The sequence below is a fragment of the Nocardia violaceofusca NBRC 14427 genome, from assembly GCF_963869435.1.
Taxonomy (GTDB): Bacteria; Actinomycetota; Actinomycetes; order Mycobacteriales; family Mycobacteriaceae; genus Nocardia; species Nocardia aobensis.
In genome coordinates this window covers 1-57,671 of sequence record NZ_CAWMPM010000004.1, presented here as the reverse complement: position 1 = coordinate 57,671, position 57,671 = coordinate 1, and the positions used below count along the sequence as shown (strand labels likewise).

General features: G+C 68.8%; 50 protein-coding genes (1 of these 50 running past the window's edge). 31 read left to right on the top strand and 19 right to left on the bottom strand.

Annotated features, from left to right (window positions below):
- Positions 1-301: the 5' portion of a CBS domain-containing protein gene (locus tag AC5592_RS02715; protein WP_036501260.1), read on the bottom strand. The gene continues 128 nt to the left of window position 1, outside the view; 301 of the gene's 429 nt are visible here — the first part of the coding sequence; the start codon lies at positions 299-301; its stop codon lies off the left edge, out of view.
- Positions 302-531: 230 nt separating this feature from the next.
- Between AC5592_RS02715 and AC5592_RS02710 the strand changes: the two genes are divergently transcribed.
- The 15 genes from AC5592_RS02710 to AC5592_RS02640 all read left to right on the top strand — a co-directional run bounded on the left by AC5592_RS02710 (position 532) and on the right by AC5592_RS02640 (position 18,175).
- A complete protein-coding gene (locus AC5592_RS02710; RefSeq protein WP_036501259.1) occupies positions 532-939 on the top strand; it encodes an Rv3143 family two-component system response regulator in 408 nt (135 codons plus the stop codon).
- Between the two features lie 344 nt (positions 940-1,283).
- Positions 1,284-1,664, top strand: a complete 381-nt coding sequence (locus AC5592_RS02705; RefSeq protein ID WP_036501258.1) for an NADH-quinone oxidoreductase subunit A — start codon at positions 1,284-1,286, stop codon at positions 1,662-1,664.
- 103 nt (positions 1,665-1,767) lie between these two features.
- Positions 1,768-2,322, top strand: coding sequence for a NuoB/complex I 20 kDa subunit family protein (locus tag AC5592_RS02700; RefSeq protein ID WP_036501257.1), 555 nt, complete (start codon positions 1,768-1,770; stop codon positions 2,320-2,322).
- 170 nt (positions 2,323-2,492) lie between these two features.
- Positions 2,493-3,119 carry an NADH-quinone oxidoreductase subunit C gene (locus AC5592_RS02695; protein ID WP_051024611.1) on the top strand — a complete coding sequence of 209 codons (627 nt, stop codon included), beginning with the start codon at positions 2,493-2,495 and terminating at the stop codon, positions 3,117-3,119.
- Positions 3,119-4,450: an NADH dehydrogenase (quinone) subunit D gene (gene nuoD, locus AC5592_RS02690; RefSeq protein WP_051024596.1), complete on the top strand. Its 1,332-nt coding sequence runs from the start codon at positions 3,119-3,121 to the stop codon at positions 4,448-4,450. The genes AC5592_RS02695 and nuoD overlap by 1 nt, the downstream gene beginning before the upstream one ends.
- Positions 4,447-5,208, top strand: coding sequence for an NADH-quinone oxidoreductase subunit NuoE (gene nuoE, locus AC5592_RS02685; protein WP_063063276.1), 762 nt, complete (start codon positions 4,447-4,449; stop codon positions 5,206-5,208). The genes nuoD and nuoE overlap by 4 nt, the downstream gene beginning before the upstream one ends.
- Complete coding sequence (gene nuoF, locus AC5592_RS02680; RefSeq protein ID WP_063063275.1) at positions 5,208-6,557, top strand: NADH-quinone oxidoreductase subunit NuoF; 1,350 nt, start codon at positions 5,208-5,210, stop codon at positions 6,555-6,557. Before nuoE ends, nuoF begins: the two co-directional genes overlap by 1 nt.
- Positions 6,554-9,022: an NADH-quinone oxidoreductase subunit G gene (locus tag AC5592_RS02675; RefSeq protein WP_063063514.1), complete on the top strand. Its 2,469-nt coding sequence runs from the start codon at positions 6,554-6,556 to the stop codon at positions 9,020-9,022. Before nuoF ends, AC5592_RS02675 begins: the two co-directional genes overlap by 4 nt.
- Before the next feature lies 1 nt (position 9,023).
- Positions 9,024-10,937, top strand: a complete 1,914-nt coding sequence (nuoH, locus tag AC5592_RS02670; protein ID WP_084506318.1) for an NADH-quinone oxidoreductase subunit NuoH — start codon at positions 9,024-9,026, stop codon at positions 10,935-10,937.
- Positions 10,934-11,770, top strand: coding sequence for an NADH-quinone oxidoreductase subunit J (locus tag AC5592_RS02665; RefSeq protein WP_051024595.1), 837 nt, complete (start codon positions 10,934-10,936; stop codon positions 11,768-11,770). Before nuoH ends, AC5592_RS02665 begins: the two co-directional genes overlap by 4 nt.
- Positions 11,767-12,066, top strand: coding sequence for an NADH-quinone oxidoreductase subunit NuoK (gene nuoK / locus AC5592_RS02660; protein WP_025350204.1), 300 nt, complete (start codon positions 11,767-11,769; stop codon positions 12,064-12,066). The genes AC5592_RS02665 and nuoK overlap by 4 nt, the downstream gene beginning before the upstream one ends.
- A 1-nt stretch (position 12,067) precedes the next feature.
- Entirely contained in the window at positions 12,068-13,972 is a 1,905-nt protein-coding gene (gene nuoL, locus AC5592_RS02655; protein ID WP_063063274.1) for an NADH-quinone oxidoreductase subunit L, read from the top strand.
- Entirely contained in the window at positions 13,969-15,618 is a 1,650-nt protein-coding gene (locus tag AC5592_RS02650; RefSeq protein WP_063063273.1) for an NADH-quinone oxidoreductase subunit M, read from the top strand. The genes nuoL and AC5592_RS02650 overlap by 4 nt, the downstream gene beginning before the upstream one ends.
- Positions 15,615-17,240: an NADH-quinone oxidoreductase subunit NuoN gene (nuoN, locus tag AC5592_RS02645; RefSeq protein ID WP_063063272.1), complete on the top strand. Its 1,626-nt coding sequence runs from the start codon at positions 15,615-15,617 to the stop codon at positions 17,238-17,240. The genes AC5592_RS02650 and nuoN overlap by 4 nt, the downstream gene beginning before the upstream one ends.
- Before the next feature lie 110 nt (positions 17,241-17,350).
- The gene (locus AC5592_RS02640; RefSeq protein WP_063063271.1) at positions 17,351-18,175 is read left to right on the top strand and encodes an SAM-dependent methyltransferase; all 825 of its coding nucleotides are present in this window, start codon (positions 17,351-17,353) and stop codon (positions 18,173-18,175) included.
- Positions 18,176-18,188: 13 nt separating this feature from the next.
- On the opposite strand, the gene AC5592_RS02635 is transcribed toward AC5592_RS02640, so the two are convergent.
- Positions 18,189-18,761 carry a TetR/AcrR family transcriptional regulator gene (locus tag AC5592_RS02635; RefSeq protein ID WP_036501250.1) on the bottom strand — a complete coding sequence of 191 codons (573 nt, stop codon included), beginning with the start codon at positions 18,759-18,761 and terminating at the stop codon, positions 18,189-18,191.
- 73 nt (positions 18,762-18,834) lie between these two features.
- Here AC5592_RS02635 and AC5592_RS02630 point away from each other — a divergent pair, with 73 nt between their 5' ends.
- Both AC5592_RS02630 and AC5592_RS02625 read left to right on the top strand, forming a co-directional pair.
- On the top strand, positions 18,835-19,719 hold the full coding sequence (locus tag AC5592_RS02630) for an SDR family oxidoreductase (protein WP_063063270.1): 885 nt from the start codon (positions 18,835-18,837) through the stop codon (positions 19,717-19,719).
- Positions 19,720-19,776: 57 nt separating this feature from the next.
- Complete coding sequence (locus tag AC5592_RS02625; protein ID WP_063063269.1) at positions 19,777-20,598, top strand: cyclase family protein; 822 nt, start codon at positions 19,777-19,779, stop codon at positions 20,596-20,598.
- Between the two features lie 28 nt (positions 20,599-20,626).
- Here AC5592_RS02625 and AC5592_RS02620 read toward each other — a convergent pair whose 3' ends face one another.
- Genes AC5592_RS02620 through AC5592_RS02610 form a run of 3 tightly spaced genes read right to left on the bottom strand, consistent with a single transcriptional unit; the run spans position 20,627 to position 22,463 of the window.
- Entirely contained in the window at positions 20,627-21,229 is a 603-nt protein-coding gene (locus AC5592_RS02620) for a DUF4232 domain-containing protein (protein ID WP_084506279.1), read from the bottom strand.
- Between the two features lie 34 nt (positions 21,230-21,263).
- The gene (locus tag AC5592_RS02615) at positions 21,264-21,827 is read right to left on the bottom strand and encodes a maltokinase N-terminal cap-like domain-containing protein (RefSeq protein WP_063063268.1); all 564 of its coding nucleotides are present in this window, start codon (positions 21,825-21,827) and stop codon (positions 21,264-21,266) included.
- A gap of 9 nt (positions 21,828-21,836) precedes the next feature.
- A complete protein-coding gene (locus AC5592_RS02610; RefSeq protein ID WP_157121522.1) occupies positions 21,837-22,463 on the bottom strand; it encodes an HdeD family acid-resistance protein in 627 nt (208 codons plus the stop codon).
- Positions 22,464-22,646: 183 nt separating this feature from the next.
- On the opposite strand from AC5592_RS02610, the gene AC5592_RS02605 reads away from it, so the two are divergent.
- Positions 22,647-23,960, top strand: a complete 1,314-nt coding sequence (locus AC5592_RS02605) for a cytochrome P450 (protein WP_036501247.1) — start codon at positions 22,647-22,649, stop codon at positions 23,958-23,960.
- 34 nt (positions 23,961-23,994) lie between these two features.
- On the opposite strand, the gene narI is transcribed toward AC5592_RS02605, so the two are convergent.
- From narI to AC5592_RS02585, 4 genes are read right to left on the bottom strand one after another with little or no spacing between them, the layout of a single operon-like run.
- Positions 23,995-24,729 (bottom strand): respiratory nitrate reductase subunit gamma, encoded by a 735-nt coding sequence (gene narI, locus AC5592_RS02600; RefSeq protein WP_063063267.1) that lies wholly within the window; start codon positions 24,727-24,729, stop codon positions 23,995-23,997.
- Positions 24,726-25,361 carry a nitrate reductase molybdenum cofactor assembly chaperone gene (gene narJ, locus AC5592_RS02595; RefSeq protein ID WP_063063266.1) on the bottom strand — a complete coding sequence of 212 codons (636 nt, stop codon included), beginning with the start codon at positions 25,359-25,361 and terminating at the stop codon, positions 24,726-24,728. The genes narI and narJ overlap by 4 nt, the downstream gene beginning before the upstream one ends.
- Positions 25,358-27,016, bottom strand: coding sequence for a nitrate reductase subunit beta (gene narH / locus AC5592_RS02590; RefSeq protein WP_063063265.1), 1,659 nt, complete (start codon positions 27,014-27,016; stop codon positions 25,358-25,360). The genes narJ and narH overlap by 4 nt, the downstream gene beginning before the upstream one ends.
- A complete protein-coding gene (locus AC5592_RS02585) occupies positions 27,013-30,708 on the bottom strand; it encodes a nitrate reductase subunit alpha (RefSeq protein WP_198163742.1) in 3,696 nt (1,231 codons plus the stop codon). Before AC5592_RS02585 ends, narH begins: the two co-directional genes overlap by 4 nt.
- 361 nt (positions 30,709-31,069) lie before the next feature.
- On the opposite strand from AC5592_RS02585, the gene AC5592_RS02580 reads away from it, so the two are divergent.
- Positions 31,070-31,738: an SDR family oxidoreductase gene (locus tag AC5592_RS02580; RefSeq protein ID WP_036501243.1), complete on the top strand. Its 669-nt coding sequence runs from the start codon at positions 31,070-31,072 to the stop codon at positions 31,736-31,738.
- 64 nt (positions 31,739-31,802) lie between these two features.
- Positions 31,803-32,780 (top strand): EamA family transporter, encoded by a 978-nt coding sequence (locus AC5592_RS02575; protein ID WP_063063264.1) that lies wholly within the window; start codon positions 31,803-31,805, stop codon positions 32,778-32,780.
- Here the strand turns inward: AC5592_RS02575 and AC5592_RS02570 are convergent.
- Together AC5592_RS02570 and AC5592_RS02565 are read right to left on the bottom strand one after the other, a co-directional pair.
- Positions 32,753-33,511, bottom strand: coding sequence for a MerR family transcriptional regulator (locus AC5592_RS02570; RefSeq protein ID WP_063063512.1), 759 nt, complete (start codon positions 33,509-33,511; stop codon positions 32,753-32,755). The two genes, AC5592_RS02575 and AC5592_RS02570, sit on opposite strands and share 28 nt — an antisense overlap.
- Positions 33,512-33,585: 74 nt before the next feature.
- The gene (locus AC5592_RS02565; RefSeq protein WP_063920231.1) at positions 33,586-34,215 is read right to left on the bottom strand and encodes a TetR/AcrR family transcriptional regulator; all 630 of its coding nucleotides are present in this window, start codon (positions 34,213-34,215) and stop codon (positions 33,586-33,588) included.
- 48 nt (positions 34,216-34,263) lie between these two features.
- Between AC5592_RS02565 and AC5592_RS02560 the strand changes: the two genes are divergently transcribed.
- The gene (locus tag AC5592_RS02560) at positions 34,264-37,431 is read left to right on the top strand and encodes a carboxyl transferase domain-containing protein (RefSeq protein ID WP_063063262.1); all 3,168 of its coding nucleotides are present in this window, start codon (positions 34,264-34,266) and stop codon (positions 37,429-37,431) included.
- 25 nt (positions 37,432-37,456) lie between these two features.
- On the opposite strand, the gene AC5592_RS02555 is transcribed toward AC5592_RS02560, so the two are convergent.
- Both AC5592_RS02555 and AC5592_RS02550 read right to left on the bottom strand, forming a co-directional pair.
- Positions 37,457-38,269 (bottom strand): SAM-dependent methyltransferase, encoded by an 813-nt coding sequence (locus AC5592_RS02555; RefSeq protein WP_198163741.1) that lies wholly within the window; start codon positions 38,267-38,269, stop codon positions 37,457-37,459.
- Positions 38,270-38,422: 153 nt separating this feature from the next.
- Positions 38,423-39,565 carry a coiled-coil domain-containing protein gene (locus AC5592_RS02550; RefSeq protein WP_232329160.1) on the bottom strand — a complete coding sequence of 381 codons (1,143 nt, stop codon included), beginning with the start codon at positions 39,563-39,565 and terminating at the stop codon, positions 38,423-38,425.
- A 465-nt stretch (positions 39,566-40,030) separates the two neighbouring features.
- Between AC5592_RS02550 and AC5592_RS02545 the strand changes: the two genes are divergently transcribed.
- Positions 40,031-40,609: a DinB family protein gene (locus AC5592_RS02545; RefSeq protein WP_036501240.1), complete on the top strand. Its 579-nt coding sequence runs from the start codon at positions 40,031-40,033 to the stop codon at positions 40,607-40,609.
- Positions 40,610-40,676: 67 nt separating this feature from the next.
- Here the strand turns inward: AC5592_RS02545 and AC5592_RS02540 are convergent, their stop codons facing one another.
- Positions 40,677-41,150 carry a flavodoxin family protein gene (locus AC5592_RS02540; protein WP_063063260.1) on the bottom strand — a complete coding sequence of 158 codons (474 nt, stop codon included), beginning with the start codon at positions 41,148-41,150 and terminating at the stop codon, positions 40,677-40,679.
- Positions 41,151-41,225: 75 nt separating this feature from the next.
- Between AC5592_RS02540 and AC5592_RS02535 the strand changes: the two genes are divergently transcribed.
- Positions 41,226-41,987, top strand: coding sequence for an enoyl-CoA hydratase (locus tag AC5592_RS02535; protein ID WP_036501237.1), 762 nt, complete (start codon positions 41,226-41,228; stop codon positions 41,985-41,987).
- Between the two features lie 85 nt (positions 41,988-42,072).
- On the top strand, positions 42,073-42,849 hold the full coding sequence (locus AC5592_RS02530) for a PaaI family thioesterase (RefSeq protein WP_036501235.1): 777 nt from the start codon (positions 42,073-42,075) through the stop codon (positions 42,847-42,849).
- 13 nt (positions 42,850-42,862) lie between these two features.
- On the opposite strand, the gene rox is transcribed toward AC5592_RS02530, so the two are convergent.
- Together rox and AC5592_RS02520 are read right to left on the bottom strand one after the other, a co-directional pair.
- Complete coding sequence (gene rox / locus AC5592_RS02525) at positions 42,863-44,281, bottom strand: rifampin monooxygenase (RefSeq protein WP_036501233.1); 1,419 nt, start codon at positions 44,279-44,281, stop codon at positions 42,863-42,865.
- A gap of 179 nt (positions 44,282-44,460) precedes the next feature.
- Complete coding sequence (locus tag AC5592_RS02520) at positions 44,461-44,916, bottom strand: GNAT family N-acetyltransferase (RefSeq protein WP_063063259.1); 456 nt, start codon at positions 44,914-44,916, stop codon at positions 44,461-44,463.
- Between the two features lie 74 nt (positions 44,917-44,990).
- Between AC5592_RS02520 and AC5592_RS02515 the strand changes: the two genes are divergently transcribed.
- Together AC5592_RS02515 and AC5592_RS02510 are read left to right on the top strand one after the other, a co-directional pair.
- The gene (locus AC5592_RS02515) at positions 44,991-46,205 is read left to right on the top strand and encodes a site-specific integrase (protein WP_063063258.1); all 1,215 of its coding nucleotides are present in this window, start codon (positions 44,991-44,993) and stop codon (positions 46,203-46,205) included.
- A 322-nt stretch (positions 46,206-46,527) separates the two neighbouring features.
- Positions 46,528-47,976, top strand: coding sequence for an amidase (locus tag AC5592_RS02510; protein WP_063063257.1), 1,449 nt, complete (start codon positions 46,528-46,530; stop codon positions 47,974-47,976).
- A 41-nt stretch (positions 47,977-48,017) separates the two neighbouring features.
- On the opposite strand, the gene AC5592_RS02505 is transcribed toward AC5592_RS02510, so the two are convergent.
- Positions 48,018-48,632 (bottom strand): TetR family transcriptional regulator, encoded by a 615-nt coding sequence (locus AC5592_RS02505; protein ID WP_063063256.1) that lies wholly within the window; start codon positions 48,630-48,632, stop codon positions 48,018-48,020.
- A gap of 122 nt (positions 48,633-48,754) precedes the next feature.
- Here AC5592_RS02505 and AC5592_RS02500 point away from each other — a divergent pair, with 122 nt between their 5' ends.
- From AC5592_RS02500 to AC5592_RS02490, 3 genes are all read left to right on the top strand, one after another.
- A complete protein-coding gene (locus tag AC5592_RS02500) occupies positions 48,755-49,720 on the top strand; it encodes an SDR family oxidoreductase (RefSeq protein ID WP_063063255.1) in 966 nt (321 codons plus the stop codon).
- A 152-nt stretch (positions 49,721-49,872) separates the two neighbouring features.
- Positions 49,873-50,121, top strand: a complete 249-nt coding sequence (locus AC5592_RS02495) for a DNA polymerase beta superfamily protein (RefSeq protein ID WP_063063254.1) — start codon at positions 49,873-49,875, stop codon at positions 50,119-50,121.
- A gap of 57 nt (positions 50,122-50,178) precedes the next feature.
- Entirely contained in the window at positions 50,179-50,820 is a 642-nt protein-coding gene (locus AC5592_RS02490; RefSeq protein WP_063063253.1) for a LysE family translocator, read from the top strand.
- A 61-nt stretch (positions 50,821-50,881) separates the two neighbouring features.
- Here the strand turns inward: AC5592_RS02490 and AC5592_RS02485 are convergent, their stop codons facing one another.
- Entirely contained in the window at positions 50,882-53,182 is a 2,301-nt protein-coding gene (locus tag AC5592_RS02485) for a molybdopterin-dependent oxidoreductase (protein ID WP_063063252.1), read from the bottom strand.
- A gap of 165 nt (positions 53,183-53,347) precedes the next feature.
- Between AC5592_RS02485 and AC5592_RS02480 the strand changes: the two genes are divergently transcribed.
- Together AC5592_RS02480 and AC5592_RS02475 are read left to right on the top strand one after the other, a co-directional pair.
- A complete protein-coding gene (locus tag AC5592_RS02480) occupies positions 53,348-54,682 on the top strand; it encodes a family 1 glycosylhydrolase (RefSeq protein ID WP_036501477.1) in 1,335 nt (444 codons plus the stop codon).
- Positions 54,683-54,787: 105 nt separating this feature from the next.
- Positions 54,788-56,482 (top strand): hydrogenase maturation protein, encoded by a 1,695-nt coding sequence (locus AC5592_RS02475; protein WP_063063251.1) that lies wholly within the window; start codon positions 54,788-54,790, stop codon positions 56,480-56,482.
- Between the two features lie 64 nt (positions 56,483-56,546).
- Here AC5592_RS02475 and AC5592_RS02470 read toward each other — a convergent pair.
- On the bottom strand, positions 56,547-57,671 hold a 1,125-nt coding region (locus AC5592_RS02470), incomplete at its 5' end, for a flavin-containing monooxygenase (protein WP_063063250.1).

Here is a 57,671-nt window from a genome sequence, read left to right as displayed (position 1 = left end):
TCCGATGTTCGGTCATCGTCGCGCGCAAACTCTCCACCCGATCCTCCGGCGAACAGGTGTGCACGATCGCGGTCATGATGTCGGACACCGGCCGGGTCAGCAGCTGTGCGCCCTGTCTGTGCAGGCAGCGGACCACATCCCGCTCCGACACGATCCCGTCCAGTGCGCCGCCCGCACCACACACCACCGCCGCGCCGACGTTGTGTTCGGCCAGCACCGCCAGCAATCGGCCGACCGTCGCCTCCGGCGCGATCGTCACCACATCGGCCCCTTTGTTGCGCAAAACCTCCGAAATTCGCATCGTCCACCGCCCTGTCGAGCTGTCGTCGTTTCGCCCTGCCGGGGCAGTTCTGCCGACGAACTGCCGCCGCCTATAAGGATCGCGCGTTTTCTCCGCGGTGACCAGCAACGATTCCGATCGGCACGATCAACCTCGCGGTGAAGCCGCCAGGCGGGCGCCACGCCCGGCGCGGGGACCGTTGCCGCCGAAGCCGCCACCGCACCTGCCCGGATGGACGTAGCATCCAGAAGGTGGCCGATGCGAACCGTCCCGCGCTGCGGGTTCTCGTCTACAGCAGCGATGCCGACACCCGCCGCCAGGTGATGCTGGCGCTGGGTAAACATCCGCATCCCGACCTGCCGCCGTTCGACTACCGCGAGACCGCCACCGCGCCGGTGGTGATCGAGCAGCTCGACGCCGGCGCGATCGACCTGGCCATTCTCGACGGTGAGGCCACGCCCACCGGTGGGATGGGGCTGGCCAAGCAGCTCAAGGACGAAATCGCCGACTGCCCGCCCATCGTGGTGCTGACCGGCAGGGCCGACGATGCCTGGCTCGCCGCCTGGTCCCGGGCCGAGGCCGCGGCCGCCCATCCGCTGGATCCGTTCCAGCTCACCTCGGCGGTCACCACTGCCCTGAACGCTCGCCCCGCCGCCTGATCAGCGCTTTTCACGGTCGGCCGACATCTCGTCGGCCGGCCGTTTTCGTGTGCCCGGGCAGGCGCGGCGCGCCCGGCCGCGGGGAGGCCATTGCGCTGTTTCGGTCATAAGTGACAGTTCCGAATTCGATCAAACACCGGGGCGGAACCGCGAGTATTCAGAAAGAGCGGTTGTAGGCTGTGCTGTAGCTCACACGAGCGTGGCTGTTGATATGAATGGCGCCCTGCCTGCCCTGTCGTTCCGCGCTCGCGCTCGAGCTGCGCTTCGGGGTGAGACTGGCCCGGCAGACGACGACGTCAGCCCCGCCTCGGCAGTTGCCGGCGAGGGAGAGGGGTTGTGTCGTTGTGAATACCCAGGTGCCGACTCTTGTACTCGGTGCGATCGCTGCCGCGTTCGCGCTGGGATCGGTGTTGCTGGCGGCCGTGATCGGGCCCAAACGCTACAACCGCGCCAAACTCGAAGCCTACGAATGCGGTATCGAACCCACCCCGCACGCCATCGCCGGCGGGCCGGGAAATGCTGCGGGACAACGTTTTCCGGTGAAGTACTACCTCACCGCGATGCTGTTCATCATCTTCGACATCGAGATCGTATTCCTCTATCCGTGGGCGGTGCACTTCGATGCCCTCGGCGTCTTCGGGTTGGCGGCCATGGCGCTGTTCATCTTCAACGTCTCGGTGGCCTACGCCTACGAGTGGAGGCGCGGCGGCCTGAGCTGGGACTGAACGCGGGCGGGCCGATCGGCCCGTCGGCACCGCATACCCAACCCGTCGTCCCGGCGTCCGCCGGGACCGAGGATTCGCACACGGAAGTGAGAGTAGATCCGAGATGGGGCTCGAGGAGAAATTGCCCAGCGGCTTCCTGCTGAGCACGGTCGAACAGTTCGCCGGATACATGCGTAAGGGCTCGCTGTGGCCCGCGACGTTCGGGCTGGCCTGCTGCGCGATCGAGATGATGGCCACGGGGGCCGGTCGCTTCGACAGCGCCCGCTTCGGGATGGAGGTCTTCCGCGCCTCCCCCCGCCAGGCGGATCTGATGATCGTCGCCGGCCGCGTCAGCCAGAAGATGGCGCCCGTGCTGCGGCAGGTCTACGACCAGATGACCGAACCCAAATGGGTGCTGGCGATGGGGGTGTGCGCCTCCTCCGGCGGCATGTTCAACAACTACGCCATCGTGCAGGGCGTCGACCATGTCGTGCCCGTGGACATCTACCTGCCCGGCTGTCCGCCGCGCCCGGAGATGCTGTTGCACGCGATCTTGAAACTGCACGAGAAGATCCAGGAGATGCCGCTGGGTGTCGACCGCGCCGAGGCCGTGCGCGCTGCCGAGGCCGCCGCACTCGCCTCCACACCCACGATCCGGATGGAGGGGCTGCTGCGATGAGTCTGGACGCACCGCGCAGCGCCGGCGATCCGCCCGACAGCCCCGCGGATATCGAATCCTCCTCCGGTACGAGCGCACCCGGCCCGGCCGGCGAACCGGCGATCGAACCCGAATCGCGCGGCCCCTCCCCCGACCGGCCCGACGACGAGGTCATCGGGGTGCGCCGCGGCATGTTCGGTGTCCGGGGCACCGGCGACACCTCCGGATACGGGCGGCTGGTGCGGACCGTCACGCTGCCCGGGAGCACCCCCGCGCCCTACGGCTCCTATTTCGACGAGGTGGTCGCCGCGCTGGCGGAGTCGGTGGGAGACGAGGTGTTTCGCGCCGCGATCGAGAAGATTGTGGTCTTCGCCGGAGAACTGACCCTGCATGTGCGACGCGAGCGGGTCGTCGAGCTGGCGCGTGCGCTGCGCGACGACGCGGCGTTGCGCTTCGAACTGTGCCTCGGCGTGAACGGCGTGCACTACCCCGACGACACGGGCCGCGAACTGCACGCCGCCTATCACCTGCTGTCGATCACACACAACCGGCGGGTGCGGATCGAGGTGTCGGTACCGGATGCGGATCCGCATATGCCCTCGCTGTTCTCGGTGTATCCGACCAGCGACTGGCACGAGCGCGAAACCTACGACTTCTTCGGCATCGTCTTCGACGGTCACCCGTCGCTGACGCGGATCATGATGCCCGACGACTGGCGTGGACATCCGCAGCGCAAGGACTACCCGCTCGGCGGGATCCCGGTCGAATACAAGGGCGCGCGTATTCCGCCGCCGGACCAGCGGAGGACCTACAGCTGATGAATCACACCGACATCACCGGCGCCGCAACGGATCCGGTGGCCGAAAGCCCGGCGGTCACGGTCGTCGGACAGGACTGGGACGATGTGCGCGAGGCGCTCGACGGCGCCGCGGAGGAGCGGATCGTCGTCAATATGGGACCGCAGCATCCCTCCACGCACGGCGTGCTGCGGCTGATCCTCGAGATCGAGGGCGAGACGGTCACCGAGGCGCGCTGCGGAATCGGCTACCTGCACACCGGTATCGAGAAGAATCTCGAATTCCGCAACTGGGTGCAGGGCGTCACGTTCGTGACCCGGATGGACTATCTGTCCCCGCTGTTCAACGAGACCGCCTACTGCCTGGCGGTGGAGAAGCTGCTCGGCATCACCGGCGATATTCCCGAACGAGTGAACATCGTTCGCGTCATGCTGATGGAGCTCAACCGCATCTCCTCCCATCTGGTGGCGCTGGCCACCGGCGGTATGGAACTCGGCGCGCTGACACCGATGCTGTTCGGCTTCCGCGAACGCGAACTGATCCTCGACATCTTCGAAAACGTTACCGGACTGCGGATGAACCACGCCTACATCCGCCCCGGCGGGCTGGCGCAGGATCTGCCGTCCGACGCGGTGGGCAAGATCCGAGATCTGCTGGCGCTCATGCCGAAACGGCTGCGCGATATGGAGTTGCTGCTCAACGAGAACCCGATCTTCAAGGCCCGCACCCGCGGCATCGGCTATCTCGACCTCGCCTCGTGTATGGCGCTGGGAGTGACCGGACCGGTCCTGCGTTCCACCGGCCTGCCGCACGATCTGCGTAAGTCGCAGCCGTACTGCGGCTACGAGGACTACGAGTTCGACGTCATGACCGATACCGGATGCGATTGCTACGGCCGCTACCTCATCCGCATCAAGGAGATGAAGGAGTCGCTGAAGATCGTCGAGCAGTGCCTCGACAAACTCCGTCCCGGCCCGGTCATGGTGTCGGACAAGAAGATCGCGTGGCCGGCGGATCTGACACTCGGGCCCGACGGACTGGGCAATTCCGCCGAACATATCGGCACCATCATGGGCACCTCGATGGAGGCGCTGATCCACCACTTCAAACTCGTCACCGAGGGCATGCGGGTGCCGCCCGGCCAGGTGTACGCCTCGGTGGAGTCCCCGCGCGGCGAACTGGGTGTCCACATGGTCTCCGACGGCGGAACTCGGCCCTACCGTGTGCATTTCCGCGATCCCTCGTTCACGAATCTGCAGGCCGTGGCGGCGATGTGCGAAGGCGGCATGGTCGCCGACGTGATCGCCTCCGTGGCCAGCATCGACCCGGTGATGGGTGGTGTCGACCGATGACAGCCGAACCGATTCCCGCGACCGCGAACGGTCGCGACCCGATCCTGCTGCAGTTGTCGCAGCGCCCCGTCCCCTATCCGCCGCAGGTGCAGGAGAACCTGCGAGCGGAGGCCCGTGAGATCATCGACCGCTATCCGCAGTCACGCTCGGCGCTGCTGCCGTTGCTGCATCTGGTACAGAGCGTCGAAGGCTATGTCAGCGGCACCGGGATCGCGTTCTGCGCCGAACAACTCGGGCTCACCGACGCCGAGGTGACCGCGGTCGCCACCTTCTACTCGATGTATCGCCGCACGCCGACCGGCGACTATCACGTCGGAGTCTGCACCAATACGCTGTGCGCGGTCATGGGCGGCGACGAGATCCTGGCCGCACTCACCCGGTATCTGGAGATCGCCGCCGGCGAAACGACCGCGGACGGGGCGATCACGCTCGACCATCTCGAGTGCAACGCCGCCTGCGATTACGCCCCGGTGGTCATGGTTAACTGGGAATTCTTCGACAACCAGACCCCGGAGTCGGCCCGCGCGCTCGCCGACGCGCTGCGATCCGGACGCGCGGTCACCGGCACGCGCAGCGGCGCGCCCCTGTGCAGCTTCCGCGACACCGCCCGCATTCTCGCCGGATTCCCGGACCGGCGGCCCGACGCCAACGACGGCGCCCCCGGGGAACCCACGCTCGCCGGCCTGCGCGTGGCGGCCGAGCCATCGACACCTGCTGCGCCGCAGCGTGATTCGGACACCGAACAGGGGGAACGGTGATGACGCTGGCGCCCGTACTCACCCGCTACTGGGATCAGCCGCGGTCGTGGACCCTCGACACCTACCGGGCACACGACGGTTATCGAGGCCTGTCCCGTGCGCTGGGCATGGATCCCGACGAGGTCATCGCCACGGTGAAGGACGCCGGCCTGCGCGGCCGCGGCGGCGCCGGATTTCCCACCGGCATGAAATGGGGTTTCATCCCGCAGGATCCCGAAGGATCGCCGGCGGCGGGTAAGCCGCACTACCTGGTCGTCAACGCCGACGAATCCGAACCCGGCACCTGCAAGGACATCCCGTTGATGCTGGCGACCCCGCATGTGCTGGTCGAGGGCGCCATCATCGCCGCCTATGCCATCCGCTCCGCGCACGCGTTCATCTATCTGCGCGGCGAAGTGGTGCCGGTGCTGCGCCGGCTCCAGACCGCGGTCGAAGAGGCTTATGCCGCAGGCTATCTGGGACGCGACATCCTCGGCTCCGGCTTCGATCTCGACCTGATCGTGCACGCCGGGGCCGGCGCCTACATCTGCGGTGAGGAAACCGCCCTGCTGGACTCGCTCGAGGGCCGCCGCGGCCAGCCTCGCCTGCGACCGCCCTTCCCCGCCGTCGCCGGCCTGTACGCGTGCCCGACCGTGGTCAACAACGTGGAATCGATCGCGAGCGTGCCGGCCATCATGACCAACGGCGTCGAATGGTTTCGTTCGATGGGTTCGGAGAAATCACCCGGCTTCACCCTGTACTCGCTGTCCGGACACGTCACCCGGCCGGGCCAGTACGAGGCGCCCCTCGGCGTGACGCTGCGCGAACTTCTCGGACACGCCGGCGGTGTGCGCGCCGGGCACACCCTGAAGTTCTGGACCCCCGGCGGCTCCTCCACTCCCCTGTTCACCGCCGAACACCTCGATGTGCCCCTCGACTACGAGAGCGTGGGCGCGGCCGGATCCATGCTGGGCACCAAGGCATTACAGATCTTCGACGACACCACCTGCGTGGTGCGCGCGGTGCTGCGCTGGACCGAGTTCTACGCCCACGAATCCTGCGGAAAATGCACACCCTGCCGGGAAGGTACCTACTGGCTGGTGCAACTGCTGCAGCGACTGGAGTCCGGCGGCGGAACCGAGGCCGATCTGGACACCCTGCTCGATATCGCCGACAACATCAACGGCAAATCGTTCTGCGCCCTCGGCGACGGTGCGGCGAGCCCGATCGTGTCCTCCCTCGAATACTTTCGCGACGAATACACCGAACACATCCGGCTGGGCCGGTGCCCGTTCGATCCCGCTCGCTCGACCGCCTGGGCCGCCGCCACGGCCGGCACCGCAGCGACGCCTGCCGAAGGAGTGCGATGACCGCGACAGTCAGCCACGACAGCAGTGGCGTCATCCCCCAGGATCTGGTCACCGTCACCATCGACGGCACGACGATCGCCGTGCCCGCCGGAACGTTGCTGATACGGGCCGCCGAACTCGTCGGAATCCAGATCCCCCGGTTCTGCGACCATCCGCTGCTCGATCCGGTCGGAGCCTGCCGGCAGTGCCTGGTCGAGGTGGAGGGGCAACGCAAACCGGTCGCCTCCTGCACGATGGCCGTCACCGACGGCATGATCGCCCACACCCAGATCAGTTCGCCGGCCGCGCAGAAGGCCCAAGCCGGCGTCATGGAACTGCTGCTGATCAACCATCCGCTGGATTGCCCGGTGTGCGACAAGGGCGGGGAATGCCCGCTGCAGAACCAGGCGATATCCAGCGGGCGGCCCGAATCGCGCTTCGAGGGCGTGAAACGCACCTATCCCAAACCGATTCCGCTCTCGCCCGCGGTGCTGCTGGATCGGGAGCGGTGTGTCCTGTGCGCGCGCTGCACCCGGTTCTCGCAGCAGATCGCCGGTGATCCGTTCATCGAACTGATGGACCGTGGTGCGCTGCAGCAAGTCGGTATCGCCGCCGGGGAGCCGATGGACTCCTACTTCTCCGGCAACACCGTCCAGATCTGCCCGGTCGGTGCCCTCACCGGCACCACCTACCGCTTCCGCGCGCGTCCCTTCGACCTGGTGTCGAGCCCGGCGGTGTGCGAACACTGCGCCGCGGGATGCGCCCAGCGTACCGACCACCGCCGCGGAAAAGTGCTGCGCCGCTTGGCCGGTGACGATCCGCAGGTCAACGAGGAATGGAGTTGCGACAAGGGGCGCTGGGCCTTCACCTACGCGACCGAACCCGACCGGATCACCACTCCGCTGATCCGCGACGACAGCGGCGCGCTCGTTCCCGCCTCGTGGTCGGAGGCGCTGGCGCGAGCCGGTGCGGGCCTGGCCGCCGCCCGCGGGCACGCCGGAGTGCTGGTGGGCGGCCGCGCCACCGTCGAGGACGCCTACGCGTACGCCAAATTCGCGCGCATCGCGCTGGGTACCAACGACATCGACTTCCGCGCCCGCGCCCATTCCGCGGAGGAGGCCGCATTCCTGGCAGCGGCCATCGCCGGACTGGGGGTGCGGGTGGACTACGGCGCGCTGGATTCGGCGCCGGTCGTCCTGCTCGCAGGCCTCGAACCCGAAGAGGAATGCCCGATCCTGCATCTGCGGCTGCGTAAGGCCGCCCGCACATCCGCGACCGCGATCTTTTCGCTGGCCGCCTATGCGAGCCGCGGCCTGAACCGGATATCGGGCCGGTTGATCCCCACCGTGCCCGGCGACGAAGCGCGGCTGCTGCAGGCGCTGGCGGTCGCGGGCGCCGGATACGAATGTCCGCCCGATCCGCCGGGACTGGACGAACTCGCTCGCGCGCTGCGCCGTCGCGGTGCGGTGATCCTGGCCGGTGAGCGCCTGGCCGCGCTACCCGGCGCGCTCTCGGCGGTGGCCTCGCTGGCCGAGACCACCGGCGCCGCACTGGCCTGGGTGCCGCGCCGCGCCGGCGAACGTGGCGCGCTCGAGGCGGGTGCGCTGCCCGATCTGCTGCCGGGCGGACGTCCGATCGCCAATGCCCGTGCCCGCCAACAGGTTCAGCGGGTCTGGCAGGTCGATGAACTGCCGACCGCCCCGGGACGCGATACCGCCGCGATTCTCGACGCCGGCCGCCAGCCGGGCGCGCTGCTGGTCGGTGGTGTGGAGATCGCCGATCTGCCCGATCCCCGCGCCGCCCGCGCTGCCGTCGAGGCCGCCGCCTTCGTGGTCAGTCTGGAATTGCGGCACAGCGAGGTCACCGAGCGCGCCGATGTGGTGTTCCCCGTCGCCTCGGCAATGGAGAAGGCGGGGACCTACCTCACCTGGGAGGGCAGGCCGCGGCCGTTCGGCGCCGCCCTCGGCGATGCGACCGTCCGGCGGCAGGCGGCGCCGCTGGCCGATCATCGCGTGCTGCATTCGCTGGCCGATGAGATGGGTGTGCGACTGGGCCTGCCGACGGTCGATGCGGCCCGCGCGGAACTGGACGCGCTGGGCGTCTGGGACGGGCCCCGGCCGCAGCCGCCGGCGTATCCGTCGGCCGCGCTCCCGGAGACCGAAACCGGCACCGCCGTCCTCGCCGGTTGGCGCATGCTGCTCGACAACGGTCGCATGCAGGACGGCGAACCGAATCTCGCCGGCACCGCCCGCCGGCCGGTCCTGCGGCTGTCGCCGGCCACCGCGGCCGAAATCGGCGCGGCCACCGGCGATTCGGTGCGGATCAGCACCGGACACGGCCGCATCGTGCTGCCGCTCGACATCACCGAGATGCCCGATCGTGTCGCCTGGCTGCCGTGGAATTCGGCGGACTCGACGGTCAACGACCGGCTCACCACCGACCTCGGTCACCGCGTGCGCATCCAACGGGAGGAACCCCATGAGTGAGATGTCGCCGGCCGTGCTGGTCGCCGCCCCGGCCGATCTGTCCGCCTTCGGCCACGACCCGTGGTGGCTGGTCGTGGTGAAATCCATCGGCATCTTCGTCTTCCTGCTGCTCATCCCGCTGCTCGCGGTGGTGATCGAACGCAAGGTGGTGGCCTGGATGCAGATGCGGGTCGGCCCCAACCGGGTCGGGCCGCGCGGCTCGCTGCAATCCATCGCCGACGGGGTCAAGATGCTCCTCAAGGAGGACATCATCCCGGCGATGGTCGACAAGCCGATCTACATTCTGGCACCGATCGTCGCGCTGATTCCGGCGGTGATGGCGTTCGCGGTGATACCGCTCGGACCGGAGGTGTCGATCTTCGGCACCCGCACACCACTGCAGTTGACCGATATGCCGGTGGGAGTGCTCTACATCCTCGCGATGACCTCGATTGGGGTCTACGGCATCGTGCTGGCGGGGTGGTCGTCGGGATCGACGTATCCGCTGCTGGGCGGTCTGCGCTCGACCGCGCAGGTGATCTCCTACGAGATCGCGATGGCGGCCTGTTTCGCGGCGGTGTTCCTGCTGGCCGGAACCATGTCCACTTCCGGCATCGTGGACCGGCAGTGGGGCACCTGGAACGTGTGGCTGCTGCTGCCGTCGTTCCTCGTCTACGCGGTGGCGATGGTCGGCGAAACCAACCGCGCCCCCTTCGATCTGCCCGAGGCCGAGGGTGAACTCGTCGGCGGATTCCACACCGAATACTCGTCGCTGAAATTCGCGATGTTCATGATGGCGGAATACATCAACATGGGCACCGTCTCGGCGCTGGCCACCACCCTCTTCTTCGGCGGCTGGCACGCGCCCTTCCCGCTGAACCTGTGGGACGGCGCGAATTCGGGCTGGTGGCCGCTGGTGTGGTTCACGCTGAAGGTCTGGACATTCCTGTTCGTCTTCATCTGGTTGCGCGGGACGCTGCCGCGGCTGCGCTACGACCAGTTCATGAATCTCGGCTGGAAGCTGCTCATTCCGGTGTCGCTGCTGTGGGTGATGATCGTGGCGACGCTGAAGGTGGTGCAGGACAACGGCCACGACGTGCAGAACAGAGGCCTCGTGATCTCCGGGGTGATCATCTCGGTTGGCCTGCTGGCGATGATGCTGCGCGCCGGGCGCGCCGGGGACAATCCGGCCCCGGAAACAGCCGGGGCACAACAGTTCTCGGACTTCCCGGTGCCGCCGATGCCCGATACCGCCCCGCCTGCGACCAAAGCCGGTCTGCTGGAACCGATCGGCGGATTCTGGGTCACCTTCGTCACGATGTTCAAGAAGAAGAACACCGAGTTCTATCCCGAGGAGAAGGTCCCCACCGCCCCGCGCTATCACGGCCGCCACCAGCTCAACCGGCATCCCGACGGCCTGGAGAAGTGCATCGGCTGCGAACTGTGCGCCTGGGCCTGCCCCGCCGACGCGATCTATGTCGAGGGCGCCGACAACACCGACAGCGAGCGCTACTCTCCCGGCGAACGCTACGGCCGCGTGTACCAGATCAACTACCTGCGCTGCATCGGCTGCGGTCTGTGCATCGAGGCATGCCCGACCCGGGCGTTGACGATGACCAACGAATACGAGCTGGCCGACGACAATCGCGCCGATCTGATCTACGAGAAGGACCGGCTGCTCGCCCCGCTGGGCGACGGAATGATCGCGCCGCCGCACGCCGCCTACCCGGGTGCCACCGAGGAGGACTACTACCTCGGCGCCGTTCCCGCAGCCCCCGGCACCGACCGCGACACGGGCCTCGGCTCCACCGGTATCGCGGTGCCGCGCCGATCCGGTTCCGGTTCCGATCTCGTGAGTCCGAACTCCGCGGACTCGGCCGCCGATGCGGTGGGACGGCAACCGGCCGCCACCGGCACACAAGGAGGTGCGCAGTGAGCCCGGGAGTCGATGTGCTTGCCGCCGAAGCGGTTACGCGTACCTCCACCGGCGAGGCGGTGCTGTTCTGGGTCCTGGCCGTGGTCGCGGTGGCGGGCGCCCTCGGCATGGTGTGCGCTCGCAAGGCCGTGCACTCCGCGCTGTGTCTGGCGGCCACCATGATCACCCTGTCGGTGTTCTACATCGCCCAGGACGCGCTGTTCCTCGGCGTGGTGCAGATCGTGGTGTACACGGGCGCGGTCATGATGCTGTTCCTGTTCGTCCTGATGCTCGTCGGCGTCGATTCGTCCGAATCGCTGCGGGAGACGTTGCGCGGGCACCGCATCGCCGTCGTCGTGGTGGGTGCCGGATTCGGGCTGCTGCTGATCGCGGCGATCGCCCGCGGGGTGCGCGACGATTCGGTGGCGGCCACCGGGCCCGGATTCGGCGCCGACCCGATCGCGGCGCTGGCCGAGCTGATCTTCGTGCGTTACGTGTGGGCCTTCGAACTCACCGGCGCGTTGCTGATCACCGCCACCATCGGCGCGATGATCCTCGCGCACCGGGAACGGTTCGGTCCGCGCACCGGGCAGCGCGAACAATCGCAGCGCCGCCTGCGCGAAGGCCACCGCATCACTCCCCTGCCCACCCCCGGTGTCTATGCCCGCCACAACGCCGTCGACGTGCCGGCCCGGCTGCCCGACGGCTCGTTCGCCGAACTGTCGGTGAGCACCATCCTGCGCCATCGCCGCCGCCGCGCCCACACCGAGGCGGCGGAGATCGGCATGCGAAACGGCAACGGCGGCAGCGCCGCCCACGCGACCGGCGACAACGAGAGGAAGGCTCCGCGGTGAATCCGGACAACTACCTGTATCTGTCCGCCCTGCTGTTCACCATCGGCGCGGCCGGGGTGCTGGTGCGGCGCAACGCGATCGTGGTGTTCATGTGCATCGAGTTGATGCTCAACGCGGTCAATCTCGCCTTCGTCACCTTCGCCCGGCAGCACCACAACCTCGACGGGCAGGTCTTCGCATTCTTCACGATGGTCGTCGCCGCCGCGGAGGTCGTCGTGGGCCTGGCGATCATCATGACCATCTTCCGCACCCGCCGCTCGACCTCGGTCGACGACGCCAACCTGCTGAAGTACTGACGTGAGTACCGGGAATCTGCTCTGGCTGCTGCCGGCCCTGCCCGCCGCCGGTGCGCTGATCCTGCTGCTGGCGGGACGTATGAGCGACCGCTGGGGGCATTGGCTGGGCTGCGCGACGGCGGTGGCCTCGTTCGGCGTGGCGGTGTGGGCGTTCGCCGAGATGCTCGGCCGCGCCGGCGCCGATCGTGCGGTGTCGCACAACTTCTTCAGCTGGGTACCGGTGGCCGGGCTGCAGGCGGAGTTCTCGCTGCAACTCGATCAGCTGACGATGTGTTTCGTCCTGCTGATCACCGGCGTCGGCTCGCTGATCCACATCTACTCGGTCGGCTACATGGCACACGATCCGGCGCGGCGGCGGTTCTTCGCCTATCTCAACCTGTTCCTGGCCGCGATGCTGATCCTGGTCATGGCCGACAACTATCTGGTGCTCTATCTCGGCTGGGAGGGCGTGGGCCTGGCCTCGTACCTGCTGATCGGGTTCTGGCACGAGAAGCCGTCGGCGGCCGCGGCGGCGAAGAAGGCCTTCGTGGTCAACCGCGTCGGCGACATGGGCTTGGCGATCGCACTTTTCCTGATGTTCGCCACCTTCGGCTCGGTCGATTTCGGGCACGTGTTCGCCGGTGTCCCGCATGCGAGCGAAGGCACCCTCACGGCTCTGGGGCTGCTGTTGCTGCTGGGCGCCTGCGGTAAATCCGCGCAGGTGCCGCTGCAGTCCTGGCTCGGTGACGCGATGGAAGGCCCGACTCCGGTGTCGGCGCTCATCCACGCCGCCACCATGGTGACCGCCGGTGTGTATCTGATCGCGCGCTCGAACGCGATCTTCGACGCCGCGCCGGCGGCTCGCGCCGGCGTGCTGGTGGTCGGCGCGGTGACGCTGCTGTTCGGCGCCGTCATCGGCTGCGCGAAGGACGACATCAAGAAGGCGCTGGCCGCGTCCACGATGAGCCAGATCGGTTATATGGTGCTGGCCGCGGGACTGGGCCCGGCCGGATATGCCGTGGCGATCATGCATCTGCTCACCCACGGCTTCTTCAAGGCCGGATTGTTCCTCGGCGCCGGATCGGTCATGCACGCGATGAACGACGAAACGGATATGCGCCGCTACGGCGGGCTGCGCAAGTATCTGCCGATCACGTTCGTCACCTTCGGGCTCGGCTATCTGGCGATCATCGGGGTGCCGCCGTTCGCGGGGTTCTTCTCCAAGGATCGGATCATCGAGGCCGCGTTCGGGTACGGCGGTGCGAACGGCATCACCCTCGGCGCCGCCGCGCTGCTCGGCGCCGGGATCACCGCCTTCTATATGACGCGCGTGATGTTGTTGACCTTCTTCGGTGAAAAGCGCTGGGCTGCGGGCGAATCCGAGGCCGAGCCGCATCCGCACGAGGCGCCCGCGGTGATGACCGGCCCGATGATCGTGCTGGCACTCGGCTCGGTGTTCTCCGGCGGGGTGTTCGTGTTCGGATCGTCGCTGCAGAACTGGCTGGCGCCGGTGGTCGGCACCGAACATGCCGAAAGCGCCGTGCCGGCGTGGGCGGTCACCGTGGCGGCGCTGGTCGTGGTGGCGATCGGTGTCGCGGTCGCTTACCGCCAGTACGCGCGTCGGCCGGTGCCGCGCACCGCCCCGCAGGAGGTCACGCCGCTGACCGTCGCGGCTCGGCGCGATCTGTACGGCGACGCGTTCAACGAGGCCGCGTTCATGCGTCCGGGCACCCACCTGACCCGCTCGCTGGTCTTCCTCGACAACCGCGGAATCGACGGCATCGTCAACACCACGGCCGCGGTGATCGGCGGTCTGTCGGCGCGAATCCGGCGCGTGCAAACGGGTTTCGTGCGCTCGTACGCCCTGTCCATGTTCACCGGCGCGGCCCTGGTGGTCGCGGCCCTGCTGGCGGTGAGGTTGCTGTGACGGAGTATCCCTGGCTGACCACACTGTGGGTGCTGCCCCTGGCCGGCGCCGTCGTCGTGCTGGCGGTCCCGGCCGGCCGGCGCACGCTGGCCCGGGTGACCGGACTCGTGTTGTCGCTGGCCACCCTGGCCGTCGCGATCGTGGTCGCGGTACGTTTCGATCCGGGCGGCCCGCAGTATCAACTCGTCGAATCACACCGCTGGATACCGGCTTTCGGCGCCGGCTACACCCTCGGCGTCGACGGGATCGCCCTGGTGCTGCTGCTGTTGACCGCCGCACTGGTGCCGCTGCTGATCCTCGCCGGATGGAAGGACGACCGCGAGGCGGGCAGCGGGCGGCGGGTCGCGCACATCTACGTCGCGCTGACCCTGATCGTCGAGGCGATGGTGCTGATCTCGTTCGTCTCGCTCGACATCCTGCTGTTCTACGTGTTCTTCGAGGTCATGCTCATCCCGATGTACTTCCTCATCGGCGGATTCGGGCCGCGCACCACCGGCGGTGAATCGGCGGCCGTGGAACTGGCACTGCGGCAGCAGCGTTCGCGCGCGGCGGTGAAGTTCCTGCTGTACAACCTGTTCGGCGGCCTGATCATGCTGGCCGCGGTGATCGGGCTGTACGTGCTCACCGCGCGGGCCCATCTCGGCGGCGAGGGCGGGACCTTCGATTTCCGGGCGGTCACGGCGGCGGCGAATTCCGGGCAGCTCGGCGCCGGGCCGGCCGTACTCAACGCGCTGTTCCTCGGCTTCATGTTCGCCTTCGCGGTGAAGGCGCCGCTGTGGCCGCTGCACACCTGGCTGCCCGGCGCCGCGGTGTCGGCCACACCCGCGAGCGCGGTGCTCATGATGGCGGTGGTCGACAAGGTCGGCACGTTCGGCATGCTGCGCTACTGCCTGCTGCTGTTCCCGGCCGCCTCGACCACCTACGCGCCGATGATCAGCGTGCTGGCGGTGATCGGCATCCTCTACGGCGCGCTGCTGGCCATCGGGCAGACCGATGTGATGCGCCTGATCGCCTACACCTCGATCTCGCATTTCGGCTTCATCATCCTCGGCATCTTCGCGATGACCAATCAGGGTGGCGCGGGCGCGACGCTGTACATGGTCAATCACGGCATCTCGACCGCGGCGCTGTTCCTCATCGCGGGATTCCTGGTGTCGCGCCGCGGAACTCGGGCGATCGCCGAATTCGGCGGCGTACAGAAGGTGGCGCCGATATTGGCGGGCACCTTCCTGATCGCGGGCCTGGCGACACTGTCACTTCCCGGGCTGGCGCCGTTCGTCAGCGAATTCCTCGTGCTCGTCGGCACGTTCACCAGATATCCGGTGGCGGCGGTGTTCGCCACGGGCGCGTTGGTACTGGCGGCGCTCTACGTGCTGTGGATGTACCAGCGCATGATGACCGGACCGGTCCGCAAGGGCAATGAGCGCTTGCCGGATCTGCTGCCGCGCGAACTGGTGGTCGTGGTGCCGTTGCTGGCGGCGCTGCTGGTCCTCGGCGCGTATCCGAGACCGGTTCTCGACCGGATCAATCCGGCGGTGGCCGGCACCCTCACCACCATCGGCAAACACGATCCGGCGCCCACGGTCGCGCCGGATGCGGCGACCGTACCGGCCGCGACCACTCCGAGCGGAGGTAACCACCGGTGAATCAGTACCTGGCCGCGACGGTTCCGGCTCCCTCGATCGAATATCACGCCCTGTCACCGATGCTCGTCGTCTTCGGTGTCGCAGTCGCCGGGGTGCTCGTCGAGGCGTTTCTGCCGCGTTCGTGGCGCTACCCGCTCCATCTCGTGCTCGCGCTGGGCGGTCTGGTGGCGGCACTCGTGGCGGTGATCGCGCTCGCGGGCACCCATGCCACGGTGGCCGTCGGCGCGGTCGCGGTCGACAACGTGACGCTGATGCTGCAGGGCACCATCCTGGTGGTCGCGATCCTCGCGGTCGTGCTGATGGCCGAACGCGGGATCGAACCGCGGCTGGCGCGCGAAAGCCGGGAGGGCCCCGGAACCTGGAGCCGGGCGGCCGCGGTGGCCTCCGGCGCGGTCGTGGTCGACGCGTTCACCCCGCAGGCCGCGGCGGTGCCGGGAAGTTCGGACGAGATCGCCGCCGCGCGGGCGGGTATCGCCACCACCGAGGTCTTTCCGCTGACCCTGTTCGCGGTCGGCGGCATGCTGCTGTTCCCCGCCTCCAACGATCTGCTGTCGATGTTCGTCGCGCTCGAAGTGCTGTCGCTGCCGCTGTATCTGCTGTGCGGGCTGGCGCGACGGCGTCGGCTGCTGTCGCAGGAGGCGGCACTGAAGTACTTCCTGCTGGGGGCGTTCGCCTCGGCTTTCTTCCTGTACGGGATGGCGTTGCTGTACGGCTACGCCGGCACGGTTCGGCTGTCGGGCATCGCCGACGCGGTGGCCCGGGATTCCGGCTCGAAAACCCTTGCGGTGCTGGGGGTGGCGATGCTGGTGGTCGGGTTGCTGTTCAAGATCGGCGCCGTGCCGTTCCAGTCGTGGGTGCCCGATGTGTATCAGGGCGCGCCGACGGCGATCACCGCGTTCATGGCCGCGGCTACCAAGATCGCGGCCGTGGGTGCGCTGCTGCGCATCCTGCAGGTCGCGGTTCCGGGACTGAGTGCGGACTGGCGTCCGATCCTGGGAGCCGTGGCGGTGGCCACGATGGTGCTGGGCGCCATACTCGCCGTCACCCAGACCGATGTGAAGCGCATGCTCGCCTACTCCTCGATCGCGCACGCCGGGTTCATCCTCACCGCGCTGGTGGCGGCCAATTCCGACGGGGTGTCGTCGGTGCTGTTCTACCTCGCCGTCTACGGCGTGAGCACCGTCGGCGCGTTCGCGGTGGTCACGCTGGTACGCGACCGCGTGGGAGACGAGGCCACCGCGCTGTCGGCATGGGCTGGGCTCGGCCGCCGCTCACCATGGCTGGCAACGGTTTTCGCGCTGTTTCTGCTGTCGTTCGCGGGCATTCCGCTGACCAGTGGTTTCATCGGGAAATTCGCCGTGTTCTCGGCCGCCGCCTCCGGGCACGCGGCGTATCTGGTGATCGTCGGTGTGATCTCCAGTGCGATCGCCGTGTTCTTCTACATCCGCGTCATCGTGCAGATGTTCTTCACCGATCCGCCGGAGGCACCGCCCGCCGTGGTCACCGCACCGGTGACCACGATGGTCGTCATCGTCACCGGCGCCGCCACGCTGGCCCTGGGTATCGTGCCGCAGCCGCTGCTCGATCTGGCGAACCGCGCGGTCGGATTCGTCACCGGGTGATCACGGAAAACATCTCGCGGACAACGGTTCTCGGCGACGCCGCACCGAAACGTCAACGGTGGCTCTAGGATCGAGCCCGACGACGACCTCCGCGCACAGAAACAGGTGTCATGACCGACAGCGCCGCACAGGTGGATCAATCCAAGCCGAGCATCGCCCGCGTGTACGACTATCTGCTGGGCGGGCGCGACAACTATGCCGTCGACCGCAAGGTCGGCGACTACTTCATCAACGATCTGCCCGGCTCGGTCGCCATCGCCTATGCCAACCGGCAGGCCATGATTCGCGCGGTCGCCGATATCGCGGACTCCGGTGTGTGCCAGTTCATCGATATGGGCAGCGGGCTGCCGACCGTCGACAATGTGCATCAGGTCGCGCAGCGTCACCTCGAGGCGCCGCGCGTGGTGTACGTGGACAACGATCCGATCGTGCTGGCACACGGTCGCGCACTGCTGTCCTCCGACGACGACACCACGGTCATTCACGCCGATCTGCGTGACCCGGACGCCATCTTCTCCCATCCGGATCTGCAGCGGCTGATCGATTTCGACGAGCCGGTGGCGGTGATCTTCAGCGCGATCCTGCACCACCTCAACGACGACGAGAATCCGGCCGAACTGGTGCGGTGGTGGACCGACCGGATCCCGGTCGGCTCGCAGATCTACATCTCGCATTTCCGTTCCGGCTTCAACGAGGAGACGCAGGCCGCCGAAGAGAAATTGCAGGCGACGTTCGGGCGGGGGCGCTGGCGTTCGGACGAGGAGATCCTCGGCCTGTTCGGTGATCTGGAGGTGCTCGAGCCGGGGCTCGAGATCTGCGCCCGCTGGCGGCCCGCCGAAGCCGACGCCTCGGTCGCACGCATCGGTCCGGCCGAGCGCGAACCGACCCTGTGGGAACAACTGATCGCGTGCGCACTGGCCCGGAAGACCCACTGAGGCTCGCTCCGGCTCAGTCGAACAGGCCGGTCCGCGCCATCGCGATGAGGCGTCGCGCGCGGTCCGCCCCGGCCTGCTCGCGCGTCCAGGCCGCGGCGTTGATCAGGGTGGCGATATCCGCGGCCGTGACCTCGGCGCGCAGCGCGCCCGCATCCCGCGCACGCTCGGTCAGTCGTTCGGTGATGCGATCCATCCTCGCGCAGTCGGCGTGCAGTTCATGGTCGTCGTCGTGTGCACCCGCGGCGAGCAGGGCGGCCAATCCCTGATAGGTGGCGGCGTGCTCGACCACGAGCGCGACCCATGCCGCCAGGTTCTGGGCGGGTTCCTCCTGCCGATCGCAGAGGTTCTCGCCGCGTTCGAACAGTGTCTCGTTGCGTTCCGACAACAGTGCGGCGACCAGCGCGCGGCGCGTGGCGAAATGGCCGTACAGGGTTCCGATTCCGACGCCGGCTCGCCGCGCCACCTGCTCGAGCGGCGCGTCGACGCCGCTTTCCGCGAAGACGGTATCGGCGGCCGCCAGCAGGGACTGCCGGTTGCGGCGGGCGTCGGCGCGCGGCTTGCGCCGGGTGGGCGGGGTGTCGTTCACAACCAACCCTTCTAAGTCGAGGCAGCCTCGAGTTAATATTTCGAGGGTCCCTCGAGTTTAGTAGGAGTTGCTCATGATCCTCGTCTTCGGTGCCACGGGTTCGATCGGCCGCCACGTGGTGGGGCACCTACGGCGCGAACAGGTCCCGTTTCGAGCGTTCGTGCGGGATGCGGCCCGCGGGCGGGAGTTGGGCACAGACGTCGCGGTCGGTGACCTCGACGAGCCGGAAACGCTGACGGCCGCATTGGCGGGCGTCGATCGGATATTTCTGTGTTCGCCCGGCGCCGTGCCGGTCTCGGGCCCGCAACCGATGATCGCGCAGCAGACCGCGGTGATCGACGCGGCGGTTCGCGCGGGGGTGCGGCGCGTGGTGAAGGTGTCGGTGTGGGGCGCGCGGGTCGGCGGACTGCTGGCCGAGGGTGCGCACGGCGAAATCGAGGCTCACCTCGAGGCCTCCGGCCTGGAATGGTCGGTGTTGCAGCCCAGTGGGTTCATGCAGAACTTCCTCACCGGCGCCGGTTCGTTCACCGACAGCGGCGATCTCATCGGCGCGTACGGCGACGCCGGGGTGTCCTATGTGGATTGTGCCGATATCGCCGCGTGCGCGGTGGCGCTGCTGATCGGCGGCCGGGGCGCCGGCGAGCGGTTCGTGGTGACCGGCCCGCACGCACTGTCGCATACCGAAATCGCCGCCGAATTGTCGAGGGTGGTCGGCCGGACTGTGTCGTATGTGGATCTGCCGGTGCGCGAGTTCGCCCAGCGCCTGATCGCCCAGGGGCTTCCCGCGGCGTTCGCCGACGATGTCGCCGACCTCTATCGGGAGGTGGCGGCAGGCGCACTGTCCGAAACGACCTCGGCGGTGGCCGATCTCACCGGGCGACCGGCCACGACATTCGCCGAATTCCTCGATCGGGAACGAGAAGCATTGCGGCACTGGCCACCTCGCATCCCGGCCTGAGGGCCACTCGCCGCCCCATGCCGGTGTGCCCGGGCAGCGACTAAGCTGCCGGTCACCATGTGCGCACCTCGGATCGTCCGGATCGCCCACGACAGCGCCGATTTCCCGGCGGTTCCGTCGCGGCGCGCCTTGTCGGGCGCCGCGGGCCTGGCGGCACTGGCGGCGGCCACCGCGCCGATCGCACGCGCGGGCACGGGAACCGTCGTCGACCTCACACATCGGGTGGGGCCGAATACGCCGATGTGGCCGGGCAATCCGCCGTTCGCGATGGTTCCGGTGGGCTGGCATGCGCTGGGAGGTTTCGATCAGAACGCGATCGCGCTGTGGGAGCACACCGGAACACATGTCGACGCACCGCTGCGCCGCGCTTTCGGCGGGGTGGGGCCCGACACCTTCTCGGCGCGCGATCTGGTGGCTCCGCTCATCGTGATCGACATCAGCGCGAAGGCGTCGTTCGACGTCGACGCCACGGTCACGATCGACGACATCGATGCTTTCGAGCGGATCTACGGCCGCATTCCGCCGCGTGCCTTCGTCGCCATGTATTCCGGATGGGAGCGTCGGCTCGCTCATCCGGCGGCCTTCGTCAATCTCGACGTCGAGGGCACCCCGCACGCCCCCGGCTTCTGCGCCGAGGCCGCGGAATACCTTGTGCGCCGACGCGATATCGCCGGCGCGGGGGTGGATACGCTCAGCCTCGACCACGCGGCCGATCCCGACTTCGGCGCACACACCGCATTCCTCGGCGGCGGCCGCTACGGCGTGGAGATGGTGGCCAACCTCGGCTCGGTTCCACCGACCGGTGCCACCGTGGTGGTCGGCGTGCCCGATCACATCGGCGGTACGGGCGGGCCGTGCCGGATGCTCGCCCTCATCTGAGATCAGTCGCACCGCGACGCGGGTAGCTTCAGCCGGTGACCGGGTGCACCTCCAGGGCGCAGGTGTCGATGGTGGTGTGCACGGTGTGGATGTCGGTCGAATCGGGGGCTGTCACAGCCAGACTCGTGTACAGCGGGCAGTCCTCCCCGGCCGGGCCCATCGCGGACCCCTCCACGACCGCGCGGGCGGGGCGGCCGGGCAGCACCGTGACGGTGGGCGGAGTGTCGTCGTCCGAGGGCAGTCCGCCCATGTAGCCGCGTGGGGTGCGTCGGGCGTGCAGGACCGGGCCGCCCTCCCCGGTGTCGACGCCGGGATAGCCGCCGATCGTGCAGGGCGGGGTATCGGCGGCGAGGGTGAAGGTCACTTCGACGCCGCGATGCATCATGCCCGGCGACAGGGTGTGGGCGGCGATGTCCAGTTGGCGCGGCCGGCATGCGGCGACGGCCGAGGAGGTGGTGGTGGGCAGCGCCGTAAGGCTCGCCTCCGGCGAAGGCGCCTGCGCGGCTGAGGTTTCGGTGGCCGGACGAGCCGACGTGGCGGGTCCGGAGTCGTGCTGCCCGCAACCGGCGAGTGCGGCGGCCGCGCCGAGCGCCACCACCGCCGCCGTCCGATTTCCGTATCTGCCGATCATCACCTCGACTCCTTCCGGCCGCACGCGTGCGCGTTCAGTTCACCGCTGCCTCCAGCACGACCCCCTCGGCCGTGGCGCCCTCCGCATCGGTCCAGCCCACTCGGACCCACCCGCGCGCGGATACGGCCGACCGTGACGGAATCCGATTGACGCGCACGGCCTTCGGCGTTTCCGGATCGACGACGGACACCTCGACGGTGCGGGCGGGAGTGTCGCTGCGGTTCTGGTCCTGGGCCACCGCGCGGCCGCTGAGCAGCGCCGCCATCTGCGCGAGCGCCACCGGATCGCGCGCGGCGTCGTAGATCCACCTGGTCCCGAGCACGCCGTGTTCGGAGGTACCGATCAGCGCCACGTCCGCGCCGGGAAGCGGGGCGCCACGATAGGTCATCGGCACGTGGTAGACCGGCTGCCGGGCATCGGCGGTGTCGACGACGAGCAGGTGCTCGATGCCCACCTCACCGTCGGGATCGTCGAGGCGGAAACCGCCCGCCTTGTGCAGGTGCGGCGTTGTGCCGGTGAACCATTCGCGCGTCGGCAGCCATGCGGTGAGCAGTTCGAGTTTGCCGGGCTCGAGGGTGGTGTGGTGAACGACAGCCATATGCCGACCCTAATCCGCGGCCCGGACCGGGGTGGGTGCGCGCGGACCGAGCAGGCCGCGCACTCCCACCTGGTCGCCGCCGCGTTCCGGACGGCGCACGCGCACGGCCATGCGGATCTCCATCGCGCCGAGCAGGATCAGGCACACCCCGACCAGAACCGACAGGGCCGCGACGGTGTCGATCGGCCACACCAGCACGATCAGCCCGGCCAGCAGTGTCGCCAGGCCGTAGCCTTCGCGCCGGCCTGGCTTCGGCAGATCCTCCGACCAGGCCGCGACGATGGCCTGCACGATGCCGCGGATCATCCATCCCATCCCGACCCACATGGCCAGCAACGCCACCCAGTCTCCGCTGCGCATGCACCACAGCGCCAGCAGTACCGACAGGGCCCCGCTCACGAATTCCAGCGCCTTGAGCCCGCCGCGGATGCGCGCCCGGAACGCCACCGTGAATTGCCAGGCGGCGGTCAACAGCAGGGTCGTGCCGAGCAATAGCTCCGCTACCTGAACGGACTTATCGGGCCAAACGAGCAGAACCACCCCGACGACGATCGACCCACAGCCGATCGCGCACGCCAGGTGCCAAGCATCACCAGCGAAGACATCCCTGCGTCCGGCCGCTCGGAAGGTGGGCATGGCCCCGATGATATGGCCCCGGACGGTGCGCACTGCGCAATTTCACAGGTTCGGCCCGGCCGATCAGCTATCGGACAGCCGCACATCCGCTCGTAGAACGTGTGTGGTTCGGTAACGGCTACCGGGCTACCGTAGGTGGGATATCGGATCTCGCACCGTTGCGGCCCGCCGGGAGGTTGCCTCATGAGCACTGTGTTTCCGCCGGGTCCCCGGCTGCCGCGAGTGGCGCAGACGCTGCTGCACGCGAAATGGCGGGGCTGGTTTGCCGGGGTGGCGTCGCGCCGCTACGGCGATGTCTACACGATGCGCATGATCGCACCGTATGCCGAGAATCTGGTGGTGTTCTCGCGGCCGGAGCATATCCGCGAAATCTTCGCCGGCGCCCCGGCGGATCTGCATGCCGGCGAGGGCAATCGGGTGCTGGAGCCGGTGATGGGACAGCATTCGCTGTTGCTCACCGACGAGGACGAACACGCCCGCGCCCGCCGATTGTTGATGCCGGCGTTCACCGGCTCGGCGCTGCGCGGCTATCGCGACCTGGTCGAGGCCATCGCCAAACATCACATCGACCAGTGGCAGCCGGACACCACCCTCGTGACGTTGCCACGGATGAACGAACTGACACTCGATGTGATCATGCAGGTGGTGTTCGGTATCAGCGAGCAGCGCGGACGTGCCGAGCTCGCGCCGCGGCTGCGCTATCTGGTCGATGTGGGCCCGCTGATCTTCCTGGGCTGGAAATGGCATCGACTGCAGCGTTTCGGCCCGTGGAAGCGGTTCGCCGACAACAAGGACGCGATCGACGCGCTGCTCTACGAGGAGATCGCGCGCCGGCGCGGCGAGCCGGATCCCGGCGACCGCGCCGATGTGCTGGCCCGGTTGCTCGCGGTGGGCGCGGAGGCCGGTGACGAGCCGCTCTCGGATGCCGAACTCCGCGATCAGCTGGTGACCCTGTTGCTGGCCGGGCACGAGACCACCGCGTCGGCGCTGTCGTGGGCGATGTTCGAATTGGCCGCCCACCCCGAAGTGCAGCAGCGGGCGCGGCGCGCGGCCGCCGAGGGCGACGACAAATATCTGGAAGCGGTACTGAAGGAGGCGATGCGCCGCCATCCCGTCATCGGCGGCACTTTGCGCCGGCTGACGCGCGAGACGACGATCGGCGGGTACACCCTGCCCCGCGGCACCGTCGTGCAGACCTCGATCGTGCTGGCGCATGCGAATCCCGACAATCATCCCGAACCCGAAAGTTTCCGTCCCGAACGCTTTCTCGACGGCGGCGTCGCCGCCAATACCTGGCTGCCGTTCGGTGGTGGTGTGCGCCGCTGTATCGGCGCCGGATTCTCGTTGATGGAGGGCACGGCGGTGCTGTCGGAGGTGCTGGGCCGATTCGCCCTGGCTCCGGTGCGGACACGCGAACGCGGGCGCATCCGCAACATCACCAACGTGCCCGCCCACGGTGCGCCGGTGCTGCTGCGACCACATCCGGGCACGCTCTGATCCGGCAGAACCCCGCTCGGAGAATTCCGGCGCGCTACTGCACCCGTTCCCAGCCGCGCGGCGGCCGGTGCGCCCCGAGCGACACGTCCCGGCTGCGATAGACCAGATAGGGTCGCGTCAGATAGCCGACGGGCGCGGAGAATACGTGGACGAGCCGGGAGAACGGCCAGAACGCGAACAGCGCGCAGGCCGAGAGCGCGTGCAGCTGAAAGGCCGGCGGCGCCCCGGCCATCAGCGCGGGGTGCGGGTCGAGGTAGAACAGCGACCGGAACCACGGCGACACGTCGGTGCGGTAGTTGTGCGGATCGCCGGTCGCGTTGCCGTAGACGGTGGCGGCGAGGCCGAGCGCCAGGGTCAGGCCCAGCAGCACGTACATGATCTTGTCGTTGCGGGTGGTCGCGGAGAACACCGAGCCGACGGTGCGGCGGCGGTAGATCAGGATGCCCAGCCCGGCCACCGTCGCGATGCCGGCGACCGCGCCGAGGCTGAACGACACGATGTGATAGGTGGTTTCGCTGATACCGATCGCCTCGGTCCACGACTGCGGGATCACCAGACCCAGGACGTGACCGAGGAACACGAACACGATGCCGTAGTGGAACAGCGGACTGCCCAGGCGCAGCAGCCGGTTCTCGTACAGCTGCGAGGAGCGGGTGGTCCACCCGAATTTGTCGTAGCGGTAGCGCCAGATCAGCCCTACCACGCAGATCGCCAGCGCCGCGTACGGCACCGCCACCCACAGCAGCACGTCGATCGCGCTCACGGTCATCGGCGGCCTCCGATCGGCGTCGGCATGTAGGTGGGCGGTGCGAACGGCTCGGTGCCGACCTCCTCACCGGGCGGGCCGGCGGCGATGAGCCGGGCGACGGCCTCGCTGTCGGTGCCACGCAGCGGCGGCAATGTGGCCGATACCGAATCCAGGACCCCGGCCCACGGAGATCCGTACTCGCGCAAGGCTGCTCGCATCACCTCCACACCGGCGCGATGGTCGGTCAGCACCCGCAGTCCGGCTTCCGGTTCGGTGGCGGCGAATTCGAGGACGACCGCCAGATGGTCGGGAAGTTCCGCGTCGTCGAGTTGCCACCCGGCGCGGCGGTAGAGCTGTTTGAGGCGCAGCAACGCCATTCCGCGTTTGCGGGTGTCGCCGTGGGAGAAGTAGGTGAGGTAGGGGCTGAACCGCTTGCGGTGGTCGAAGGTGTCGACGTATTCGCTGCCCAGCAGCATCAGCGGCGTGCTCGCCAGATGCGACAGCAGCGGACGCACGGGTGTGCCGACCGCGACCGGCAGCGCCGCCGTCGCCCGGGTGAGCAGTGGAAGCGAATCCAGCAGCGCCGCATCAGGATAGCCGAGCAGCAGCGACTGGATCTGCCATGCCGCACAGCGCGTCGTCGTGCGGGTCATGGGCGATGCCTCCCGCCGCGGCGCCGCGGTAACAGGCCCTCCGGCCGTCCGCGCCCGTCCCAGTTGAGCAGGTTCACCCGCGTCGGTTCCGAGGTGGGCGCGTCGGCGGTCTGGCGGTCCTGCAACATGCGGAAGTTTTCCACCGCCACCGGAGTGGGCCCGCCGGAGCTTTCGCCGAACGGTCCCCAGCCGCCCATCCCCGGACCGCCGTCGCGGTCCAGATCGCATTCGGTGGCGAGTTCCTCGAGCCCGTGCGCCTGTTCGGCATGAGCGGTCGGGACGACGTAGCGTTGCTCGTATTTGGCCAGTGCCAGCAGCCGATACATGTCGTAGAGCTGTTCCTCGGACATGTCGACGGCGGCGGCGATCTCCGGGCGCGGCGGACGGCCGAGGTTGACATCGCGCATGTAGCTGCGCATCGCCGCCATTCGCCGCAGCACCGCCTCGACCGGTGCGGTGTCGCCCGCGGTGAACAGTTGCGCCAGATAGTCGACCGGGATGCGCAGGGCCTCGATCGCGGCGAACAGATTGCCGTGGTCCTCGGCGTCGTGGCCGGTGTCGCGCAGCACATCCACGACCGGTGACAGCGGCGGGATGTACCAGACCATCGGCACGGTGCGGTATTCCGGATGCAGTGGCAGCGCGACCCGATAGGTGCGGATCAGCGCGTAGACCGGAGAGCGTTGCGCTGCCTGTACCCAGTCGCGCGGAATTCCGGCGCGTTCACACGCCGCGATCACCTGCGGATCGAACGGATCGAGAAAGGCGTCGCGTTGCGCGGCGTACAGATCGCGTTCGTCCGGGGTGGACGCGATATCGGTGACGGTGTCGGCGTCGTAGAGCAGCACGCCGATATAGCGCAGCCGTCCCACACACGTTTCCGCGCACACCGTCGGCAGGCCGACCTCGAGCCGCGGGAAGCAGAAGGTGCATTTTTCCGCCTTACCGGTGCGGTGGTTGAAATACACCTTCTTGTACGGGCATCCCGATACGCACATGCGCCAGCCGCGGCACCGGTCCTGATCGACCAGCACGATGCCGTCCTCGGCGCGCTTGTAGATCGCCCCGGACGGACACGCGGCCATACAGGCCGGGTTGAGGCAGTGTTCGCAGATGCGCGGCAGATAGAACATGAAGGTCTGCTCGAACTCGAATCTGACCTTGTCACCGACCTTGTCCAGCAGCGGGTCGGCCGCGGCCAGTTCGGGGGCGCCGCCCAGATTGTCGTCCCAGTTGGCCGACCAGGTGACGGCGGTGTCGCGGCCGGTGATCAGCGAGCGCGGCCGCGCCACCGGCGGATGCCGTTGCAGCGGAGCGGTGGTCAGCGTGTCGTAGTCGTAGGTCCAGGGTTCGTAGTAGTCCGACAGCTCGGGCAGAGTCGGATTGTCGAAGATCGTGAACAGGGTCCGCACGCGGCCGCCGCGCCGCAGCCGCAACCGGCCCTTGCGGTCGAGGACCCAGCCCCCTTTCCATCGGCTCTGATTCTCGTAGGTGCGCGGATACCCTTGTCCCGGACGGGTTTCCACGTTGTTGAACCAGACGTATTCGACTCCGGCGCGGTTGGTCCAGGTTTGTTTGCAGGTCACCGAGCAGGTGTGGCAGCCGATGCATTTGTCGAGGTTCATCACCATCGCCAGGTGCGCCATGGGCCTCATCGGTAGCTCACCTCCTGGCTGCGGCGGCGGATCACGGTCACTTCGTCGCGTTGATTGCCGGTGGGTCCGAGATAGTTGAAGGCGAACGACAATTGCGCGTAGCCGCCGATGAGATGGGTGGGTTTGATCAGCAGCCGGGTGAGCGAATTGTGGATGCCGCCGCGCTTGCCGGAGGTTTCGGCCAGGGGCACGTCGATCAGTCGGTCCTGGGCGTGATGCATGTACACCGTGCCTTCGGGCATGCGATGCGAGACGACGGCGCGGGCCACCACGACGCCGTTGCGGTTGACCGCCTCGATCCATTCGTTGTCGCGCACACCGAGTTTCGCCGCGTCGCGATCGGAGATCCAGATCGTCGGGCCGCCACGCGACAGGCTCAGCATCAACAGGTTGTCCTGATATTCGGAGTGGATGGACCATTTCGAATGCGGGGTCAGATAGCGCAGCGACAGTCCGCGCACACCGTGCTGCCCCAATCGGGGTTCGTCGAACAGGGCCGACATGTCCAGCGGCGGCCGGAAGACCGGCAATTGTTCACCGACCTCGGCCATCCAGTCGTGGTCGAGATAGAAGTGCTGGCGCCCGGTGAGGGTGTGCCACGGTTTGGCGCGTTCGACATTGACGGTGAACGGCGAGTATCGCCGCCCGCCGCTTTCGGATCCGGACCATTCCGGGGAGGTGATCACCGGCACGGGCGCGACCTGGGTGTCGGCGAAGGTGATGCGCGTACCCGCGTGTTCGGCGGCCAGATCGGCCAGCGGGGTGCCGGTGCGCTGCTCGAGGGTGCGAAAGCCCTGCACGGCGAGGCGGCCGTTGGTGGTACCCGACAGTGCCAGGATCGCCTCGCAGGCGTCGATATCGCGTTCGAGGCTGGGGCGCCCGGCGGCCGGCCCGCCGCGCACGATGCCGTTGCGCGCGGCCAGATCCGCCACTTCCCGGCTCACGTCGAAGGTGACGCCCTTGGTGGCCGCGCCGAGCCGGTCGACCAGTGGCCCGAGTGCGCCCATCTTCGCGCGGACCGCGCCGTAGTCGCGTTCGACGGCGGTCAGCCGCGGCATCGTCAGACCCGGAACCGGTTGGCAGGCACCGGTTTTCCAGTCCCGCACCGCACCGTGCGGGGTGGCCAGTTCGTCGGGGGTGTCGTGCAGCAGTGGTGTCGCGACGATATCGGTGCGCACCCCGAGGTGGCGGCGCGCCAAGCGGCTGAATTCGGCGCCGATGCTCGCGAACGCGTCCCAGTCGGTGCGGGTCTGCCACGGCGGTGCGATCGCCGGGCTGAACGAATGCACGAACGGGTGCATGTCGGTGGAGGACAGATCGTATTTCTCGTACCAGGTCGCGGCCGGCAGCACCACATCCGAGTACATGGTGGTGCTGGTCATCCGGAAATCCAGCGTCAGCAGTAGATCGAGTTTCCCCTCCGGTGCCTGCTCGTGCCACACCACCTCACGTGGCCGGGCATCCGGCGGGGCCTGCTCGGCGCGCAGCGAGGAGTCCGCGCCGAGCAGGTGACGCAGGAAGTATTCGTTGCCCTTGGCGGAGGAGCCGAGCAGATTGGATCGCCAGATCGACAGCACGCGAGGGAAATTCGCCGGGTTGTCGGGATCTTCGCAGGCGAACCGCAGCTTTCCCCTCGTCAACTGGTCGACGATATGGTCCGCGGGCGTGCGGCCCGCGCGTTCGGCCTCGTCGGCCAGGTCGAGGGGGTTGCGGTCGAAAGTCGGATACGAGGGGGTCCAGCCCATGCGCGCTGCCTGTGCGATGAGGTCGGCGGTGCTGCGCCCGGACAGGTCACCCGGACCGGTGGTCGTGGTGAGGGTGTCGGCGGCGAAGGGGTCGTAGCGGAACTGATCGGTGTGCAGGTACCAGTAGACGGTCTGGTTCATCTGCCGCGGCGGCCGGGTCCAGTCGGTGACGTTGGCCACCGTGGCCCAGCCCGTGACGGGCCGGCACTTCTCCTGGCCCACATAGTGCGCCCAGCCGCCGCCGTTTCGTCCCTGGCAGCCGGTGAGGGTGGTGAGGGCCAGGAACGTGCGATACATGGTGTCGGAGTGGAACCAGTGGTTGGTGCCGGCGCCGAGGATGATCATCGAACGGCCTCGAGTCTCTTCGGCATTGGCGGCGAATTCGCGTCCGATGCGCGCCGCGGCGGCGGCAGGCACCCCGGTGATCGCCTCCTGCCAGGCGGGCGTGCCGGGATGGGCGGCATCGGCGTAGCCGGTGGGCCACTCCCCCGGCAGGCCCTCGCGCCGCACACCGTAGCGGGCCAGCATCAGATCGAACACCGTGGTGACGAGATGGCCGCCGACCGTGCGCACGGGAACGCCGCGCCGCACGACCGCGACCGCCCCGTCGGCGGTGTCGAAGCGGGGCAGTTCCACCACCACCGCCCGGTCGCCGGCTGCCGACAGTGCCGGCTGCACATCGTCCAACTCCAGGTTCCAGCGTCCGGCGCCGTCGGCGCCGTAGCGGAACCCGAGAGATCCGTTGGGCACCACGGGTTTTCCCTGCTCATCCAGCAGGACGGTCTTGAATTCGGCATTTTCGGTGCGGGCGAATTCGTCGAGATCGGCGGCGGTGAGAAATTTGCCGGGACGGTACACGCCGTCGCTGTCGTCCAGCCGCACCAGGAACGGCAGATCGGTGAATCGGCGCACGTAGTCCTCGAAATAGGGCACCTGCCGGTCGACGAAGAATTCCCGCAGGATCACATGACCCATCGCCATCGCCAGGGCGGCGTCGGTGCCCGGATGCGGGGCGAGCCATTCGTCGGCGAACTTCACGTTGTCGGCGTAGTCGGGCGCGATCGCGATCACCTTCTGGCCGCGATAGCGGGCCTCGGTCATCCAGTGCGCATCCGGGGTGCGGGTCACCGGGACGTTCGAGCCCCACATCATGAGATAGCCGGCGTCCCACCAGTCTCCGGACTCGGGCACATCGGTCTGGTCGCCGAAGACCTGCGGGGAGGCGACGGGCAGATCGGCGTAGAAGTCGTAGAACGACAGCATCGACCCGCCGATCAGCGAGATGAACCGCGAGCCGGCCGCGAACGACACCATCGACATGGCGGGGATCGGTGAGAAGCCGGCAATCCGGTCGGGCCCAAAGGTTTTGATGGTGTGCACGTGCGCGGCGGCCACCAGTTCCACCGCCTCCTCCCAGCCGGCGCGGACCAGTCCGCCGCGGCCGCGCGCGCTCTTGTAGCGCCGGGCAGCCTCCGGATCGGAGACGATCGATTCCCAGGCGGTGACCGGATCGCCGGTGCGCGCCTTGGCTTCTCGATACATTTCGAGCAGTACACCGCGGATGTACGGGTAGCGGATGCGGGTGGGTGAATAGGTGTACCAGGAGAACGCCGCGCCGCGCGGGCAGCCGCGGGGCTCGTATTCGGGGCGGTCGGGACCGACGGACGGATAGTCGGTGGCCTGGGTCTCCCAGGTGATGATGCCGTCCTTGACATACACCTTCCACGAACAGGATCCGGTGCAGTTGACGCCGTGCGTGGAGCGCACCACCTTGTCGTGGGCCCAGCGTTCGCGGTAGAACTCGTCGGCCTGACGGCCGCCGCGCACGTATTCGGTGCGCAGATCCGCGGAGACGGTGGCGCGGGTGAAGAACCGGCGACTGCGAATCAGCGCTGCCGTCACTTCGGAATCCAGGGCCGCGCCGTTCCCGCGTGCGGTACGTGCCATCTGCCCGCCTCTCGCCCGGATCGCGGCGTCCCGCGCGATCGCCTCACACCGTCACACGAACACTGGCACCGTAATCGCTAATCATTGGCAATCGGCGTATTTCGGCGGCAACGGATACGGAGTCGAAATAGGAGGTTTCCAGCGATCAGGTAGCACCCACCGGTCGCGTCCCGTTATTTCCGTCCGGAACCGACTGGTCCGCGCGCTGCCGCACAACATCTTCCGCCGCGATCCGGCCTCGCCTCCGAACCATGCCCCGGTACTCGTCGCGGCCGATAGCGCGCACCCGGGCGCGGTGCGTGTCGGCGCGGAGTCCACAATCGGCAGTGGACCGCACTCGCCGACAGAGAGGTGATCACTCGTGAAGGTGTTCCAGATCGGCGCGGCGGGCGGCGTGGGCCGCCGCCTCGCGCAACGGCTGACGGACCGCGGTGACCAGGTCACCGGTATGCATCGCAATCCCGAACAGGCCGAGACCGTCGCGGCGACCGGGGCGACGCCGGTGTCGGGCGACCTGATCCACGACACGGTCGAGGATTTGGCGGCCAAGATCGCCGGGCACGACGCCGTGGTGTTCTCCGCGGGCGCACACGGCACCGGCCCCGACAAGACGACGGCGATCGACGGCGCCGGCCTGGAGAAGGCGGCCGCCGCCGCGGCGCAGGCGGGCGTCTCGCGCTTCGTGCTGGTGTCGGTGTTCCCCGATGCCGGCCGCGACCGTGAACCCTCCGAAGGGTTCGAGCATTACATGCGGGTGAAGAAGTCCGCGGACGTCCACCTGACCCACACCGCGCTCGACTGGCTCATCGTGCGCCCGGGCACGCTGCTCGACGATCCGGGTTCGGGCACCGTCACCGCCGGCCTGGCCATCGAATACGGGTCGGTCGCCCGCGACGATGTCGCCGCCTTCATCGACGCGGCCCTGCACGAACCGGCGCTGAACCGGGTCATCGTGGAGCTCACCGGCGGCAGCACCCCCGCCGCCGATGCGGTGGCGGAACTCGTGGCCGTGACCACTCCTCGTCGCTGACCGTGGCGCCGCCCCGGCGAAAATCATGTGACAGCCGTCGACGCCGGGCCTAGCGTTCTCGGGCATGTCGAGGATGGCGCCCGACGTCGGCGCCGGGCAGCGGCTGGGCACCGGCACGAGTTGCGCGGTGGTGTCGGCGGTGTCGTTCGCACTGTCCGGCCCCGTGGCTCGCGGCCTGATGACGGCCGGGTGGAGTTCCGCGGCGGTGGTGATCGTGCGGGTCCTCGTCGCCGCCGCGGCACTCGCGCCGATCGCGGCCATCCAGTTGCGTGGGAGCTGGAAATTGTTGCGTGTCAACGCGTTTCTGCTCATCGGGTACGGCCTGGTGGCGATCGCCGGAGTGCAGCTGGCCTATTTCACCGCCGTCGCGCATCTGGCGGTGGGGCAGGCGTTGCTGATTCAATACACCTCCCCGATCGCGGTGGTCGGCTGGCTGTGGCTGCGTCATCACCAACGGCCGGCGGTGCCGACGGTGGTCGGTGCGTTCCTCGGCCTGGCCGGGCTGGTGCTGGTGATCGATCTGCGTTCGGGTGGCGCAGCCGATCGGATCGGCATCGCGTGGGCACTGCTCGCCATGGCCTGCGGGGTCGCCTATTTCCTGCTCTCCGCGCGCGGTGACGGCACACTACCGGGAACCGTGCTGGCCGCGGGCGGACTGCTGGTGGGCGGGCTCGGGCTGCTCGCCGCGGGCGGAGCGGGCGTTCTTCCACTGGTCGCGACCGCGAATCCCGTTGTGTACCAGGATGTCACGGTGCCGTGGTGGCTGCCGCTCACGATTCTCGGCACCGTGACCGCCGCCCTCGCCTACGTCGCCGGCATCGCCGCCACCCGCCTGCTCGGCTCCCGCGCCGCGGCGTTCACGGGCCTGCTCGAAGTGGTGGCGGCCCTGATCTTCGCGTGGGCACTGCTCGGTGAGGCCCCGCACCCGATCCAGCTTCTCGGCGGGGTGCTGGTCCTCAGCGGCGTGCTCGTCGTGCGCCGCGGCGAGGCGGCCACCGCCGGTGCCGGTGCCGATCAGTCGGTGAGCCGCTGCTCGGCGTAGACGGCCATGGCGTCGCGCTGGTATTCGGCCAGGCCGGCCGCGATCCGTTCGTAGTTGGCCTTGAACCGCTCGTCGTCGACGTACATCTGGCCGAGGCAGGTGTAGGCGCTGCGGTTCGGGGTCCAGAAACGGCGGAGACCCTCGTATTGAGTGTGGATTTCGGCCTGCACCGCCGCATCCTCGACCGGTGTCCCGGCGGCCATGAACTCGGCCATCCGGATCATCGTCGCGGTCAGTTCCCGCTGCATGCGCTCGACATCCTCGGCGGTCATATCGGCGCTCGCCTGGCGGGACTGCTCGAACTGTTCGGGCCAGCGCTGCCGGGCCTCGTCGTCGTACTGCGTGTGATCGAAGCCCGCGAACAGATTTTCCGGGCGGTTGATCTGCACTGACATCTCCTTGTTCCCTTCGAGTTCGGCGATGGTGCGCGCCACGGTCTCGACCATCCGTCCCAGCCGGTCGCGTTCGGCGAGCAGCCGGGCGTACTGGCGTTTGAGCGCCGCCAGCGTGTCCGGTTCGGAGTCGACCGCCTCGGCGATCTCGGCGAGTCCGAGCCCCAGCTCGCGCAGCACGAGGATCTGCTGCAGCCGCAGCAGGCTGTGCTCGTCGTAGTAGCGATAGCCGTTGCTACCCACGTGGGCCGGGGTGAGCAGGCCGATGTCGTCGTAGTGGCGCAAGGTGCGGGCGGTGACTCCCGACATCTTCGCCACCTCCGCGATCGACCAGCTCATGGTGCTTCCCATCTGTCCTGAGGCCGGTCGCTCCGGCCTCGTCTTCGACGGTAGAAGTTGCCGTAGCGTGAAGGTCAAGCCGAATTCTCGGCGCCCGGGCGCAGCCCGAGCAGAGTTTCGGCGATGCGCCGCATCTCCCCCAGGTATCGGGCGCGCTCGTGCGGCGGATCGGCGCGGCGGTCGAGTACGCCGCGGGTCAGTGCGTAGCCGACGGTTTCGGCGACGACTCGGACCGGTGCCGCGGGAGTGATGGTTCCGGCGCGGTGTTCGCGGTCCAGGTAGCGCGTGAAGCGGCGGATGGGGCGTTCGGAGATTTCGGCGGCCAGCGCGCCGATCTCGGGGTCCAGGGTGCCGCGCTCCTCGATCAGTCCAAGCAGCGGCCCGGCGTGCAGCACCGCTTCGGCGAACGATTCGATGGTGGCGCGCAACATCTCTCGCGGATCGGAGTCGGTCAGATCGGGTTCCTGGGCGGCGAGGAATTCGTCGCGCACCCGCGCGGCGAGGGCGCGAAAGATCTCGTCCTTGGAGGCGAAGTACACATACAGCGTCGCGCGGGAGACGCCGGCCCGGCCGGTGATCGCGGCGACGGTGGTCGCCGCGTAGCCGCGTTCGATGAAGACGGCGGCTGCGGCATCGAGCAGGCCACGATGCCGGTCGGTCTCCGAGCGTTCCCGGGCGGCGCGCACTCTCCAGGCCGACGTCATACCGTCTATCCTATTGACGTTGACGTCAATGTCAATCAGACTGGCGGCATGCAGGTGGTGGTGGCGAACCGGGGTGAAGTGGCGGTCCGGGTGTTGCGTACGGCGCGAGAGCGCGGCTACGGCACGCGGGCGTTGTCGACGGTGGACGAGCCGGACGCGATGCCGGTGCGGCTGGCCGACGAGGCGGTCCGGCTCCCCGGCGCGGGAGCCGCGGCCTACCTCGACATCGACGCCGTCGTCGCGGCCGCCGGCACCGCGGGACCGGGCGCGCTGGTCCATCCGGGATACGGATTCCTCAGCGAGAGCGCCGATTTCGCCGCCGCGTGCGCGGCGGCGGATCTGGTGTTCGTCGGGCCCGCTCCGGAGGTGCTGCGGATTTTCGGTGACAAGGTCGCGGCGCGGCGCGCCGCGGAACAGGCCGGTGTCGCGGTACTGCCCGCCACCTCCGGCGCCGCCGGGCCCGAGCAGATCGAGGCGCTGCTCACCGCCCACCCCGAGGGCGTGATGATCAAGGCGACCGCCGGTGGCGGCGGCCGCGGCATGCGTGTGGTGCGCCGGCGCGAGGAGCTGGCGCAGGCCTATGCCCACTGCCGGGCCGAGGCCCGCGCGGGTTTCGGGGACGACACCGTCTACGCCGAGGCGCTGGTAGAACACGCCCGCCACATCGAGGTGCAGATCGTCGCCGACGGTTCGCGCGCGGTCGCGCTCGGCGATCGCGATTGCAGCGTGCAGCGGCGCCGCCAGAAACTGATCGAGATCGCGCCCGCGCCCGCCCTCGCGCCGGATCTGCGCGAGCGCCTGCACGCCGAGGCGGTACGACTGGCCGAAACGGTCGGCTGCCGGGGCGTGATCACCGTCGAATTCCTGGTGCGCGACGACACTGCCTGGTTTCTGGAGGTCAATCCGCGGTTGCAGGTCGAGCACACCGTCACCGAGGAGGTGACGGGCCTGGATCTGGTGGCCGTGCAGTTCGATCTCGCGCAGGGCCGCACCCTCGACGATCTCGAGCTGCCCGCCACCACCCGCGGATATGCGGTGCAGGTGCGTGTCAATGCCGAAATACTCAGCACGACAGGCGATGTCCTGCCCAGCACCGGTGTACTCACCCGGTTCACCCCGCCCACCGGATCCGGTGTGCGCGTCGACACCGCCGCCTACAGCGGTATGCGCCAGGGCGCCGGTTTCGATTCCCTGCTCGCCAAGATCATCGCGCGCGGACCGACCTTCCCGGCGGCGCTGCGGCGGGCTGCCGACGCCCTGGCCGAAACCACGATCGACGGCGTCGACACCACCGTCGCCCTGCAGCGTGCCGTCCTCGACGCCTTGCCCGGCGACACCACGGTCGACACGCTGTGGTTCGAACGCCACAGCGCCGAATTGGCCGCCCGGGCCGAGGAATCGGCTCCCCCGCCGCCGGTCGAGGCTGCGCCGGTGGCGGTGGACCGCTACGACGGCGACGAGCAGGTGTTGCGCTCACCGCTGGGTGGCACGGTGATCAGTGTCGTCGAACCGGGCACGGTGGTGGCCGCGGGCGCCGAGGTCGCCGTCGTCGAGGCGATGAAGATGCATCACGTGGTCCGCGCCGGACAGCCGTTGCGGGTGGTGCGGGTTCTGGCCGAGCCCGCGACGGTGGTGGATCCGCATGCGGCACTGCTGGTGTGGGACGACGCGGATCACGACGGCGAGGACGCCGACGTCACGGCCGTGGATCTCGACACCGAACGCGACGATCTGGCGCAGGTGCGGGCCCGCCATCGTGCCGGACTCGACGAGGCACGCCCGGAGGCGGTCGCCAAACGGCACCGGCTGGGGCGTCGGACCGCCCGCGAGAACATCGCGGACCTGGTCGACGACGACAGTTTCGTCGAATACGGGGCGTTGGCGGTGGCGGCGCAGCGGTCCCGGCGCAGCATCGAGGATCTCATCGCGAATACGCCGGCCGACGGGCTCGTCGCCGGGGTCGCGACCGTCAACGCCGCCCGATTCGGGCACGACCGCGCGCGGGCGGTGGTGATGTCCTACGACTACACGGTGCTGGCCGGCACCCAGGGCATGCGCAATCACGCCAAGACCGACCGGATGCTGGAACTGGCACGCGAACAACGACTTCCGGTGGTGTTCTTCACCGAGGGCGGCGGCGGCAGACCCGGCGACACCGATCACGCGGGCATCTCGGGACTGGACGTGACGACCTTCCGCGCGATGGCCGCACTGTCGGGTACGGTCCCGCTGATCGGCATCGTGTCCGGGCGCTGCTTCGCCGGAAACGCGGCGCTGCTCGGCATGTGCGACGTCGTCATCGCCACCCCCGACGCCAATATCGGCATGGGCGGGCCCGCGATGATCGAGGGCGGTGGACTGGGTGTCTACACACCGGAGGAGATCGGCCCCGTGCGGGTGCAGCGCCGCAACGGCGTGGTGCACATCGTCGCCGCCGACGAAGCCGAGGCGGTGGCGATCGCCCGCGATTATCTCGGCTATTTCCAAGGGACCGTGGACACGTGGGAGGAGCCGGACCCGCGCCTGGCCCGCCATGTGGTGCCCGAGGACCGGCTGCGGGCCTACGACATCCGCGCGGCCGTGGCCGCGATCGCCGACACCGGTTCGGTTCTGGAATTGCGCCGCGACTGGGGCGTGGGCGTGGTTACCGCTTTGATCCGCGTCCAGGGCAGACCCTTCGGGCTCATCGCCAACGACTGCCATCACCTCGGCGGCGCGATCGACGCCCCCGCCGCCGACAAACTCAGCGCCTTCCTGCGGCTGTGCGACGCACACGGTCTGCCCATCGTATCGCTGTGTGACACACCGGGTTTCATGGTCGGACCGGAGGCGGAAACGCATGCCACGGTCACGAAGTTCAGTCGCCTGTTCATCGACGCGGCCGCCATGTCGGTGCCGTGGGGCACCGTCATCCTGCGCAAGGGCTACGGCTTGGGCGCGCAGGCGATGGCGGCCGGCTCCTTCCGCGCCCCGCGATTCGTCGTCGCCTGGCCGACCGGGGAAATCGGCGGGATGGGTCTGGAGGGAGCGGTGCGGCTGGGTTTCGCGAAAGAACTGGCGGCGATCGAGGATCCGGTGCAGCGCAGCGCCGCGTTCGACAATCTGGTGCGCGCGGCCTACGAGAGCGGGAAGGCGCTCACCGCCGCGACGGTACTCGAACTCGATGACGTGATCGACCCGGCGCAGACGCGCCGCTGGATCGGCACCCTGCGCTGAGCGCGGGCGCCGATCCCCGTGCGGCTCAGGCGGATTTGCGGGCCAGCCCCGCGACGATCAGCTGCTCCCACACGCTGAGTTCGCGTCCACTGCCGGAATCCTCGGCGGCCGACTCGGGCCACCAGCGCGCGCACGGCTGCAGGCCGGGATCGATCAGTTCCAAATCGCCGAACAGTGCCTCGATCTCGTCGTCGTTGCGCCAGCGACCGCGGCCGAAGGCGTCGAGCACCTTGCGCTCGGTGGTGTTGGTCTCGCGGTTGTGCCCGGAACGGAAATGCGAGATGTAGACCTGGCTGCCGGCCGGAACACGGGCGGCCCAGTCGCCGACCACACCGACCGGGTTCTCGTTGTCCTCCACGAAGGCCAGCACGACCCCGAACAGCAGGCCCACCGGTTCGTCGAAGTTGATCAGCCGCTTCACATCGGCATCGCCGGCGATTTCCGAGACCTGGCACAGATCACGACCCAGCACCGCGATCCGATCGTCGACCGACAACAGCGCGCGGCCGTGGGCGACGACGAACGGATCGTTGTCGACGTAGACGATCGGCGCGTCGGGATGCTGGCGGCGCACCACGTCGTGCACGTTCTCGGTGGTGGGCAGTCCGCATCCCAGATCGATGAACTGGCGAATTCCGTTGGCGCACATGCTGCGTACGGCGCGGAGCGTGGCCGCCCGGGCGGTGATCGCCACCTGCTCGGAACCGGGCAGGAAGTCGATGAAGTAATCGGCGAGGTTCTGGTCGACGCCGTAGTTGTCGCGCCCGCCGAGGATGTAGTCGTATACCCGTGCCACGCTCGGCCTTGCTTGCCGCGCTCGCATGGCGTCGTCGTTCACTAGTCACCTCTCGATTCCCACGACGCCCGTCGCAGCCGTGGCTGATTCAGTTGTCGAGCATAGCGGTCGGCCCCCACCGAAGCCGACGATCGACTCGGTCTCGGCGTGGTTTTCGATACCTGTCGCCGGTTGATTGCGCGAATGTTCACCACATCAGCGGGGATCGGCCATTTCTGGTGCGCCAGTGCCGGATTCGCGCGCATCGACCGTCCGCGTGCCCGTACGCCGCGACAGCTCGGCATCGAGTTGCGCCTCGGCGCGTTCGGCTCGGGCCAGGGTCTGGCGGCGCGCGTCCTCGACCGCCGCCAGCCGGGCCGCGGTCTGCTGTGCGACATGTTCGGCGGCCGCGGCGGCTTCCGCGCGCACGGCGGCGATATCGTCGGCGGCGCGCTGTTGTGCCGCGGTCGCCTCCGCGCGCATCCGGTCGATGTCGCCGCGCGCGCGGACCAATTCCGCCCTGACCTCGTCCAGGGTCCGGTTACGTTCGGCGACAGCCGATTCGGCGCGCTCGATGGCGCGTTCGGCGTCGGCGGCGCGCTGCACGGCCAGGTCGCGTTCGGCGCCGGCGGCGGTGATGCGCTGGGCACTGTCGCGACGCACCTGTTCGAGTTCGGCGGTGAACGTGGTGCGCGCCAGATCGGTCTGTTCGGCGGCCTGCCGCCGCGCTTCCTCGATGTCGTGGGCACACTGTGCGCGAACCGCGCGGATCTCGGCGTCGGCCTCGGTGCGTGCGGCGAAGACGTCGTCGGCCGCCTGTTTGCTGACGCGCTGCACTTCTCGCAGTGCGTCGTCGCGTGCGGTGAGCGCCTCCGCGATGCGCGCTTCGGCGGACTCCGCGGCCGCAGCGGCATCCTCGGCCGCGGATTCCGCTGCGGCGCGGGCTTCCTCGGCCTCACGCCGCGCCTTCTCCGCCGCCACGGTCGCCACCTCGGCTTCGGCGATGCGGCGCGCGGCGTCGGCCTGCACGGCCTGGACCTGCGCCTCCGCCACCGAGGGGTCGGCCAGAGTCGACAATTCGGCCACGGCTACCGACAACGTGTTACTCAGCTGATCGGCCAGGCTCCGGAATTGAGTGAGCATCTCGTCGGCCCGCAACCGGGCGGCGGTCACCGGACCCGGTTGCGTCACAGTGACGTTGGTCTCCGGTTCCTCACCCTCCTGCTGACGGCGCTGTCGCTCCCGCCATGCCCGCCATCGGGTGTGCTCGGGGTGATCGCAATATTCCGAGGGCCGTCCCGGCGTTCCGCCGCGGGTGATGGTGCGCGTACAGCCCGGGTAGTTACAGATGCTCGACACAGAGGAATAGTAGCGTTTGTTTCGTCGTTCCCAACGGAATGAGACGAAACGAAAGAGGTTAGACACCAAATGATTCCGGCGCATCCTGACCTCCGATAAGTGAACCTTATCGGAGGTCAGACCCGCTCCCTCCGTCGAATCCGCCCTGGCTTTTACGTTTACGTTTGGTCGCAACCAACCAAACGTAACCACAACACAACTGCCGAAAAACTGTGCTCGGTGGTACGTGCGTACCAACAGGTGCGGCGCCTCATGGATTGCCGGGCTGAGGCGGAGCCCTATCTCGTCAAGCGGCGGGCCCGGCGACGAGGATGAGGTGGTGACCGATAGCGCAAGCCGTCGCCCGCGGGCGCGCGGTGGACGCCCCACGCCGTGAATGTCTTCCATCGGCGACAAGCGGACATGATCCGACCTAGTTCCCTGCGATCGTCGGTGCCGAGTCGACAACAACCCGAAAGGACCACGATGACCATCGACAACACCCCGGCGACCGCACTCGACGGCGAACGGGCCGATCTGCTCGCTCAACTCGCCGCCGCGCGCAGCGCCTTGCGCGCCACCGTCGACGGGTTGACCGACGAGCAGGCCGGCGCGCATCCCACCGTCAGCGCGCTGAGCCTGGGCGGGCTGGTCAAACACGTGGCGGCGATGGAGGACAACTGGCAGCGGTTCGTCGTGGAGGGACCCTCGGCCATGAAATACGAGCTGCCCGAGGGCGTCACCTGGGCGGACTTCACCTCCGGCACCGCGCGGGAGTTCCCGCAATGGGCCATCGACCACCGCAACACCTTCGTGATGCTGCCCGGCGAAACACTCGCCGACATCCTCGCCCGCTACGAGCGGATCGCCGCGCGCACGGAGGAGATCATCGCCGCGGTACCCGATCTCGCCGCCACGCACCCGCTCCCCGACGCGCCGTGGCACGAGGCGGGGGCGGTCCGCAGCGTGCGCCGGGTGCTGATGCATCTGATCCACGAGACCGCGCAGCATGCCGGCCACGCCGACATCATCCGCGAGTCACTGGACGGCCGGACCGCGGGCTGATCGGCCGGTCGCCGCGGTGGGCCGGGTGCTGTCGGCCCGCCGGGCGAATGGTCGGGGTGCGGACGCGTCAGGACCCGGCCGTGATGCGGGCGCGTAATCCTTCGGCGAAGCTACGCGCAGCGTGGAGGTCGGCGGCGTCGGGATGGCCCTTGCTGACCCCGCCGACGATCCGCATCGGCAGCCAGGTATCGAGCCCGCGGCAGGTGAACGTGTCGAGCACCGTGAAGCCGCGATCGGTGAGAAGTGTTGCGAGGGAACGGGTGTAGCGGCGCAGGGGCGTTTCCGGCATGCCGCTGGTGGCGTAGATGAAGGCCTTGGTACCGGACTGCGCCGGCAGCGCCCGGATCAGCTCGCGCAGACGGGGATGGAAGTTCATGGTGAAGATTCCGGACCCGAATCCCACGAGGTCGCAGGAGGCCAGTTCGGCGGGATCGAGTTCGTCGGGCCCGACGACCCGGGCGCCGAGCACCTCGCCCAGCGCATCGGCGATACGCCGGGTATTGCCGTGCGATACCGAGACACAGACGATGACGGCCTTCATACGGTCTCCCTTGCTCGTCCGGTTCGACCGGGATTCCCGGATCGTATCGACCGCACACTCCCTTACGATGACGCCATGGCGGAGATCACGGTGGAGCGGCGCGATACGGTCGCGGTGGTGACGGTATCGGACCCGCAGCGCCGAAACGCGTTGACACTCGGGCTGTCCGAGCAGCTGGCGGCGGCGATCGCCGCGGCGGAGGCTGATGACGGCGTGTACGCGGTGGTGATCACCGGGGCTCCCCCGGCATTCTGCGCGGGCGCCGACCTCAGCGCACTGGGCGAGGCGGCGGAGGAGGGTCTGCGGGCCATCTACGCCGGATTCCTCGCCGTGGCCGAGTGTTCGCTGCCCACCGTCGCGGCAGTGGGCGGGGCCGCGGTCGGGGCGGGACTGAATCTGGCTCTGGCCGCGGATGTGCGCCTCGCCGGGCCGCGCGCCCGCTTCGATGCGCGATTCCTGCGGCTGGGTATCCATCCGGGCGGCGGTATGACATGGATGTTGCAGCGCGCCGTCGGTGCGCAGCGGGCCGCGGCCATGACGCTGCTGGGCGAGATCCTCGATGCCGACGCGGCGCACAGTGCGGGCCTGGTGCATCGTGTCGTGCTCGGTGACCACGACGACTTGGTTGCCGCCGCAGTCGAATTGGCGGCCGGCGCGGCCGACGCGCCGCGCGAGTTGCTGATCACCACCAAACGCACCATGCGCCACACGCGCACACTGGACTCGCATGCCGAGGCCGTCGACGCGGAGATCGTGCCCCAGGTGGCATCGCTGGATTCCGCGGAATTCGCCGCCCGGCTCGCCGCGATGAAGGCGCGTATCAGCGCCCCGCAATAGTCGATGAGAATGCAATTCTCCTTGAAGTAGAATCAGATCGCTCGCGTGTGGCCCGGCCGGGACGCACCGGACCGGAGGAGATGCTGTGAGTGTCGAAAGCAGATTGTCCCCGCGCCGCCACGTGCTGCTCGAACTCGGCTTCGCCACCCGGCGCGCCGGCGACGAGGTGCACGGATCCGCGACCATCGTGCCGGAACTGCACGCGCCGGGAACCACGCATCTGCGCACCTCCATCCTCGCCACCTGGGCCGATACCGTGGCCGGACTACTGGCGTCGCTGGTGATGCATCCGCGGGTCCCGGTGACCCTGGAACTCGACGTCCACCTGTACCGGCCCGCGCCCGCCGCCGGGCAACTCGAGGCGATCGGCCGCACCGTGAAGGTGGGCCGGTCGGTCTTCGTGGCCGAGATCGACTTCGCCGTCGACGGCGAACCGCTGGCCCTGGCCGGTGCCTCGTTCATGGTCGCACCGGACCCGGACTTGCAACTTCCCCGCGCACTCAGCCTCGATATGCCGGCCGGGCGCGACCGGCTCACCACTCCCCTGGCCGAACGCCTGGGCTGCGAACGCGTGCGCCCCGGCGTGGCCGTACTCCCGCGCACCGACGAGGTGCTCAACGCCGCGGGCAGCGTGAACGGCGGTCTCATCGCCGTCGCGGCCGAGGAAGCCGTGCTGTCCCTGGCTCCGGGCGACAGCCTCGGCTTCCTCGGTCTGCGCTATCTGCAACCTGCCAAGGTGGGTCCGGTGACGGCCACCGCGACGGTGCGCGGTGGCGTCGGGCGTGTCGATCTGCGCGACACCGGCAGCGACGACCGGCTCGCCACCATCGCCACCGCCCGCACCTTCGGTGCCGCGACCTAGCTCGGGCGCGTGATCAGGCCGCGCCGAACCACGTCGGCAGATGGGCGAGCAGATCGTCCTGATCGCCGCCGACCCATGCGACATGCCCGTCCGGCCGCAGCAGCACCGCGGGCACATCCAATTCCTCGCTGACATCGACGATGTGATCGACCCGATCGGCCCATCCCGCCACCGACAGCCGGCCGGTCTGATCCAGCAGCAGTCCGCGGCCCGCGTGCATCAGCTCGTAGAGGCGCCCGTCTTTCAGCCGCACATCCCGCAGGCGCCGGCCCAGCAGTTCGTGTCCGGGACCGAAATCGTAGCGGATCGCGGTGGCGGTGATCTTCTCGGTGAGCCGCCGGTTGACCTCATCGATATCGATGAGCTCCGTGAGCAGCCGGCGCACCGCCCGCGGGCCCGGCTCGAGCGACATCAGCTCCATCTGGGCGCGCGTGTTGTCCAGCACGTCGGCGGCGACCGGGTGCCGCTCGGACTCGTAGCTGTCCAGCAGACCGGCCGGGGCCCACCCGGCGAGTTCGGCGGCCAGCTTCCATCCCAGATTGAACGCGTCCTGGATGCCGAGGTTGAGGCCCTGCCCGCCGACCGGCGGATGGATGTGCGCGGCATCCCCGGCCAGCAGTACCCGCCCGGATCGATACCGCTCGGCCAGCCGGGTCGCGTCGCCGAAACGCGACAGCCAGCGCGGTGAATGCACGCCGAAGTCGGTGCCGGCGGTGGCCACCAGCTGCCGCTTCACCTCCTCCATCGTCGGCGGCAGCGTGCGGTCCTCGGACAGTCCCTCGGCCGGCACCACGAACCGGAACGTCCCGTTGCCCGACGGCCCGACCCCGAAGCGCCGCTGTGTCTTGCGGACCTCGGTCACCACCGCGGTCACGGTCTCCAGGGGCGCGTCCAGCTCGACCTCCCCCAGCAGCGTCTCCACCCGCGACGGTTCACCGGGAAAATCGATTCCCGCGAGCTTGCGCACGGTGCTGCGCCCGCCGTCGCAGCCGACGAGATACTGTGCGCGCAGCCGGCTGCCGTCGGCCAGTTCGACGGTCACGCCGTCCGGGTCCTGGATGGCGCCGACCACCTCACAGCCGCGCCGGATGTCGACGCCGAGTTCGGCCGCATGCTCGGCGAGCAGCCGATCGGTGACGGTCTGCGGAATGCCGAGCACATAGGCGTGCGCCGAGTCCAGCTCCGGCTGCGGTGCCGTGATACCTGCGAAGAACCCGCCGACCGGGTACTTCGTGCCCAGCGCGAGAAACCGCTCCAACAGCCCGCGCTGATCCATCACTTCGATACTGCGCGCGTGCAGGCCCAGCGCGCGGACCACTTTCGTCGGCTCGGTCTCCTTCTCCAGCACGACCGGGTTCAGGCCGTGCAACCGCAACTCGCACGCCAGCATCAGACCGGTGGGTCCGGCACCGGCAACGATCACGTCAATCATGAAACCCCATTCGACACGGTGAGGGCACAGCCCACGGAACAGCCGATTTCCGCAGGTCGTGGCGTTGGCCCGACGATTGTGCAGCACACCCCGGGCCTTGCCGCAAGGCCCCCTGTGCGCTATATATTGAAGTGGGAGGGGATGTCTTTCTGTTCTCCTGCTTCCGTTTCGCCCGGCGCTTACACCGTGCGCGTCATGTACGCACTCGTCCCGGTGTCGAGATAGTCCCCGAAGGCGCCGCAGGCGACGAATCCACACCGTGCGTACAGCGTCCGTGCGGGCCGAAACGCTTCGCCCACACCGGTTTCCAGGCTCACCCGCTCCCAGCCGCGGGCGCGCGCCAGCGCGAGCAGATGCGTGACGATCGCGGTGCCGACACCGTGTCCACGCGCCGCTTCGTCGGTGTGCATGGATTTCAGTTCGCCGTGCCCGGCACCGAGATCGCGCACCGCGCCCATACCGAGTAGCACCCCGTCGCGGCGAGCGGTAACCAGGGTGAGCGCTGGATCGGCCCACGCGTCCCGGTCGAGCGCGAACACGGCGTCGGCCGGGGTATGAGCCCGCGCGAAAGCCAGATGGCGGGCGGCCAGCGCTCGCACATCGGCGCGGGCGGGATCATCGGTGGCAACTGTCACGGGCGGCACGGTCGATCATTCTTCCCGGCGCGGACGGGCGCGGCGAACGTCGTTGCCCGGTAACCTGTCTCGCGATGAGCGTCTCAGCGGATCCCGTGATCGTCGATATCGCCGTGCCGGAGGCGGTTCGCACCGAATTACGGCGGGGAGTGCGCAGCGTACTCGTCGACACGGTCGCCCTGCGGATGGTGCGGGAGCGCTTCGACACCGAGCAGGCCGGGGCGCTGGGCCGCTATCTGGAGGCCTCGCAGTCGCCGAACACGGTGCGCGCCTATCGCTCCGACTGGGTCGGGTGGTCGGCGTGGTGTGCGGCCGAGGCGCGGTGCGCACTGCCGGCGGACGCCCTCGATGTCGCGGTGTATCTGGCCGCGGCCGCCGATGCGCGAAAACCGTCCGGCGAGTGGGCATTCGGGCCGGCCACGCTGGAACGCAAGAGCGCCGCCATCGCCGCGGTTCATGCCGCCAACGGGCTACCCTCCCCGACCCGATCGGATGTGGTGCGGTTGACCCTGCGCGGCATCCGCCGCACGCGTCGCAGCGTTCCCAACCGGAAACGTCCCGTGCTGCTGCACACGCTGGCACAACTGCTGGACGGATTGCCGGCTCCGGGCTGGCCGACCGAGCCGGCCCGCCGACGCGACCGGCTGATGCTGCTCGTCGGATTCGCCGGGGCGCTGCGCCGCAGCGAACTCGCCAGACTCCGCGTCGGCGATGTGGCGGTCACCCTCGATCACCGCACCGGCGAACCCGTGCTGCTGGTGCGGCTGCCGGCGACCAAAACCGATCCGACCGGCGCCGGCGCCCAGTCGGTGGCCCTGCCGCGTGGGGCGCGACCCTCGACGTGCCCGGTGTGCGCCTTCGCCGAGTGGATCGACCTGCGCGATATCCACACCGCGGGCGGCACCGACGATCTACGGTCGTGGACCGAGCGCACCTGCGCCACCGGCGATATCCACCGCTGCCACGGCTTCACCGGTGCCACCCGCGTGGATGCGCAGGCCCCGCTGTTCCCGCCGGTCTCGCGGCACGGCGGTATCGGCGCGCAGCCGATCTCGGGACGTGCGGTGGCCGAGCTGGTGAAACGCTACGCCGCACGGGCGGGACTGGATCCGGCCCTGTTCTCCGGACATTCACTGCGCGCCGGATTCGCCACCCAGGCCGCACTCGGCGGCGCCAGCGACCGCGAGATCATGCGCCAGGGCCGGTGGTCCAACCCGCGCACCGTACACGGCTATATCCGCACCGCGAATCCCTTGGAGGACAACGCGGTAACCAAACTCGGGTTGTGAATCCGGACCTGGCTCGAAGTGCAGTGAATGCACCTCTGCGAATTGCTGCGCCGAAGGCTGACCCACAGGTCCGCCGGGACCGGCCTCCGGCCGAACGGTCCGCGACCGGAGTCTCGACGCGGTAGCCGTTGTGACATCTGTCTTGTTGTGCGAAACGGCATTACATGGCGTGCGCGCCTCGCGTCGCGCACTGCCGATGCCGTGACCTGGGATATGACGGAACCATGCGTCGATTCGCCCCGAGGGTCGCTCCGTTTCGGATTTGCGCTTTGCGTGAAGAGGCGTTTTATGCCCCCTGTGACCTGCCCATACCGTCGGATTCATGGAGTGGAACGTTCAGTCAGCCGAAGAAATCGTGGCGGCATTGCGTGCGGGCGAGGTGACCTCGGTGGAACTGACCGAGGACGCGATCGCTCGTATCGAGCGCGAGGACAAGGCGATCAACGCGATCTGTGTGCCGACCTTCGACCGTGCGCGGGCGGCCGCGCAGCGTGCCGACCGGACACGCGCCCGCGGTGAGGACCGGGCGCTGCTCGGTGTGCCGGTGACGGTCAAGGAGTCCTACGACATCGCCGGGCTGCCCACGACCTGGGGCATACCACAGCACGCGAACTACCTAGCGACCGAGGACGCGGTGCAGGTAGCGCGGCTGGAGGCCGCCGGCGCGGTGATCCTCGGTAAGACGAACGTGCCCGAGATGCTGCGAGATATCCAGAGCTTCAACGAGATCTACGGCACCACCAACAATCCGTGGGACCACGACCGAACGTCGGGTGGATCGTCCGGCGGTTCGGCGGCGGCCTTGGCGTGTGGATTCGGCGCGCTGTCCATCGGCTCCGACCTCGCCGGTTCGCTGCGCACCCCCGCGCATTTCTGCGGCGTCTACGCGCACAAGCCGACACTCGGGCTGGCGCCGACCCGCGGCATGGTCGCGCCGCCCGCACCGGCATTGCCGGTCGATCTCGATCTGGCTGTCGTCGGTCCGATGGCGCGTACCGCCCGCGACCTCACGTTGCTGCTCGATGTGATGGCCGGACCGGACCCGCTGACCCACGGCCTCGCCTATGGCGTCTCCCTGCCGCCCCCGCGCCACGATCGGCTGGCCGACTTCCGTGTGCTGGTCCTCGAGGAGCATCCACTCATTCCGACCGGATCCGCGGTGCGGGCCGGCGTGAACCGGGTCGCCGAGGCGCTCGCCGACGAGGGCGCCCGCGTCGAACGGCACAGTCCGCTGCTGCCCGATCCGGCCGAAGCGGCGACGCTCTACATGCAGCTGATGCTGTCGAATGCCGCCGCGGGTCTTCCGCTCGAGGTGTATCGAGAGCTGCAGACCCGCGCCGTAGCGTTGAGTGCCGACGACCGGAGTCTCGATGCGGCGCGGCTGCGCGGCATGGTGCTCAGCCACCGAGACTGGGTGGGGGCCAACAACGGTCGCGAACTCCATCGCCACGGCTGGCGGCAGCTGTTCGCCGAATTCGATGCCGTGGTCTGCCCTATCACGCCCACTCCCGCCTATCCGCACAACCACAACGGTGGGCTGGAGGACCGGCACATCGACATCGACGGCGTCGAGTACCCGTACTTCGACCAGCTCGTCTGGGCTGGTATGGCCACCATGCCCGGCCTGCCCGCCACCGCTGTACCGGCGGGCCGTTCCCCCGAGGGCCTGCCGGTGGGTGTCCAGCTCATCGGTCCGATGTTCGAGGACCGCACCCCGCTGCGGCTGGCCGAACTGCTGGAGGAGAAGATCGGCGGCTTCCGGGCGCCGTAGTGCGCACGAATCGTCGGCGGCGGTGCCCCACCGCCGCGGGCTCACTTCGGATCCGGGACCGGACCGGATCTCCTTTCTCGATCCGTCGGTGTCGGTGCGTCGGCGGCGAGGCCGCGCAGGTCGTCGAAGGCCCGGCAGAGATGCGCCTCCAGATTGTCCGTGGGGTCGTCGATCCAGGCGCGGACCGCGTGTTGATAGGCGGCCCAGCCGGTGCGGGCGGCCAAGTCGGCCGGGCCGGCATCGATACCCCGTTGTCGTAGCGCCTCCGCCACGGCATCGGTGAGTCCCGCGTGTTTGGCCAGCTCGCGTTCGCGCAGTGCCGGTGTCACGGCGATGACCTCCCACCGTGGATCGGAGAACGGGCGGTTGCGTTCCAAGTTCCGAGCCGACTCCCGGAACGCGCGCAGCAGGACCTCGAACGGGCGCAGTCCCCGGGGCGCTTCGACAACTGCCTGCATCAAGGTGGTGCGCAGGTCGGCTTCGCCGTCGAAGAGGACCTCGCGTTTGTCGGGGAAGTGCCGGAAGAAGGTGCGCTCGTTGACCCCGGCCAGGGCGGCGATCTCCGCGGCGGTGGTCCGGTCGAATCCTCGTTCCCGGTACAGCTCGAGGGCCGCCTGTTGCAGGCGGCGACGCACCTCTGCTCCGCTTCGTGGCATTCGCCGAGCCTACCGCGATGCGTCAGTGACTGGCATCACGTTGCGTCAGTCACTGGCGCTTCCCGTAGAGTCAGTGACTGACACTACTTAGCGTCAGTCACTGGCGTAAAAGGGAGAGTTCCATGCATGTCTTCGTCACCGGCGGCACCGGTCAGACCGGACCCGCCGTCGTCGCCGAGCTCATCGCGGCCGGTCACACCGTGACCGGCCTGGCCCGCTCGGAGGCCGCGGCCGACCGGCTGGAATCGTTGGGCGCGACACCGCATCGCGGCTGCCTGGACGACCTCGACAGTCTGCGCAGCGGCGCGGCGGCCGCCGACGGCGTCCTGCATATGGCCTACGGCGGCGACTACGCGGATCCGGATGACCTCATCCGTCGCGACTGCGCCGCGATCGAGGCGCTCGGACAGCCGCTGGCCGGCACCGGCAAGCCCCTTGTCAGCACGTCGGGCACCTTGGTGACCAGGGCCGGGCAGGTCAGCACCGAGCAGGAGGCGCCGGACCCCGATTCGGTCGCCGCCTTCCGCATCGCGGGCGAGCAGAGCTGTCTGAGTCTCGCCGGGTCGGGGGTGCGCGCCAGTGTGGTCCGACTGGCGCCGACCGTGCACGGACCCGGCGATTACGGGTTCGTTCCGGCGCTCATCGCGGCCGCGCGCAGGGCAGGCGTCTCGGCCTACATCGGCGACGGCGCCAATCGGTGGCCCGCGGTCCACCGCGCCGACGCCGCGGTCTTGTTCCGGTTGGCGCTGGAGAAGGCGCCCGCCGGCAGCGTGTTGCACGGCGTCGGCGAAAGCGCTGTCACGATCAGAAGTCTCGCGGAACAGATCGCGCACGTGCTCGGCATTCCCACCGCTTCGCTGACCCTCGAACAGGCCGCCGCGCATCTGGGGAACCCGTTCCTGGCTCGATTCTTCTCCCTCGACGTCCCGGTCTCCAGCGAACACACCCGAGCGCTGCTGGGGTGGGCACCCGAACACGCGACCTTGCTCGAGGATCTGCGGACCGGCGACTACTTCACCCCACAGGCCGCCCTCCGCGCCGAACAGGTGTGGCTGCCGCACGGCTCGCACGAGCGCAGCCACAGCTGACCCGCCTGCCCGCGCGGATCGGCCGCCGGAAATCCGTGTGCGCGCAGCCGTTCGCCCGCACTATCGTTGCCTCTCCGGTGATCGTGCCGGTGCGCTTCGAGTAGCGGCTTCGCCGCAGCGGGGCGCCAGGGTGTACGGACGGGGGTGGGCAGGTGCGAAATCTGCTGTGGGAGGTAGTGGTCGGGTCGCGGGCGCACGGCTCGGCGACCGCGGGCAGCGATACCGACTATGCCGGGATCTACGCGGAACCGACGAATGCGCTGCTGGGTTTGCATCCGCCGGCGCGAGCCGGCCGCACCGGCCGCGACGGCGACGACGCCGTCCACGTGGGTCTCGACGCGCACGATCTGGCGCCGGTGCCGGTGGACTGGGTGCGCGAGGTCATCGCGGGAGCGGGCTGAGGAGCCTGCCGCGGAAAGCGGTGGCCGGTCTCCCCTTCCGATCGTTATGGTCGTCGCATGGTGGCGCCCGATCATCTGCTCGAATTCGCCGGACTGGCGTTGGTGCTCGTCGTCGTTCCCGGGCCGAGCGTCCTGTTCGCGATCACCCGGGCGATCACGATCGGGCGGCGGGAGGCGCTGTTCACCGTGGCCGGTAACGCGGTCGGGGTCTACCTGCAGGTCGCCGCGGTGGCCTTCGGGCTCGGGACGATCGTCGCGGCGTCGGCCACCGCGTTCACCGCGGTCAAACTTCTCGGTGCGTCCTACCTGATCTATCTGGGTGTTCAGGCGATCCGCCATCGTGCCGGTCTGGCCGAGGCTTTCACCACGGAGGCGCCCGCGATCCGGCGCGGCACCGTCTCCATGCTGCGCGACGGCCTCGTCGTCGGTTTTGCCAACCCGAAGTCCGTGGTCTTCCTCGCCGCGCTGCTACCGCAATTCGTCGACCCGGATGGGTGGGTGCCGGGGCAGATGCTGGTGCTCGGCCTGTGTATTCCGTTGTTCGGGTTGATCTTCGACTCCACCTGGGCACTGACCGCCGGGGCGGCACGCGCCTGGTTCGCGCGTTCGCCACGGCGACTCGCCGCCGTCGGCGGCGCCGGCGGGCTCGTGATGATCGGACTCGGTACCAGCTTGGCGCTGACCGGCCGGAAGGACTGAGCGGATCATCGGCACACCGCCGGGTTGACAACCGGAATGAATGTTCCTGTCCGGCAGCCGGTTACAAGCTGTCGTGATCTGCCACGATCTGCGGTGGACTGAGCACCGTCAGGTCCGGCACCGCGCCGTGATAGGCCTCGATCTGCACGAGCGCCAGTTGTCCCGTACTGCCCTGGCTCAGCGTGGAGGAGGGGCGGTCGGCGGTGAGCACGTTCGGGTTGCCGTGCCGGCAGAACGACGGATCTTCCGGATCCGGGTCGTACCAGGCCCCGGTGGACAACTGCGCGATGCCCGGTGCGACCGCGTCGTCGACGACGAGCCCGGCGAGGCAGGAGCCGCGGTCGTTGTACAGGCGCACGATGTCGCCGTCGGCCACTGCCCGCGCCCGCGCTTCCGCCGGGTGCAGCCGCACCGGTTCGCGGTCGCGGATCTTCACCGACCGGCTGTGCGCGCCGACGTCGAGCTGGCTGTGCAGTTTGGTACGCGGCTGGTTGGCGACCAGCTGCAGCGGAAACCGTTGTGCCGCAGCGCCGCCCAGCCATTCGTCCGGCTCGAGCCAAACCGGGTGCCCGGGGCAGTCGGGGTAGCCGTAGCCGGCGATGGTCTCGGAGAAGATCTCGACGCGACCGGAGGGTGTCGGCAGCGGATGCGCGCCGGGGTCGGCACGAAAGTCCGCGAACACCACCTGCGGCGGGTCGGCGACGGGCAGTTCGATGCCGGAGCCGGACCAGAACCGATCAAAGTCCGGGAAGTCTCGTCCCCGTTCGCCCAGGTCGGACAACCATTGCCCGTACAGGTGCCGCAGCCAGTCGCCCGTGGTGCGTCCCTCGGTGAATTCCTTACCGGTACCGAGTCTTCCGGACAATTCGGCGAGAATGTCGTAGTCGTCGCGGGCCTGCCCGTGCGGGCGGGTGAGGGCGGGCATGGGGAACAGGATGCCGTCGTTGTCGCCGGTGCCGTAGTCGTCGCGTTCGATGGTCATGGTGGCCGGCAGCACGATATCGGCGTGGCGGGCGGTGGCGGTCCAGAACGAGTCGTGGACGACGATGGTCTCGGGCCGGTCGAACGCGCGGCGCAGGCGGGCCAGGTCCTGATGATGGTGGAAGGGGTTGCCGCCGGCCCAATACACCAGCCGGATATCGGGATAGCGCAGCTCGCGCCCGTCGTATCGGAACGCTGTGCCGGGCGCGAGCAGCATATCCGCGATGCGCGCGACGGGAATGAAACGGTCGATGGGGTTGGCGCCCTGCGGAAGTCGCGGCAGCGGCAGCGTGCGGGTGGGTTCGCCGATGCTCGCCGAGGAGCCGTAGCCGTGGCCGAAACCGCCTCCGGGCAATCCGATCTGGCCCAGCATGGCGGCCAGCACCACGCCCAGCCAGGTCGGCTGCTCTCCGTGCTGCGCTCGCTGCAGCGACCAGCTCACCGTCACGAGGGTGCGTGCCGCGGCCATCTCGTGTGCCAGCGTACGGATGCGTTCGGCCGGCACCCCGGTGATCGCGGCGGCCCACGCGGGATCCTTCACGACGCCGTCGGCGGTGCCGCGCAGATATCGCGCGAACTGTTCGTAGCCGACGGTGTGGGAATTCAGGAAGGCGGTGTCGGTCAGGCCGTCGGCGTCGAGAACCTGGGCCAGCGCGAGCATCAGGGCGGCGTCGGTGCCGGGTCGCGGGGAGATCCACTCCGCCTCCGCGATATCGGCGGTGTCGTCGCGCAGCGGGGCGACGGTGACGAACCGGCAGCCGCGCCGCCGGGCCCGCTCGATCCAGTCCCTGTTGTGGTGGCGGGAGACACCGCCCGGATTGACCGCGGCGTTCTTCGGCGAGATACCGCCGAAGGCGACCACCAGTTCGGTGTGGTCGGCGATCACCGATTTGGCGGTGAAACGTCCCAGCAGCGCGAACAGGTCTCCCACCACGTAGGGCAGCAAGACCGTGGAGGTCCCCAGGCTGTAGCTGTTGACGTGGCGCACGTAGCCACCGAGGCAGTTCAGGAACCGGTGCAGCTGGCTCTGGGCGTGGTGGAACCGTCCGGCGCTGGCCCAGCCGTAGGAGCCGCCGTAGACGGCTTCGGGGCCGAATTCGGTGTAGACGCGGCGCAATTCGCCGCTGAGCAGATCGAGGGCCCGGTCCCAGCTCACCGGGACATAGGCATCCCCGCCGCGTCCGGATGCGCCCGGCCCGTGTTCGAGCCATGATTTCCGGACGTAGGGCCGATCGATGCGGGTCGGATGATGGTGTGCCGAAGCCACATTGCCGATCAGCGGGGTGGGCTCCGGGTCGCCGGGCCAGGGCCGTACCGCGGTCAGCCGCTCACCGTCGCTGACGGCGTCGAACGCTCCCCAATGCGTCATATGCGTGACCATGGCCGCCACCCTAGCCGCGCGCACCGACAGTGTTCGACCGAATTCCGCAACATCTGGACACTCGCCCAATTGCGGGTGAGAATGACTGCGCCGCGTCCGGCCCTGCCGAAGCGGTGACCGGGGTTACCGTTGCCGGACCGTCCCCACCGGATACCGAGGAGTTCGATGCGCAATCTCAGCCGTCGCCAGGCCTTCGGTCTGCTCGCCGCCGGGACCGCCGCCGCCGTGGCCGGTCCCGCCGCCTTCGCCCGGGCCCGCCCGGCCGCACCGGCCACCGTGCCGAATCTGGGCGCCGACTTCCTGTGGGGTGTGGCCAGCGCCGGATTCCAATGCGAAGGCCATGCGCCCGACAGCAACTGGCTGCGGTACGTGGCCACGCATCCCGACTACGACCGCTACCACGATGCGGTCGATTTCTTCACCGGCTATCGTTCCGATATCGGCCTGGCCGCCGGGCTCGGCGTCGGCGTGTACCGCATCAGCGTGGAGTGGGCACGGGTGCAGCCGCGGCCGGGCGAGTGGGACGAGGCCGGATTCGCCTTCTACGACAGCGTTCTCGACACGATGGCCGCGCACGGCATCCGCCCGATGCTGACACTGGATCATTGGGTGTATCCCGGTTGGGCCGCCGACCGCGGCGGCTGGGCGCATCCCGCGATGCTCGACGACTGGCTGGCCAACGCGCGGACAGTGGTGCAGCGCTACGCCTCTCGCGATCCGCTGTGGGTGACGTTCAACGAACCGGCGTTCTACATCGTCAACGAAACCCGCAACGGCGGGCTGTCGCCGGCGGACGTCCCGGCGATGCAGCAGCGACTGATCCAGGCGCACAACACCATCTACGACGACATCCACCGGGCGCAGCCGGGCGCCATGGTGACCAGCAATCTCGCCTACATCGTCGGCACGGCGGAACCGGTGGTCAACGGCCCGATGATCGATGCCATCGCCGCGAAACTCGACTATGTCGGCATCGATTACTACTACGGTCACACCCCGCAGGACCTGGCCCGGCTGTCGCCGGAGGACCTCGACCGATTGTGGAAGATGCCGCTACAGCCCGAGGGCGTCTACTATGCGCTGGAATACTATTCGCGCCGATTCCCCGGCAAGCCGCTGTACGTGGTGGAGAACGGCATGCCGACCGAGAACGGCGCACCCCGCCCCGACGGCTACACCCGCGGCGACGACCTGCGCGACACCGTGTACTGGCTGCAGCGCGCCAAGGCCGACGGCATCGACGTGATCGGCTACGACTACTGGTCGATCACCGACAACTACGAATGGGGCAGCTACACACCGCGCTTCGGTTTGTACACCGTCGACGTGCTGGGCGACCCCGCCCTGACACGGCGCCCCACCGACGCCGTGGACGCCTATCGCGCGATCACGCGGGCCGGCGGTGTTGCCGCGGACTACCGTCCCACGCGCGGCCCGGTGGCGTGTTCGCTGGTCGATATCCCCGGCAGCTGCGCCGATCCGGTGACCGTGCCGCACTGATCTCCCCCACCGGGTATACGGGCACCGGGCGCTGGGCTAGTTTCGGAGGGGCAAATGTTGCGGTCCGGTCACGGACCGACGAACCACCCTGATGGAGGACAGCTCGTGCGCATCCTGTTGGTCGCCAGCGCATTCAACAGTCTCACCCAGCGAGTGCATGCCGAATTGCGGGAACGCGATCACGAGGTCGGAGTCGAGCTGGCTCTCGGCGACGACCTGCTCCGCGCCCGGGTCGCACGATTCCGGCCGGATCTGATTCTGGCGCCGATGCTCACCACGGCGATTCCCGAGGATGTGTGGACCGAACATCCGGTGTTCATCGTGCATCCGGGGCCGATGGGTGATCGGGGGCCGTCGTCGCTGGACTGGGCCATCACCGAGGGCGCGACCCGGTGGGGTGTGACGGTGCTGCAGGCGGTGGCGGAGATGGACGCCGGTCCCATCTGGGCGTCGGTGGGGTTCGATGTGGCGCCGTGCGGCAAGAGCGAGTTGTATCGCAACGAGGTGTCCGATGCGGCGGTCGAGGCGGTGCTGACCGCGGTGCGCCGCTTCGCATCCGGCGACTACGTGCCCGAACCGCTGGACTACGACCGCCCCGATGTCACGGGCCGGCTGCGGCCGTTCCTCACTCAGCAGGTGCGCCGCATCGACTGGGCCACCGCCGATACCGCGACCGTGATCCGCACGCTGCGCGCGGCCGATTCCCAGCCGGGTGTGCTGGACGAACTGTTCGGCCGCGAATACTTCGTCCACGGCGGTCATCACGAGGATCGGCTGCGGGGTGAGCCGGGTGCGGTGATCGCCACCCGCGACGGCGCGATCTGCCGGGCCACCGTCGACGGTGCGGTGTGGTTGCCGCAGCTGCGCCCGCGTCGCGTGTCGGGCGGACCGGTGACGTTCAAGATGCCGGCCACCGACGCACTGGGCGCCGATCTGCCCGCCGGCGTCCCCGAAGTGCCGGTCTCCCCCGCTGAGGCGGCGGTGCGCGACACCTGGTCGGAGCTGCGCTACCACGAGGACGCGGGCGTCGGATATCTCGAATTCGCCTATCCCGGTGGCGCGATGGACACCCGGCAGTGCCGGCGGCTGCTGGCCGCCTATCGCGAGGCCTGCGATCGGCCGGTGGATGTGCTGGTGCTGGGGCCGCGGCGCGACTTCTTCTCCAACGGCATCCATCTCAACGTGATCGAGGCGGCCGCCGATCCGGCCGAGGAGTCGTGGCGCAACATCAACGCGATCGATGATGTGGTGGAGGCGATTCTCACCACCACCGACAAACTGGTGATCGCGGCGCTGGCGGGCAATGCCGCCGCGGGTGGGGTGATGCTGGCCCTGGCCGCCGATCACGTGTGGTGCCGGGAATCGGTGGTGCTCAATCCGCACTACCGGCTGATGGGCCTGCACGGTTCGGAGTATTGGACCTACACGCTGCCGCAGCGGGTGGGACCGGAGGTCGCCGCGCAGCTGACCAGCCGGACCCTGCCGGTCGGCGCACGGGCCGCGGCGCGAGTGGGGTTGGTGGACAAGGTGTTCGACGGCTCCACCGAGCGATTCCGGGCACAGGTTCGCCGCGAGGCCGAAATTCTCGCGGCCGCACCGGAATTGCAGAATCTACTGCTGGCGAAGAAACAGCGCCGCGCGGCCGACGAGGCGGTGCGGCCGCTGGCGCGGTATCGGGCCGAAGAGCTCGCGCATATGCATCGCAACTTCTTCGGCGACGGCGAGTCCTATCACCGGTTGCGGCGCGAGTTCGTCGCCAACACCAAGCCGCCCGCGACTCCCACGTATCTGCTGGGCTGAGGTCCCGGCCGTCCGGTCGTGGCCGTGCGCTGCCGCGACCGGACGGGGTTCCGCCGGAACAGGTTCAGGCGGAACGGGATTCGACGACCGGGCGAGCGGCCGCCGAACGGGTGCCGAAGCGCAGGATGCCGTCTTCGAGATCGGCTTTGCGCAGCAACGCGCGGTCGCGGTAGTAGTTGTTGATGACCTTCCACGGTCCGCGGCGGCCCTGACGCGGCATCACCGCGTCGCCGCGGGCGATGTAGCCGGAGGTCAGCGCGCCGCCCATCATCGACTCGGGCGCCCGGTCGGCGTCCTCGGCTTCGGCGACGAAGCTCGAATACCCCTTGGCCTTCATGTGATTGAGCAGCCGGCAGAAGTATTCGGCGGCCAGATCGGCCTTCAATGTCCAGGAGGCGTTGGTGTAGCCGATGATCATCATGGCGTTGGGCAGCCCGCTCATCAGCGCGCCCTTGTAGGCGACCAGATCGCGGGTCGCGATCGGGGTGCCGTCGACATCGATCGCCGCGCCACCGAGCATCTGGATGTTGAGCCCGGTCGCGCTGATGATGATGTCGGCGGGCAGTTCCTCGCCGGATTCCAGGCGGATGCCGGTTTCGGTGAAGGTCGCGATGCGGTCGGTCACGATGGAGGCACGCCCGCTGCGCAGTACCTTGAACAGGTCGCCGTTGGGCACGATGCACAGCCGCTGATCCCACGGGTTGTAGCTGGGGCTGAAGTGACGCATGTCCACGTTGGGCCCGACGGCGACCCGCACGGCCTGCAGCAGCAGTTTCCGCGACAGGGCGGGGTTGCTGCGGGAGAGGGCGAAGCTGGCGCGCTGCAGGGCGATATTGCGGGCGCGGCCGGTCTTGTAGGCCAGCGCGGCGGGCAGTTTGGCCTTCTTCATGCCGACCGCTACGGGATCCTCGGCGGGCAGCGGCGCGATGTAGGTAGGCGAGCGCTGCAGCATGGTCACGTGCGCGGCGTCCTCGCTCATGGCCGGGACCAGCGTGATCGCGGTGGCGCCGCTGCCGATGACGACAACGCGTTTGCCGCGGTAGTCCAGATCCTCGGGCCAGTGCTGGGGGTGCACGATCTGCCCGCCGAAGTTCTCCTCACCGGGGAACTGCGGGCGGAAACCCTTGTCGTAGTCGTAGTAACCGGTGCAGCCGACCAGGAAGTTGCTGGTGTAGGTCTCGGTGTCGCC

Coding starts and splice junctions, on each gene's coding strand:
- AC5592_RS02565 (WP_063920231.1), bottom strand. CDS start 34,215: ATGACGTCGGCCTGGAGAGTGCGCGCCGCCCGGGAACGCTCGGAGACC.
- AC5592_RS02700 (WP_036501257.1), top strand. CDS start 1,768: ATGGGGCTCGAGGAGAAATTGCCCAGCGGCTTCCTGCTGAGCACGGTC.
- AC5592_RS02575 (WP_063063264.1), top strand. CDS start 31,803: ATGTCGAGGATGGCGCCCGACGTCGGCGCCGGGCAGCGGCTGGGCACC.
- AC5592_RS02515 (WP_063063258.1), top strand. CDS start 44,991: ATGAGCGTCTCAGCGGATCCCGTGATCGTCGATATCGCCGTGCCGGAG.
- AC5592_RS02545 (WP_036501240.1), top strand. CDS start 40,031: ATGACCATCGACAACACCCCGGCGACCGCACTCGACGGCGAACGGGCC.
- AC5592_RS02480 (WP_036501477.1), top strand. CDS start 53,348: ATGCGCAATCTCAGCCGTCGCCAGGCCTTCGGTCTGCTCGCCGCCGGG.
- AC5592_RS02570 (WP_063063512.1), bottom strand. CDS start 33,511: ATGAGCTGGTCGATCGCGGAGGTGGCGAAGATGTCGGGAGTCACCGCC.
- AC5592_RS02505 (WP_063063256.1), bottom strand. CDS start 48,632: ATGCCACGAAGCGGAGCAGAGGTGCGTCGCCGCCTGCAACAGGCGGCC.
- AC5592_RS02535 (WP_036501237.1), top strand. CDS start 41,226: ATGGCGGAGATCACGGTGGAGCGGCGCGATACGGTCGCGGTGGTGACG.
- narI (WP_063063267.1), bottom strand. CDS start 24,729: ATGACCGTGAGCGCGATCGACGTGCTGCTGTGGGTGGCGGTGCCGTAC.
- AC5592_RS02620 (WP_084506279.1), bottom strand. CDS start 21,229: ATGATCGGCAGATACGGAAATCGGACGGCGGCGGTGGTGGCGCTCGGC.
- AC5592_RS02610 (WP_157121522.1), bottom strand. CDS start 22,463: ATGCCCACCTTCCGAGCGGCCGGACGCAGGGATGTCTTCGCTGGTGAT.
- narJ (WP_063063266.1), bottom strand. CDS start 25,361: ATGACCCGCACGACGACGCGCTGTGCGGCATGGCAGATCCAGTCGCTG.
- nuoE (WP_063063276.1), top strand. CDS start 4,447: ATGACAGCCGAACCGATTCCCGCGACCGCGAACGGTCGCGACCCGATC.
- AC5592_RS02560 (WP_063063262.1), top strand. CDS start 34,264: ATGCAGGTGGTGGTGGCGAACCGGGGTGAAGTGGCGGTCCGGGTGTTG.
- AC5592_RS02485 (WP_063063252.1), bottom strand. CDS start 53,182: ATGGTCACGCATATGACGCATTGGGGAGCGTTCGACGCCGTCAGCGAC.
- rox (WP_036501233.1), bottom strand. CDS start 44,281: ATGATTGACGTGATCGTTGCCGGTGCCGGACCCACCGGTCTGATGCTG.
- AC5592_RS02540 (WP_063063260.1), bottom strand. CDS start 41,150: ATGAAGGCCGTCATCGTCTGTGTCTCGGTATCGCACGGCAATACCCGG.
- AC5592_RS02625 (WP_063063269.1), top strand. CDS start 19,777: ATGTGCGCACCTCGGATCGTCCGGATCGCCCACGACAGCGCCGATTTC.
- nuoH (WP_084506318.1), top strand. CDS start 9,024: ATGTCGCCGGCCGTGCTGGTCGCCGCCCCGGCCGATCTGTCCGCCTTC.
- AC5592_RS02640 (WP_063063271.1), top strand. CDS start 17,351: ATGACCGACAGCGCCGCACAGGTGGATCAATCCAAGCCGAGCATCGCC.
- narH (WP_063063265.1), bottom strand. CDS start 27,016: ATGAGGCCCATGGCGCACCTGGCGATGGTGATGAACCTCGACAAATGC.
- AC5592_RS02500 (WP_063063255.1), top strand. CDS start 48,755: ATGCATGTCTTCGTCACCGGCGGCACCGGTCAGACCGGACCCGCCGTC.
- AC5592_RS02615 (WP_063063268.1), bottom strand. CDS start 21,827: ATGGCTGTCGTTCACCACACCACCCTCGAGCCCGGCAAACTCGAACTG.
- AC5592_RS02630 (WP_063063270.1), top strand. CDS start 18,835: ATGATCCTCGTCTTCGGTGCCACGGGTTCGATCGGCCGCCACGTGGTG.
- AC5592_RS02510 (WP_063063257.1), top strand. CDS start 46,528: ATGGAGTGGAACGTTCAGTCAGCCGAAGAAATCGTGGCGGCATTGCGT.
- AC5592_RS02605 (WP_036501247.1), top strand. CDS start 22,647: ATGAGCACTGTGTTTCCGCCGGGTCCCCGGCTGCCGCGAGTGGCGCAG.
- AC5592_RS02695 (WP_051024611.1), top strand. CDS start 2,493: ATGTTCGGTGTCCGGGGCACCGGCGACACCTCCGGATACGGGCGGCTG.
- nuoF (WP_063063275.1), top strand. CDS start 5,208: ATGACGCTGGCGCCCGTACTCACCCGCTACTGGGATCAGCCGCGGTCG.
- AC5592_RS02585 (WP_198163742.1), bottom strand. CDS start 30,708: ATGGCACGTACCGCACGCGGGAACGGCGCGGCCCTGGATTCCGAAGTG.
- AC5592_RS02490 (WP_063063253.1), top strand. CDS start 50,179: ATGGTGGCGCCCGATCATCTGCTCGAATTCGCCGGACTGGCGTTGGTG.
- nuoD (WP_051024596.1), top strand. CDS start 3,119: ATGAATCACACCGACATCACCGGCGCCGCAACGGATCCGGTGGCCGAA.
- AC5592_RS02675 (WP_063063514.1), top strand. CDS start 6,554: ATGACCGCGACAGTCAGCCACGACAGCAGTGGCGTCATCCCCCAGGAT.